The sequence below is a fragment of the Arthrobacter sp. 10N418 genome, from assembly GCF_056394725.1.
In genome coordinates, this window is record NZ_JBFTIK010000018.1 from 1 (window position 1) to 56,153 (window position 56,153).

General features: G+C 66.4%; 50 protein-coding genes, 1 tRNA gene and 1 pseudogene (1 of these 52 running past the window's edge). 17 read left to right on the top strand and 35 right to left on the bottom strand.

The features are described from left to right. Positions 1–301 precede the first annotated feature (301 nt). The 3 genes from AC1DCZ_RS14450 to AC1DCZ_RS14460 all read right to left on the bottom strand — a co-directional run bounded on the left by AC1DCZ_RS14450 (position 302) and on the right by AC1DCZ_RS14460 (position 3,366). Positions 302–1,372 (bottom strand): alkene reductase, encoded by a 1,071-nt coding sequence (locus AC1DCZ_RS14450; RefSeq protein ID WP_476975212.1) that lies wholly within the window; start codon positions 1,370–1,372, stop codon positions 302–304. 410 nt (positions 1,373–1,782) lie between these two features. Next, positions 1,783–2,706, bottom strand: coding sequence for a PKD domain-containing protein (locus tag AC1DCZ_RS14455; protein ID WP_476975213.1), 924 nt, complete (start codon positions 2,704–2,706; stop codon positions 1,783–1,785). Positions 2,707–2,709: 3 nt separating this feature from the next. Beyond that, the gene (locus AC1DCZ_RS14460; protein ID WP_476975214.1) at positions 2,710–3,366 is read right to left on the bottom strand and encodes a DUF6318 family protein; all 657 of its coding nucleotides are present in this window, start codon (positions 3,364–3,366) and stop codon (positions 2,710–2,712) included. 177 nt (positions 3,367–3,543) lie between these two features. Here AC1DCZ_RS14460 and AC1DCZ_RS14465 point away from each other — a divergent pair, with 177 nt between their 5' ends. From AC1DCZ_RS14465 to AC1DCZ_RS14475, 3 genes are all read left to right on the top strand, one after another. Next, positions 3,544–3,978 (top strand): pyridoxamine 5'-phosphate oxidase family protein, encoded by a 435-nt coding sequence (locus AC1DCZ_RS14465; RefSeq protein ID WP_476894646.1) that lies wholly within the window; start codon positions 3,544–3,546, stop codon positions 3,976–3,978. A gap of 81 nt (positions 3,979–4,059) precedes the next feature. After that, positions 4,060–4,524, top strand: coding sequence for a very short patch repair endonuclease (locus tag AC1DCZ_RS14470; protein ID WP_476975215.1), 465 nt, complete (start codon positions 4,060–4,062; stop codon positions 4,522–4,524). 175 nt (positions 4,525–4,699) lie between these two features. Further along, positions 4,700–5,017, top strand: a complete 318-nt coding sequence (locus AC1DCZ_RS14475; protein ID WP_476975216.1) for a hypothetical protein — start codon at positions 4,700–4,702, stop codon at positions 5,015–5,017. Between the two features lie 2 nt (positions 5,018–5,019). Here the strand turns inward: AC1DCZ_RS14475 and AC1DCZ_RS14480 are convergent, their stop codons facing one another. From AC1DCZ_RS14480 to AC1DCZ_RS14535, 12 genes are all read right to left on the bottom strand, one after another. After that, positions 5,020–6,261: a 5-methylcytosine restriction system specificity protein McrC gene (locus AC1DCZ_RS14480; RefSeq protein WP_476975217.1), complete on the bottom strand. Its 1,242-nt coding sequence runs from the start codon at positions 6,259–6,261 to the stop codon at positions 5,020–5,022. Further along, complete coding sequence (locus AC1DCZ_RS14485; protein ID WP_476975218.1) at positions 6,248–8,479, bottom strand: McrB family protein; 2,232 nt, start codon at positions 8,477–8,479, stop codon at positions 6,248–6,250. Before AC1DCZ_RS14485 ends, AC1DCZ_RS14480 begins: the two co-directional genes overlap by 14 nt. 182 nt (positions 8,480–8,661) lie before the next feature. Next, a complete protein-coding gene (locus tag AC1DCZ_RS14490; RefSeq protein WP_476975274.1) occupies positions 8,662–8,910 on the bottom strand; it encodes a hypothetical protein in 249 nt (82 codons plus the stop codon). A gap of 113 nt (positions 8,911–9,023) precedes the next feature. After that, complete coding sequence (locus AC1DCZ_RS14495; protein ID WP_476975219.1) at positions 9,024–9,461, bottom strand: acyl-CoA thioesterase; 438 nt, start codon at positions 9,459–9,461, stop codon at positions 9,024–9,026. Positions 9,462–9,589: 128 nt separating this feature from the next. Further along, positions 9,590–11,653 carry an ABC transporter ATP-binding protein gene (locus tag AC1DCZ_RS14500; RefSeq protein ID WP_476975220.1) on the bottom strand — a complete coding sequence of 688 codons (2,064 nt, stop codon included), beginning with the start codon at positions 11,651–11,653 and terminating at the stop codon, positions 9,590–9,592. Beyond that, positions 11,650–13,383, bottom strand: a complete 1,734-nt coding sequence (locus AC1DCZ_RS14505; protein ID WP_476975221.1) for an ABC transporter ATP-binding protein — start codon at positions 13,381–13,383, stop codon at positions 11,650–11,652. The genes AC1DCZ_RS14500 and AC1DCZ_RS14505 overlap by 4 nt, the downstream gene beginning before the upstream one ends. Positions 13,384–13,665: 282 nt before the next feature. After that, on the bottom strand, positions 13,666–15,816 hold the full coding sequence (locus AC1DCZ_RS14510) for an MDR family MFS transporter (protein WP_476975275.1): 2,151 nt from the start codon (positions 15,814–15,816) through the stop codon (positions 13,666–13,668). Between the two features lie 103 nt (positions 15,817–15,919). After that, complete coding sequence (locus tag AC1DCZ_RS14515) at positions 15,920–16,405, bottom strand: MarR family winged helix-turn-helix transcriptional regulator (protein ID WP_476975222.1); 486 nt, start codon at positions 16,403–16,405, stop codon at positions 15,920–15,922. 196 nt (positions 16,406–16,601) lie between these two features. After that, positions 16,602–18,257 carry a thiamine pyrophosphate-binding protein gene (locus AC1DCZ_RS14520; protein ID WP_476975223.1) on the bottom strand — a complete coding sequence of 552 codons (1,656 nt, stop codon included), beginning with the start codon at positions 18,255–18,257 and terminating at the stop codon, positions 16,602–16,604. Then, a complete protein-coding gene (gene speB / locus AC1DCZ_RS14525; RefSeq protein ID WP_476975224.1) occupies positions 18,254–19,318 on the bottom strand; it encodes an agmatinase in 1,065 nt (354 codons plus the stop codon). The genes AC1DCZ_RS14520 and speB overlap by 4 nt, the downstream gene beginning before the upstream one ends. Before the next feature lie 111 nt (positions 19,319–19,429). Next, on the bottom strand, positions 19,430–19,768 hold the full coding sequence (locus AC1DCZ_RS14530; RefSeq protein ID WP_476975225.1) for a P-II family nitrogen regulator: 339 nt from the start codon (positions 19,766–19,768) through the stop codon (positions 19,430–19,432). After that, complete coding sequence (locus AC1DCZ_RS14535) at positions 19,765–21,192, bottom strand: ammonium transporter (protein WP_476975226.1); 1,428 nt, start codon at positions 21,190–21,192, stop codon at positions 19,765–19,767. Before AC1DCZ_RS14535 ends, AC1DCZ_RS14530 begins: the two co-directional genes overlap by 4 nt. Positions 21,193–21,596: 404 nt before the next feature. Between AC1DCZ_RS14535 and AC1DCZ_RS14540 the strand changes: the two genes are divergently transcribed. Next, positions 21,597–22,157, top strand: coding sequence for a hypothetical protein (locus tag AC1DCZ_RS14540; RefSeq protein WP_476975227.1), 561 nt, complete (start codon positions 21,597–21,599; stop codon positions 22,155–22,157). Here AC1DCZ_RS14540 and AC1DCZ_RS14545 read toward each other — a convergent pair. Together AC1DCZ_RS14545 and AC1DCZ_RS14550 are read right to left on the bottom strand one after the other, a co-directional pair. Beyond that, positions 22,154–22,729, bottom strand: coding sequence for a helix-turn-helix domain-containing protein (locus tag AC1DCZ_RS14545; RefSeq protein WP_476975228.1), 576 nt, complete (start codon positions 22,727–22,729; stop codon positions 22,154–22,156). The two genes, AC1DCZ_RS14540 and AC1DCZ_RS14545, sit on opposite strands and share 4 nt — an antisense overlap. Positions 22,730–23,133: 404 nt before the next feature. After that, positions 23,134–23,367: a hypothetical protein gene (locus AC1DCZ_RS14550; RefSeq protein WP_476975229.1), complete on the bottom strand. Its 234-nt coding sequence runs from the start codon at positions 23,365–23,367 to the stop codon at positions 23,134–23,136. A gap of 216 nt (positions 23,368–23,583) precedes the next feature. Here AC1DCZ_RS14550 and AC1DCZ_RS14555 point away from each other — a divergent pair, with 216 nt between their 5' ends. Continuing rightward, entirely contained in the window at positions 23,584–24,789 is a 1,206-nt protein-coding gene (locus AC1DCZ_RS14555) for a VIT1/CCC1 transporter family protein (protein ID WP_476975230.1), read from the top strand. Continuing rightward, the gene (locus AC1DCZ_RS14560) at positions 24,789–25,778 is read left to right on the top strand and encodes a matrixin family metalloprotease (RefSeq protein ID WP_476975231.1); all 990 of its coding nucleotides are present in this window, start codon (positions 24,789–24,791) and stop codon (positions 25,776–25,778) included. The genes AC1DCZ_RS14555 and AC1DCZ_RS14560 overlap by 1 nt, the downstream gene beginning before the upstream one ends. Positions 25,779–25,783: 5 nt before the next feature. On the opposite strand, the gene AC1DCZ_RS14565 is transcribed toward AC1DCZ_RS14560, so the two are convergent. After that, positions 25,784–26,917 (bottom strand): LOG family protein, encoded by a 1,134-nt coding sequence (locus AC1DCZ_RS14565; RefSeq protein WP_476975232.1) that lies wholly within the window; start codon positions 26,915–26,917, stop codon positions 25,784–25,786. A 12-nt stretch (positions 26,918–26,929) separates the two neighbouring features. After that, positions 26,930–27,409 carry an SRPBCC family protein gene (locus tag AC1DCZ_RS14570; protein WP_476894665.1) on the bottom strand — a complete coding sequence of 160 codons (480 nt, stop codon included), beginning with the start codon at positions 27,407–27,409 and terminating at the stop codon, positions 26,930–26,932. 40 nt (positions 27,410–27,449) lie between these two features. Between AC1DCZ_RS14570 and AC1DCZ_RS14575 the strand changes: the two genes are divergently transcribed. From AC1DCZ_RS14575 to iolB, 3 genes are all read left to right on the top strand, one after another. Continuing rightward, positions 27,450–28,217, top strand: coding sequence for a gamma-glutamyl-gamma-aminobutyrate hydrolase family protein (locus AC1DCZ_RS14575; protein ID WP_476975233.1), 768 nt, complete (start codon positions 27,450–27,452; stop codon positions 28,215–28,217). Between the two features lie 224 nt (positions 28,218–28,441). After that, positions 28,442–29,182, top strand: a complete 741-nt coding sequence (locus tag AC1DCZ_RS14580) for a GntR family transcriptional regulator (RefSeq protein ID WP_476975234.1) — start codon at positions 28,442–28,444, stop codon at positions 29,180–29,182. Positions 29,183–29,272: 90 nt separating this feature from the next. Further along, positions 29,273–30,169 (top strand): 5-deoxy-glucuronate isomerase, encoded by an 897-nt coding sequence (iolB, locus tag AC1DCZ_RS14585; protein WP_476975235.1) that lies wholly within the window; start codon positions 29,273–29,275, stop codon positions 30,167–30,169. Here the strand turns inward: iolB and AC1DCZ_RS14590 are convergent. Continuing rightward, positions 30,166–31,407: an MFS transporter gene (locus tag AC1DCZ_RS14590; protein WP_476975236.1), complete on the bottom strand. Its 1,242-nt coding sequence runs from the start codon at positions 31,405–31,407 to the stop codon at positions 30,166–30,168. The genes iolB and AC1DCZ_RS14590 overlap by 4 nt on opposite strands. A gap of 171 nt (positions 31,408–31,578) precedes the next feature. Between AC1DCZ_RS14590 and AC1DCZ_RS14595 the strand changes: the two genes are divergently transcribed. Continuing rightward, complete coding sequence (locus tag AC1DCZ_RS14595; protein ID WP_476975237.1) at positions 31,579–32,028, top strand: MarR family winged helix-turn-helix transcriptional regulator; 450 nt, start codon at positions 31,579–31,581, stop codon at positions 32,026–32,028. Between the two features lie 56 nt (positions 32,029–32,084). On the opposite strand, the gene AC1DCZ_RS14600 is transcribed toward AC1DCZ_RS14595, so the two are convergent. The 5 genes from AC1DCZ_RS14600 to iolC form a co-directional block, all read right to left on the bottom strand. Then, a complete protein-coding gene (locus tag AC1DCZ_RS14600; protein WP_476975238.1) occupies positions 32,085–33,098 on the bottom strand; it encodes a Gfo/Idh/MocA family protein in 1,014 nt (337 codons plus the stop codon). An 18-nt stretch (positions 33,099–33,116) separates the two neighbouring features. Then, positions 33,117–34,028: a sugar phosphate isomerase/epimerase family protein gene (locus tag AC1DCZ_RS14605; protein ID WP_476975239.1), complete on the bottom strand. Its 912-nt coding sequence runs from the start codon at positions 34,026–34,028 to the stop codon at positions 33,117–33,119. Positions 34,029–34,166: 138 nt separating this feature from the next. Then, a complete protein-coding gene (iolD, locus tag AC1DCZ_RS14610; RefSeq protein ID WP_476975240.1) occupies positions 34,167–36,092 on the bottom strand; it encodes a 3D-(3,5/4)-trihydroxycyclohexane-1,2-dione acylhydrolase (decyclizing) in 1,926 nt (641 codons plus the stop codon). Between the two features lie 39 nt (positions 36,093–36,131). Continuing rightward, positions 36,132–37,109 carry a Cgl0159 family (beta/alpha)8-fold protein gene (locus tag AC1DCZ_RS14615; protein ID WP_476975241.1) on the bottom strand — a complete coding sequence of 326 codons (978 nt, stop codon included), beginning with the start codon at positions 37,107–37,109 and terminating at the stop codon, positions 36,132–36,134. Beyond that, a complete protein-coding gene (gene iolC / locus AC1DCZ_RS14620; RefSeq protein WP_476975242.1) occupies positions 37,106–38,107 on the bottom strand; it encodes a 5-dehydro-2-deoxygluconokinase in 1,002 nt (333 codons plus the stop codon). Before iolC ends, AC1DCZ_RS14615 begins: the two co-directional genes overlap by 4 nt. A 486-nt stretch (positions 38,108–38,593) precedes the next feature. Between iolC and AC1DCZ_RS14625 the strand changes: the two genes are divergently transcribed. Together AC1DCZ_RS14625 and AC1DCZ_RS14630 are read left to right on the top strand one after the other, a co-directional pair. Next, the gene (locus tag AC1DCZ_RS14625) at positions 38,594–38,956 is read left to right on the top strand and encodes an ArsR/SmtB family transcription factor (RefSeq protein WP_476894676.1); all 363 of its coding nucleotides are present in this window, start codon (positions 38,594–38,596) and stop codon (positions 38,954–38,956) included. Further along, a complete protein-coding gene (locus AC1DCZ_RS14630) occupies positions 38,953–39,435 on the top strand; it encodes an SRPBCC family protein (protein ID WP_476975243.1) in 483 nt (160 codons plus the stop codon). The genes AC1DCZ_RS14625 and AC1DCZ_RS14630 overlap by 4 nt, the downstream gene beginning before the upstream one ends. Before the next feature lie 163 nt (positions 39,436–39,598). Here the strand turns inward: AC1DCZ_RS14630 and sucD are convergent, their stop codons facing one another. From sucD to AC1DCZ_RS14650, 4 genes are all read right to left on the bottom strand, one after another. Further along, positions 39,599–40,501 carry a succinate--CoA ligase subunit alpha gene (sucD, locus tag AC1DCZ_RS14635; RefSeq protein ID WP_476894678.1) on the bottom strand — a complete coding sequence of 301 codons (903 nt, stop codon included), beginning with the start codon at positions 40,499–40,501 and terminating at the stop codon, positions 39,599–39,601. A gap of 12 nt (positions 40,502–40,513) precedes the next feature. Further along, positions 40,514–41,683, bottom strand: coding sequence for an ADP-forming succinate--CoA ligase subunit beta (gene sucC, locus AC1DCZ_RS14640; protein WP_476975244.1), 1,170 nt, complete (start codon positions 41,681–41,683; stop codon positions 40,514–40,516). A gap of 315 nt (positions 41,684–41,998) precedes the next feature. After that, a complete protein-coding gene (gene pcrA / locus AC1DCZ_RS14645) occupies positions 41,999–44,521 on the bottom strand; it encodes a DNA helicase PcrA (RefSeq protein ID WP_476975245.1) in 2,523 nt (840 codons plus the stop codon). Positions 44,522–45,002: 481 nt separating this feature from the next. Beyond that, positions 45,003–45,875: an inositol monophosphatase family protein gene (locus AC1DCZ_RS14650; protein ID WP_476975246.1), complete on the bottom strand. Its 873-nt coding sequence runs from the start codon at positions 45,873–45,875 to the stop codon at positions 45,003–45,005. A gap of 89 nt (positions 45,876–45,964) precedes the next feature. Here AC1DCZ_RS14650 and AC1DCZ_RS14655 point away from each other — a divergent pair, with 89 nt between their 5' ends. Further along, positions 45,965–46,627, top strand: coding sequence for a hypothetical protein (locus tag AC1DCZ_RS14655; RefSeq protein ID WP_476975247.1), 663 nt, complete (start codon positions 45,965–45,967; stop codon positions 46,625–46,627). 252 nt (positions 46,628–46,879) lie between these two features. On the opposite strand, the gene AC1DCZ_RS14660 is transcribed toward AC1DCZ_RS14655, so the two are convergent. After that, positions 46,880–47,911 carry a hypothetical protein gene (locus AC1DCZ_RS14660; RefSeq protein WP_476975248.1) on the bottom strand — a complete coding sequence of 344 codons (1,032 nt, stop codon included), beginning with the start codon at positions 47,909–47,911 and terminating at the stop codon, positions 46,880–46,882. A 209-nt stretch (positions 47,912–48,120) separates the two neighbouring features. Between AC1DCZ_RS14660 and AC1DCZ_RS14665 the strand changes: the two genes are divergently transcribed. Next, positions 48,121–48,273: a hypothetical protein gene (locus AC1DCZ_RS14665; RefSeq protein WP_476975249.1), complete on the top strand. Its 153-nt coding sequence runs from the start codon at positions 48,121–48,123 to the stop codon at positions 48,271–48,273. Between the two features lie 106 nt (positions 48,274–48,379). Here the strand turns inward: AC1DCZ_RS14665 and AC1DCZ_RS14670 are convergent, their stop codons facing one another. From AC1DCZ_RS14670 to AC1DCZ_RS14680, 3 genes are all read right to left on the bottom strand, one after another. Continuing rightward, on the bottom strand, positions 48,380–49,915 hold the full coding sequence (locus tag AC1DCZ_RS14670; protein WP_476975250.1) for a putative bifunctional diguanylate cyclase/phosphodiesterase: 1,536 nt from the start codon (positions 49,913–49,915) through the stop codon (positions 48,380–48,382). Continuing rightward, entirely contained in the window at positions 49,905–50,336 is a 432-nt protein-coding gene (locus AC1DCZ_RS14675; RefSeq protein WP_476975251.1) for a DUF7793 family protein, read from the bottom strand. Before AC1DCZ_RS14675 ends, AC1DCZ_RS14670 begins: the two co-directional genes overlap by 11 nt. A gap of 281 nt (positions 50,337–50,617) precedes the next feature. Then, a complete protein-coding gene (locus AC1DCZ_RS14680; RefSeq protein ID WP_476975252.1) occupies positions 50,618–51,394 on the bottom strand; it encodes a DUF998 domain-containing protein in 777 nt (258 codons plus the stop codon). A gap of 86 nt (positions 51,395–51,480) precedes the next feature. Between AC1DCZ_RS14680 and AC1DCZ_RS14685 the strand changes: the two genes are divergently transcribed. The 3 genes and pseudogenes from AC1DCZ_RS14685 to AC1DCZ_RS14695 all read left to right on the top strand — a co-directional run. Continuing rightward, a tRNA-Arg gene (locus tag AC1DCZ_RS14685) sits at positions 51,481–51,553 on the top strand. A gap of 1 nt (position 51,554) precedes the next feature. After that, positions 51,555–52,064: a DUF6314 family protein gene (locus AC1DCZ_RS14690; RefSeq protein ID WP_476975253.1), complete on the top strand. Its 510-nt coding sequence runs from the start codon at positions 51,555–51,557 to the stop codon at positions 52,062–52,064. Beyond that, positions 52,061–52,442 (top strand): annotated as a pseudogene (locus AC1DCZ_RS14695) (NUDIX hydrolase); the annotation flags it as partial. The gene AC1DCZ_RS14690 and the pseudogene AC1DCZ_RS14695, both read left to right, overlap by 4 nt. Positions 52,443–52,549: 107 nt before the next feature. Here the strand turns inward: AC1DCZ_RS14695 and AC1DCZ_RS14700 are convergent. Both AC1DCZ_RS14700 and AC1DCZ_RS14705 read right to left on the bottom strand, forming a co-directional pair. Then, positions 52,550–54,463: an ABC transporter ATP-binding protein gene (locus tag AC1DCZ_RS14700; protein WP_476975254.1), complete on the bottom strand. Its 1,914-nt coding sequence runs from the start codon at positions 54,461–54,463 to the stop codon at positions 52,550–52,552. Further along, positions 54,460–56,153 carry the 3' portion of an ABC-F family ATP-binding cassette domain-containing protein gene (locus AC1DCZ_RS14705; protein ID WP_476975255.1) on the bottom strand. Its footprint extends 7 nt past the window's final position, so 1,694 of the gene's 1,701 nt are visible here — the last part of the coding sequence; the start codon falls outside the window, past its right edge — the gene reads right to left on this strand; the stop codon is at positions 54,460–54,462. The genes AC1DCZ_RS14700 and AC1DCZ_RS14705 overlap by 4 nt, the downstream gene beginning before the upstream one ends.

The following is a 56,153-nucleotide window of genomic DNA, read 5'->3' on the forward strand; positions in this document are numbered from 1 at the left end:
GTCGGCCCTTCGGCGCGAGAAAAGCATTAGGGTGGGACACGAAGACCTCCGTTTGTGGAACTGGACTCTAGACAAGCCCCACTCCACTCGGAGGTCTTCTTCATGTCACCCCACCACGCCGAATGTCACCAACCTCCGTGGGTAATACATCTAGGGAGCGCGCGAAGAGCATGCTCATTCTTCGGATCCCACTCCGGGGGACATGCCCATTCTTAAACACCAACAGTGGGCAGAATGGTGTTCTGCCCACTGTTGGTGGCTGCCGATGGACATGTCCCCCGGCGACGGGCCTGGCTTGGCCCTAGTTCTGGTACGCCGGGTAGTCCGTGTAGCCCGTAGCGCCGTCCGCGTAGAACGTGGACGGATCGGGCTCGTTGACGGGCAGGCCTTCGCGCCAGCGGCGGGCCAGGTCCGGGTTCGCGATGGCCGGGCGTCCGACGACGACGGCGTCAGCGTGACCGTCCGCCACGAGCGCCACTGCCTCATCGCGCGTCGTGACGACGCCAAAGCCCGTGTTGACGAGGAACGTTCCCCCGAAGCGTGCGCGGAGGTCCTGGACCAGTGCACTCGTGGGCTCCTTGTGAAGGACGCTGAGGTACGCCAGCTTCAAGGGAGCCAGACCGTCGACGAGCCGGCCGTAGGTCTCCTGCACATCGGCCGCATCCAGTTCGAGAGCGCCCTGGACGTTGTGCTCCGGCGAAATGCGGATGCCCACGCGGTCTGCGCCGAGGGCTGCAACGACAGCCTCGGCCACTTCAATGACGAAGCGGACGCGGTTCTCCGGGGAACCGCCGTAGATGTCGTCGCGCTGGTTGGCAGACGGGGTCAGGAATTCGTGGAGCAGGTAACCGTTGGCGGAGTGCAGCTCCACGCCGTCGAACCGTGCCTCGACGGCTTTGCGGGACGCCGTGACGAATTCCTCGACAATTCCCGGCAGTTCCTCAGTGGCGAGGGCGCGCGGGACGGGGAAAGGCTTCTTGCCGGCGTAGGTGCGGGTTTCGCCGTCGATCGCGATGGCGCTGGGCGCGACAACTTCATGGCCGCCAGTCGTGTCCTGGTGCGTGACCCGGCCGGCGTGCATGACCTGGGCGAAGATCCGGCCGCCTTCGGCGTGGACGGCCGCAGTGACCTCGGACCAGCCCTTGAGCTGTTCGGGGGTCACCAGACCGGGCTGGCCTGGGAAGCCCCGGCCGGCGGGGCTCGGGTAGGTGCCTTCACTGACGATCAGGCCGAGCGAGGCCCGCTGGCGGTAGTGCTCAACAACCAGCGGTCCCGGGATTCCTTCCTGGCCGGACCGAAGCCGGGTCAGCGGCGCCATCACGAGCCGGTTGGGCAGTTCCAGCTCGCCAATGGTCATCGGGGAAAACAGCATGCGCAATTCCTTTCACAGTGGAATGGGTTCACTGTCGGAAACTGCAAGGCGGCTGCAACTATTCCTGATGAGACTCGGATCACTCCGGGCGGACGTCCCCAGATCGATACGTTACGAGGGCGCCCGCGGGCTTCACGACGCCGCCCTCGCGTCCAGAACGGCGTTACACCGTCACGTCCAAAGGCCGCGTCGGCTCGCCTCTGCAGCCGGTTTCAGCACCCGGACCTTGACGTCATCCGAGCCCGGACCGCGCACATGGTGCGCCTCCCCCGACGAAGCTGCCGACGCCGTCGAGCACCTCGGGTGCGACCAGATCGGCCAGCCAGCCGTTCATGGACCCTTAGCCGGTGGCGTAAATGATGACGTCTGCGTCGAGTTCGGTTCTGTCGGGCACCAGCAGGGCGGCCGGTTCAGCCTGCCGGAGCTGAGGGTGCGACGCCGGGACAACCCTGACCTTGCGGGTTTTGGAGGCAGTCGTCGGCGTAGTTCCTGGTGATTGAGCGCCAGACGCTGACCGTCTGCGGCGGTGAGCTGAACCGGCCTTGGCCTGGGATGGGCAGCGGCGGCCCGCCATTCACCGAGTAGGTGCCTTGGAAATGCGTGGTCAACACCACTGAGAAATCGCCGGTCTGCGTATAGGCGTGGCTGGTGGGCGTCTTTTCGCCCCAGCGATCCTGTGGGAGGGGTCCGCCCGGCGCAGTCTGCGGTCCGAGCGACGTGCCGTCGCCATAGTTCCAGGTGTACTGCACGGGCTTTGCAACGATGGAGACACTTTGACCCAGCATGTCGATGGCGAATGCTTGTTCGACGGCTACCGCATAGAAGTTTGTCTCGGCACCTCGGAGAGTGTGCGGGCTCGGCTGAATAATAGAGTTGCCAGGATTGACAGGTAGCTGCTCGAACGCGGTTTGGATTTGCGCCGCGATTCTGCCCAATACATCATCAGGCCGCTCGGAATAGATACATCGATCCGGGCGAATCCTTGACCAGATCGGCGGGGTGAACGCTCGAAGCGATGAGTACCATGCGACAGGTCGCCCAGCATTCCCCGCATCACATTTCACTGCTCCGGCCAAGCAAGCAATATCGAAATTGTTCTTGGCATCGTCGAGACAGAGATATTCGAATTTGTAGGTATTAGGATCTGCGGGCACATCCCCAGGGGCGTCCACCCATACGCCAGCGGCTGAGTCGAAGCGCCAAACTCCAAGTCCAGAAGTACTCCAAGAGACTTCCGAGTCGTCCGCTGCCGCAGAAAGTGGGCTAGAGATCAGCAAGGCGAAGACAAGAACGCCCGCGTTCACGAGCCGCGGCAATAATCCCCCAAGGCTCATTACTTAGCCCCCGAGCCGGTCAACGTTTTGAACGGCCCAACTTCCTTTCTCGTATCTCGCCACCATCAAGTCTCCCAGCATCCCGGATTCTTTGACGACCTGAGCTTCGGAGCCGTCTGCGTTCTTCAGAGAACCAGCGTTCTGCTGCGTTTGGATGGCGACCTGAAAATCGCCCGCACTTGTTTTCACGAATTGAGATTGGACGGCATGGACAGTGATGGTCGCTCCGACTATCCACCTTCCTTCAGAATTCCATTTTTGGATCCCGGGAAAGGTCTTGCCGCAAAGTGCACATGAAGGACTCGATATGGCATTGATGCCCGAGAGGTCACCAGTTTGGTAGGAGTAGTTCAGAAGCGAATACCAGTACCGCGCGAACGCCTCGAGCCCTTCCCTCGTCTCCGCCTTTGCAGCCTCCGGCAGTACGGGAACGGGGACATTTTGCGCCCTGCCTGTTGCATCGGCAGGCTTGTAGGTGGCCGTCGGTGTTGGCGTCGCAGTGGGGGTGGAGGACACCGACGGGCTGGAAGACTCAGCGGCCGGCGAAGCTGGCGGCGCCGCTCCCCCCCCGCTGCAGGCCGTGATCGAGAGCAGGAAGACCGTGACAATCGCGGCTACAACCGTGCGCTGGCGCCTGGAAGTCGAAGTGCGAGATGTCATGGTCAGCTACTCCCCCGATAGAAAATCAAGACGCCTGAATCCAAACAATGCTTAAGGGTAACCGACATCACATTTTGGCGGTCAAGGTTATCCACAGGCTTGCAAGGGAACCTCAAGATCGACACTCGGGCCCATTGGCCTCTAGCGTTTCTCTACAGCGAACAGAACAATGAACCCATGATGTTCGAACATGCAGACGGCAATCCCATCCTGAATCTGGATGAAGAACAGAACTGGAAACTGATTGAGGGCACAAAGCACGGCAGACTCGTAGTCACCGTGGCCGGCGAGCCCGACATCTTCCCCGTGAATTACGCGGTCAGCGGCAAGAAGCTGTTCCTTCGCACGGCCCCCGGCAACAAACTGGCCGAACTCACCATCAATTCCAAAGTGCTCTTCGAAACTGACGGCATCCTGTCCGAGGAAGCATGGTCTGTGGTTCTCCGCGGTACCGCCAGGGTGCTCGACCAGTCCGCAGATATCGCTGCAGCCGAGGCGCTCGGGCTGAAGCCCTGGGTCCCCACTTTGAAGGACTTCTACGTCGAGATTGAGCCGACGTCGGTCAGCGGCCGGCACTTCCAGTTCGGCGAACACCCGGAACGGGAAATCTAGCGCCCCGCGCCCCAACCCCGGCGAGCCCGCCGGCGCCCCCAACCCGGCGCGGGCGGACCGTGCGCCGCCTAGACTTAAACGATGGCGGACAAGCTGACACCTGAGCGGCGCAGCTGGAACATGTCCCGTATCCGCGGCAAGAACACCAAGCCTGAACTGCTGGTCCGACGACTGCTCCACGCAAAGGGCTACCGGTACCGCCTCCACGGCACCACCCGGGGCGGACGGCTGCCCGGCAACCCTGATCTCGTGTTCGCAAGCCGCCACAAAGTCATCTTCGTCAACGGCTGTTTCTGGCATTTCCATGACTGCCGGGTAGGGCAGCACGCGCCCAAATCCAACGCTGAATTCTGGGAAACCAAGCGAACCCGGACCCGGAACCGCGACGCCGAGCAACGGCGCTTGCTCGAAAGTGCCGGCTGGGAGGTACTCACCGTGTGGGAATGCGAGCTGAAGGATCAGTCAGCGCTGGAGCACCAATTGGACGCGTTTCTGCTCGGGACCGGGGACCCGGCGACCGGACCTCGCGATTCCCAGGCCTCGTGACCTGCCACGGCGTGGTCGGCCTTGCGTTCACGCGTCACCGACAATCACGGTGTGGCTAAACGAGACAGGGCGATCTCTCTCGGCTACTATCCCATTCGGGGGATTTAGACTCTATTCGGTTAGTACCGTCGGTACTACTACACCTACGGGAGAGCGCAAGATGCCTCACTTGCTGATGTCGAACCAGCCACTGGACAGCGCCACGCCGCCATCGCAGCCATCCACCGAATCCAAGGTTCTGGAATTCCGGCGGCCCGGAGACAGCAGCTCCGACGCGATCCCGGCTAAGCCCAGCGAGGCACAGCACGACCTCGAACCCCTGCGGCTGCAGGTGACTTCGATCATTGATGAAATTCTCGCTGAGACCGGCCCCGCAGAAGTGGAAGTGCGCGAAAGACTCCGCCGGCATGTCGCAGAACATCCCGGCCAGCCGGAAAAGGCCCTGTTGAAGCACCTGCTGATGGCGTCCATCGTGCAGGATGAATCCGTCTAACGTCAGCGGTCTATTTTGGCCTGCCGCAACACTTCGCCCCAGGACTGCTGGGCGAGGTCAGCCACTGAGGCGAGGATCTCGGACGGCGGCAGGGACAAATCCAACGGAAATTCCACGATGTCAATATCGGTGTTGAGAATGCGGCGCAGCTTGATCTCGCCTGCGCCCGGGTAAATCATCCACGCCGTGGGCACGCGCAGGGACGTACAGTAGGCCAGCATCCGGTAGTGGTCTGCGGACAGGGACGCGCCGATGTCCGCAGCCGCCGTGTATTTGGCGTCGTACACCATCACCGGCCGCCCGCCCAGGAAGTGCACGGCGCCGGGCTGCACCACGATCCGGTCGGAGTCGCGAACCGCCTCGTTCAGCAGCGCGTTGAAGCGCAGCCGCATCTCCCCCGGGTAGGCCGCCATGGCTTCCCGCAGTGCGGTCCCGACGAAGTCCTCGAACACCTTGGCCATATCCACCACGAACGACGCCGACTGCTGCTTGCCGTCGCCGGCCTCCGCCGAGGCGTTCCGCAGGATCACTTCGGCGAGCCGGAGGGCCGCGTGGTAGCGCGTGTTCATCCGGCTGGGCCGCCACTGCGGCAGGGGCGCGCCAGACTGAAGGCGCGTCACGGCGTCGAGCTTTCCCTTCAACTGCCGCAGCCGGCTGAGCACTTCAGGGCGCACCCCCGGCACCTGGGACATCCGCACCAGCGCGGCGCGCAGGATCCTGTTTTCGGCAATGTCCTCGGTGAACTCGTCGTAGGAGACCTCCAGCGGGACCAGCATGCCGGGGCGGCGGGAGACCTGGTCCGAGATCCGGATCCGGCCTTTGACCGTCCGGAGCGATTCCTCCACCGTCAGATAGCCCTGGAGGACGCCGCGGCTCAGTGCACGTTCGGCTAGTTGCGCCAGCGATTCGGCCAGCGCGCTCCACAGGTCCGTCTCCTCGACCGCCGCGACGGAATCGTCCCGGAAACCCTGGTCCCCCGCGTAGCCGAGCAGGAACAGGAGCCGGCCCAGGCCCAGCCGTTCTTTCGGCCGGACCTCCAGCTGCACCGTGGGCGTGCGCACCGAACCGATCTTGCCCACCGGTTCAATCCGGTACAGGCCCATCCCCATCGGCGAGGCCTTGGCCAGGCCGGTGCCGTTGACGTACGCGGCGCTGCCCGGATCGAGCCGTTCCACAACGCCCGCCGACAGCTCATCGAGGACGATCCGGCGCAACGGCGAGGCACCCAGGCTAGACGTGCGCAAGGCGGCCGAGCAGTTGTTCCAGTCCGAAGCGCTCTTCGAGCTGGGCGCGGTTGAGCTGGCCGTGATAGTGCTCCTCCAGCAGCGGCATGAGCTCGTACTTCCAGATCCGGCGCAGCCCTTTCGGGGTCTGGGCAGACTTCTTCATGAAGTACGACGGGCCGATCATGAGGTCCCGGTCCCACTCGTCGATCGCGTCGTTGAGGGCATCCAGCAGCAGGGCCGGCGTCGTATCCAGGTCCCTGGCCTGCAGGAAGCGCAGGAGCGAACCCTTCACGGGCTCCGTCTTCGGGTGCAGTTCGATGAAGGAGAAGCGGCGGCGGATCGCTGCGTCCATCATCGCGATGGAGCGGTCCGCGGTGTTCATGGTCCCGATGATGTAAAGGTTGTCCGGCAGCGTGAACGGCTCGTTGGGGCTGTACTGGAGGTAGATCCGGTCATCGCGGTATTCGAGCAGGAAGTACAGCTCGCCGAAGACCTTGGCCAGGTTCGCCCGGTTCATCTCGTCGATGATCAGGAAGTACGGCTTGTTCTCGTTGCCGGGTTTGGCGGCTTCCTCGGCGAGCCGCCGCAGCGGTCCGGCCACGAGCTTGAAGGAGACCTGGCCCTCGTCCGTCTTGTCCGGGCGGAAGCCTTCGAAGAAGTCCTCGTAGGCGTACGACGGGTGGAACTGGACGAGTTTGACCCGCTCATCCGTGGTGTCGCCGGCGAGCTCGGCCGCCAGGTGTTTGGCGAGGTACGTCTTTCCGGTTCCCGGCGGCCCGTACAGCACCAGCTGCCGGTTCTCCTCGAGGAGTTCGGCGATCTCCTGCAGCGGCTCCAGATCCATGTGCAAGGACGCGGCGAACTCGGGCGTCAGGGGCCGGAAACCGTCACAGGCGGGTTCGACGACGGCGGCCGGCTCGGCGCCGTCGTTCTCGTCAGCTTCGGCTTCTGCCGGCAGCAGGGCTTCGAGGGCCTGGATGACGCGGGTGATGTCCACGATGTTGCCTGGGGTAGTCAGCTGGCGCTGCACGTGCCGGGGAAGCCCGGACACTTCGTGCGTCTCGTCGAACCAGCGGACCTTGCGGTGGAGCCTGCGGTTGTCCTCCCGGTGCTCCGGTTCGCCGAGCACCACGCCAACCCGGACCGTGCCGGAGGTCTGGTAGAGGACGAGGTCGCCCGGCTTCATCACCGTCAGGAAGGCAAAGATGGCGGTCTTCGTATCCTCGCGCTCCACGTAGCCGAGGTGCTTGTAGTCCTCGTCGACGGCGTGCTGGACCAGCCCCGCCGTGACGCCCGGATCCAGCAGGCGGAGGTGCTCGACGTCGAGCGTCACTGTTTCCTCGGCCCGCCAGGCGCCCTGCAGTTCGGCGTTGTCATGGTGGGTACGCAGCAGCCAGGCGCGGCGGCCCGGATCGCCGACCTTGCGCCACTGGCTTACGAGCTGGCGGGAGTACCAGTCGATCCGCTGGCCGGCCTGCTCGTCGAGGTGGAGACGGATGCGGTGGATGTCAGCCGAGACTTCCTCGTCGCTGTCCCCCTTCGCGCCGCCCACCAGGGACGCGAACGCGTCGCGGATCTCCTGCCGTTCGACGTCGGCCACGACGGGCTCGAAGTAGCTCGGCCAGACCAGGAATTCAATGCTGCGGCGGATGGCCGGCTGGTCGTCCGGAGTCCCTGCAACGAGGCGGTGGAAAGCAAGGGGGTCCTTGACTGCCGCCGTGACGGCAGTCGAGGACTGCGCGGCCACATGCCGGACGAACCGGCACAGCCATTTCAGGTGGTCCCAGATGGTCCAGTTGAACTCGGCGGTGCGGTCCCGGATGACGCCATGGTCTGTCATGCCGGCGTAGAGCTCGTCCGGGAGCTCCAGCGGAGGCTCCAGCCAGGATGCGGCCTCGGCGACGCGGGCACGCTTGACCTTGAGCGATTTCACCTCGTGGGCGAGCGGCAGGGACTGGAGGAACAGCAGTTCGACAGCGAGCTGCTTGGCTCCCCGCGACGCACCCTCAAGGTTCTGGCGGAGGTTGGTCATCATGGGCGCTTTGGGGTCGGGAACGCCCCGCTCGAGACGGCTCAGCAACTCCGCCGCGGCCGGGACCGACCATGTCCTGGTGCGGCCGTCCAGGGCCGACGCTTTGCCGTGCAGCCCGGGCCCCAGGACAAACCACGCCGCGTCTTCGATCTCTTTGGAGATGCCGAGGGCGCGGTGCATGGCAGGCTTTTTGGTTGGGGTCATAGGTTCAATTTACAGGTTTAAGCTGAACGTGCGCATCAAGCCCAGCCCGGCGCTACTGGACAGTAGCCCAGGCTACGCCGGAGCCGGGCGCCCAGCCGGAGAGCCTTGCCCGGCTGACGCCTGGCGGACGTTCGGCCGCTGCTTGCCGGCTGTTTCGTAGATGTCCGTCAGCCGTTTACCGGCTATTTGGTGGCGGGGAGCCGCTTCCGGCCGAAGGTGAAGTAGCAGCCTGGGCCGACGAAGTTGATCAGCGTGGCCGCCCGCCACATTGCCTTGCTGCCGCGGATCTCCGCCGCGGGCCGGCGTGAAATGTCCCGTTGCGCGGCGATCAGGAGGGCAATCTGGATGGTTGCTCCCAGGATGGTCCCGAACCGCGCCGTCGGCGAGAGTTCCTTCCACGTCTTCTTCTTCCGGATGTGCTTCTTGCGCATGTTCACCGTGATCACAGCTCCTTGCTTCCGGGTGGGTGTTGCCGGGTTGTTCATTGTAGGAGCGATCCCGACGCGGAGGTAGAGGCGATGGGACCGGTCGGGCCGGCCCGCCGTCAGCGGCCGGCCGCTGCGTGCGTGACGGTGAACGGTGCGAGCCGTTCCTTCTGCTCGGGGGTCAGCCGGAGCACGCGGCCGCTCGCCTCGTCTACAAACGCCAGATGGCTCGTGGCCCGCACGCAGTCCTCGCCGGTAACGGAGTCCCGGATGAGGTAGTGGATGTCGAAGCTGGCGCCTTTGACCGCGCCGATCCACAGCTGGACGACGGCGGGCACGTTGCGGTATTCGAGGGTCCTGACGTAGCGGATCTTGTGCTCCACCACCAGCGCGAGGGTGCCTTCCGGGACGTCGTTGAAGAGCGACACCGGCGGCTCGATCCCGGGCAGCCCGGGTCCGCGCGGAGGCCCGAAGGCCCCGATCCGGGCTTCCTCCAGGATCCGGACGATCTGGACGTTGTTGATGTGGCCGTAGGCGTCCATGTCGCCCCAGCGCATCGGCACCTGCACCTCGATGCGCCCGGGGTTCTGGCCGGTCTGGTCGAAGGCCGGCGGGTTCTGCGCGGCCGGGTTCTGGCCGGTCTGGTCGAAGGCCGGCGGGTTCTGGGCGGTGGGCCCGACGGCGCTCAGCTCCGCACCGCCGTCGGCTCTTCCGCCGCGTTCTCCGAGAAGGACGCCTCAGCGTCTTCGCCGGCGAACTGGGACATGTACAGGCGATAGTAGGCGCCCCGGAGTTCCAGGAGTTCGGCGTGCCGTCCCTGCTCCACGATGCGGCCTGCTTCCATCACCAGGATGGTGTCCGCGTCGCGGATGGTGGAGAGCCTGTGGGCGATCACAAAGCTCGTGCGCTCTGTGCGCAGGGCCGCCATGGCTTTCTGGACCAGCACCTCGGTGCGGGTGTCCACGGAACTCGTGGCCTCGTCCAGGATCAGCAGCGAAGGGTTCGCCACAAAGGCCCGGGCAATCGTGATCAGCTGCTTTTCGCCGGCGCTGACGTTGTTCCCCTCCTCGTCGATGACCGTGTCGTAACCATCCGGGAGAGCCCGGACGAAGCGGTCCACGAACGTGGCCTTCGCCGCCTCCATGATCTGCTCTTCGGTGGCATCCAGTTTGCCGTAGCGGATGTTCTCGTAGATGGTTCCGCCGAAGAGCCAGGCGTCCTGCAGGACCATGCCGACCTTCGCGCGGAGTTCCGGACGGCTGAGCTGCGTGATCTCGATGCCGTCCAGGGTGATGCTGCCGGCGTTGAGCTCGTAGAAGCGCATCACGAGGTTCACCAGGGTGGTCTTCCCGGCGCCCGTCGGCCCGACGATCGCCACGGTGTGCCCGGGCTCGGCGGTGAAGGACAGGTCCTCGATCAGGGGCTTGTCCGCGGAGTAGCTGAAAGTGACGTGCTTGAACTCGACATGGCCGTCGGTCTTCGCCGGCAGGTGCTCGGTGGCGGTTTCGGCGTCCTGTTCCTCGGCGTCCAGGAATTCGAAAACGCGTTCCGCGGAGGCGACGCCGGACTGCAGCATGTTGGCCATGCCCGCCATCTGGCCCAGCGGCTGGGTGAATTCGCGGGAGTACTGGATGAACGCGGTGGCGTCGCCCAGGCTCATGCCGCCGGAGGCGACCCGCAGGCCGCCGACGACGGCGATGCCCACGTAGCTGAGGTAGGACACGAACTGCATGACCGGCATGATCATGCCGGAGACGAACTGGGCGCCGAAGCTCGCCCGGTACAGGGCCTCGTTCCGCTCGTCGAAGCGGGCCAGCATGTCGGCGTCGCGGCCGAAGACGCGGACGAGGTCATGGCCGGAGAAGGATTCCTCGATCTGGCCGTTGAGCTCACCGGTGTTCTTCCACTGCGACGCGAACAGCTTCTGGCTGCGGGAGCCGATGATGCCTGCGGCCACCCCGGACAGCGGCAGCGCGATCAGCGCGATCAGGGCCAGCTGCCAGGACACGATGAACATCATGATCACGATGCCGAGCACTGTCAGCGCCGAGTTCACGAGCTGCGCGAACGCCTGCTGCAGCGCCTGCTGGATGTTGTCGACGTCGTTGGTGACGCGGGAGAGGATGTCGCCGCGCTGGCGGGTGTCGAAGTAGTTCAGCGGAAGCCTGTTGAGCTTGTTTTCGGTGTCGTCCCGGAGCCTGCGGACCACCCGCATGACGAGAACGTTCAGGACGTAGCCCTGCAGCCACAGGAAGATGTTGGCGACGAAGTACATCACCAGCACGACGCTGATCAGGAAGGCGAGCTTCTGGAAGTTGATGCCAACGCCGGGCACCAGGTCCATCTTGGAGAGCATGTCGGCGAGGTTGTCCTTGCCCTGGGAGCGCAGCCCCTGGACGAACTGTTCCTTGCTGGCCCCGGCCGGAAGCTGCTTGCCGACGACTCCGCCGAAGATCACGTCCATGGCCTGGCCCAGGATCCGGGGCGCGATGACGTTCAGGACGACGGCGACCGTCACCATCCCGAGCACCAGGGCGATTCCTGCCCGCTCGGGCTTCAGCAGGCCCATGAGGCGCTTCGCGGAAGGCCAGAAATGCTGCGCCTTCTTGGCCGGCATGGCGCCGAACATGCCGCCGTCGGCTTCACCGGGAGTGAATTCCTCTTCGAAGAATTCCTCTTCCGGCGCTTCATTGGGGGAAACTGTGTTCCCCGGCGCTTCGTTGGCAGAGACTTTTTCGTTGGTGTTCATGCCACGGCCTCTGCAGTCAGCTGGGATTCGACGATTTCCTGATACGTTGTGGAGCTTTCGAGCAGTTCCTCGTGCGTGCCGCGGTCCACGATCCGGCCGTTTTCCAGCACCAGAATCTGGTCGGCGTCGGCGATCGTCGAGACCCGCTGGCCCACGATGATCACCGTCGCGTCCGCTGTCTTGGCCTTGAGGGCCCGGCGGAGCCGGGCGTCGGTGGCGACGTCGAGGGCCGAGAACGAGTCGTCGAAGAGGAACACCTTGGGCCCGGTGACGAGGGCCCGTGCGATGCACAGCCGCTGCCGCTGGCCGCCGGAGACGTTGGTGCCGCCCTGGGCGATGCGGGAGCCGAGTCCGTCCTTCTTTTCCCGCACAAAGTCCTCCGCCTGGGCCACGGTCAGCGCCTCCCACAGTTCCTCGTCCGTGGCCTCGGGCTTGCCGAACCGCAGGTTGTGCTCAATCGTTCCCGAGAAAAGGTAGGGACGCTGCGGCACCATCGCCACCCGCTGCGTGATCTCGGCCCGGTCCAGGTTGGTGATGGGGACGCCGTCGAGCAGTACCTCGCCCGATTCAGCGTCATAGAGCCTGGGCAACAGGGCCAGGAGACTCGTCTTGCCGGCGCCGGTGGAACCGATGATCGCCACGGTCTCGCCCGGCTCGGCCGTGAAGCTGATGTTGCTGAGCACGGGCGCCTCAGCACCGGGGTAGGCGAAGGAGACGTTGCGGAACTCCACGCGGCCCGCTTTTTCGGCCGGCGCCACGGGGGTGAGCGGTTCGTGGATGGAGGGTTCGACGTCGAGCACCTCGCCGATGCGGTCCGCGCACACCGAGGCGCGCGGAATCATCATGGCCATGAACGTGCCCATCATGACGGCCATCAGGATCTGGAGCAGGTACTGCAGGAACGCGGTCAGCGAACCGACCTGCATCTCGCCGGCGTCCACTCGCTGGCCGCCGAACCACAGCACCGCGGCGGTGGAGACGTGCAGGATCATCCCGATCGCGGGGAACATCAGCACGAACAGCGCACCGATCTTCAGCGAGACATCCGTGAGTTCCTTGTTGGCCGCGCCGAACCGCTCGGCTTCGTGGGGTTCGCGCACGAACGCCCGGACCACCCGGATGCCGATGATCTGCTCGCGGAGGACCCCGTTGAGCCGGTCGATCTTCTTCTGCATGGAGCGGAAGAGCGGCATCAGCCGGACCACGAGGTAGCCCACCACAACCGTCAGCAGCGGAACCGAGACCCAGACCAGCCAGGAAAGGTTGAGGTCCTCGCGCAGCGCCATGAAGATGCCGCCGATGCACATGATGGGCGTGGCCACCATGAAGTTCAGCCCCATGAGCACGAGCATCTGGACCTGCTGGACATCGTTGGTTCCGCGCGTGATGAGCGTGGGGGCGCCGAACACACTGACGTCCTTGGCTGAGAAGCTGCTGACCTTGCGGAAGACCCCGCGCCGCAGATCCCTGCCGAACGCCATCGCGGCCTTCGAGCCGAAGTAGACTCCGGCGATGGCCGTCACCACCTGGATCAGCGCGACCCCGAGCATGACTCCGCCGGTGCGCCAGATGTAGTCCGTGTCCCCGCGGGAGACGCCCTCGTCGATGATCTGGGCGTTGAGGCTGGGTAGGTACAGTGCCGCGATGGTCGACGCGAGCTGGAAAATGACGACAGCCGCGATGTACGGCAGGTACGGCTTGGAATAGCGCCGCATAAGGGTGACAAGCATGCCCATGAGTCCTTTAGCAATACGTCAATGGTGATGCGCTTTCGGGAGCGCCGAGTGAATGGAGTAATTAATAGCAGTGGGGGCTGACAGCCTAGGCCCCACTCTACGAAATACCCGGCGCACATGAAACAACATGGGAAATGGAACACCGAATATCATCCCAACGGTGTATTCGTTCGTGCTTCGGGGTTCCCGCTGGAACGACGGCGGCCCGGCGGCGCGCCCCGCAGGGCGGCCACCGGGCCGTCGTGGATCCGGGTCCGGGGACCCCTGGACGCCGGACTAGTCGTTTCGGTGCCGGCCGTGTGTTGCGATGTACTCGGCGGCCGCGCGCTGAAGCTTCCGTTCCTTCGAGAGCTGCCGGCGCAGGGCCGTGAGCTCTTCGCTGACACGCGCCTGTTCGGCGGCGATGGCACGCTGCTCGGCCGCCTGCTCATAGACCGCCCGCAGGGCGTCGGCCAGCTGGAGCTGCTGCTCCGCCAAGAGCTGCTGGGTCTGCAGCAGCAAGGGAACAACGTCGGCGGCCTCGGCGCGCGCGTCCGCCACCAGGGTGCGGGCCCGCGCCCGGGCGCCTTCCCGGTCCGAGGCCCGGTCCTCCGTGGACCCCTGCTGGCCGGCGGCCGCGAGCCCGGCCTTCGAAAGTCCGGCATTCGGACCGAAGGTGTCCGGACGGGCGGCGTCCGGGAACCGGGATTCGCTGGCGCGCTGCCTGCTGAGCACTTCAATGAATTCGCGGTCAAGATCCACGATTCCGCTTCCGGATGCGGACCCGTCAGGCGAAGCGGCTGAGCCGGCAGTCCCGGGGGTGCCGGCGTCGTAGGACCGGAACCCGTCGGACTGCTCACCGGCGTCGATCCCGGCCGTCCCCGGTGCGGTCGCGGCCACGATTCCGCCGGCTGCTGCCGCGGCGTCGGCTCCGCGCTCGGCGGGTTCGGCGCTGATGTCCACGGTGCGGCGCAACGGGCGTTCCTTGATGAACAGGATCGCCACGAGCGCCACCAGGCCGATGATGGCCGAGATCAGGAAGATCTGGGCAATCGAATCACCGTACGCGGCGCGCATGATGTCGCGGATCGGTGCCGGCATGTCTTTGAGGTCCATGCTGGCGCCGGAGGAACCGGCCGGGACCTGGATCTTGGCCGCAGCGAGTCCTTCCACTGCGAGCTCCTTGACGCGGTTGCCCAGCACGGCACCAAGGACCGAGACGCCGATGGCGCCACCGAAGGAGCGGAAGAAGGCAACGGAGGCGCTGGCCGTGCCGATGTCGGTGGCCTTGACCGTGTTCTGGACCGCGAGGACCAGGTTCTGCATCAGCAGGCCGAGCCCGATGCCGAGGATGGCGGTGTAGATGCCGGTCAGCCAGAGATCGGTGGTGTGGTCCATGCTGCCTGCAAGGCCCAGGCCGCCGATCAGCAGGACGGCGCCCGCCACGAGGTAGCGCTTCCACTTTCCGGTGCGGCTGATGAGCATGCCGGAGGCCACGGAACCGATCAGGTTGCCTGCGATCATCGGCAGGGTCAGCAGGCCGGCTTCGGTGGGGGTGGCTCCGCGGGCCACCTGGAAGTACTGGCCAAGGAAGGTCGAGGAGCCGAACATGCCGACGCCCACAGCCACCGAGGCAAGGATCGCGAGGGCAGTGGTGCGCTCGGAGATGATCTTGAGCGGGATGATGGGCTGGGCCACGCGGGATTCCACGACCACCAGCAGGGCCAGAAGCAGCACGCCGCCGCCGACCATGGCCGCCGTCTGCCAGGACCACCAGTCGTAGTAGTCCGGGTTGCCGGCGAAGGAGACCCAGATCAGCAGGAGGCTGACGCCGGAGGTCAGCAGGATCGAACCGAGCCAGTCGATCTTGGCCGGGCGCTTGATGTGCGGGATCTTCAGCGTGATCTGGAGCAGGATGAGGGCAACGACGGCGAGCGGGACGCAGACGAAGAAGGTCCAGCGCCATCCCAGCGGGCTGTCCACGATGAATCCGCCCAGCAGCGGGCCACCGGCCGTACCGACGGCCATGACGCCGCCCATGTAGCCGGAGTACTTGCCTCGGTCACGCGGCGGGATCATGGATCCGATGATCGCCTGGGCCAGGGCCGTGAGCCCGCCCATGGCGATGCCTTGGATGACGCGGGCGGTCAACAGCAGCGGGATCGTCTGGGAGAGGCCGGCCATGACGGAGCCGGCCACGAAGATCACAATGCTTAGCTGGACGAGGACCTTCTTGTTGAAGAGGTCCGCCAGCTTGCCCCAGATCGGCGTCGTTGCGGCGTTGGCAAGCAGCGCCGCGGTGATCACCCAGGCGAAGTCGGTCTGTGTGCCCTTGAGCTCCGACATGATGGTCGGGAGTGCGTTGGCCACGATGGTGCTGCTCAGGATGGCGGTGAAGAACGCGGCCAGCAGCCCGGTGAGGGCCTCCATGATCTGGCGGTGGGTCATCGGCGCCGGCTGGGCGGCGGATTCCGGTGCGTGGGATGCTCCCGGTGGAATGTGTGACGGGGCCGGGGACGGCCCTGTCGCGGCTGCGTGGCTAGCCATATGTCTACTCCTCAACAAGTTCGGTCGTGTTAGTGGTTCCGGCCGTCGTTGCCCGGGCTGAAGTCCTTAGGGACTCAGCAAGTTTCTTGAGGGTCCGCGCCGTCAGTTCGACGTCGTCCTCGCTCCAGTCCGCCAGCAGGCCCTGGATGGTTGCGGTGCGCTGGTCCTCGATGACGCGGAGTTTCTCCGCGCCGACGGCGGACAGGGCGATCAGCTGCGCCCGCCCGTCCTCCGGATCCGGCCTGCGGACCACATAGCCGTGTTCCTCGAGTTCGGCGATGTGCCGGCTGAGGACGGGGGCGCTGACGCCGAGCCGTTCCGCAAGGTGTGTGGCCCGGGATTCGCCCTCCCCCACGAAGCGGAGAACGCCCTGCAGAGCCACCCCTGTGTCCTGCCCCCGCAGGTTGGCTGCGGCGACGCACCGGACCGCGCGCTGGAGATCGAAGATCTGATAAACGAGTTTGGCTGCAGCGTTGGATTCAACTGACATGACGGACACCCCTCTTTTGTTTGCCCAAGGCAACTATATAGCAAAATTGGTTACTTTGGGAAACTAACCTGTGAGGGTGGTGGCCAGGCCTGCCGAAGGAGGCGTTTAAACGCCGAGCGCGGACCGGCAGCGCCGCCCTCACGTGTGCCGCAAGGGTTGGCTGCCGGTCCGCGCGGAGACTGACGCGGTGGACCGTCTAGGTGGCCAGGTGTGTGGGCCCGAACATTTTGAGCAGGGTTTCGACGACGACGACGTTGGGGCCGTCCGCGGCGAAAGCAGCCTTCAGCGCGTCCCCGACGCCCTCGGGGGCGACCCTGACGGCCGGCACGCCGAAGGCCTCGGCCAGTTTGACGAAGTCGGGCCGGGCGAGCTCGGTGGCCGTGGCCTTGCCGAAGGCGCCGACCATGTACTCGCGCAAGATCCCGTACCCGCCGTCGTCCACGATCAGCCAGGTGACCGGAACGTTGTGCTGTTTGGCGGTGGCGAGCTCGGAGATGGAGTACATTGCCGATCCGTCGCCGGAGACAGCCAGTACCCGCCCCGGCCTGCCGGTGGTTTCCAGGCCGACGGCGCCGCCGATCGCCGCGGGGAAGCCGAAGCCCAGTCCGCCGGCGCCCTGCGCGGAGTGGAACTGGCCCTGTCGGGCGTCCCAGCAGCTCCAGGCCCAGTAGGCGGAGATCGTCATGTCCCAGAACGTCTGCATGTCCGCGGGAACGGCCTCGCGGATGTCCGCCATGAACTTTAGTTCCTTGCCGAGGTCCTGGGCTTCGAGGCGGCCCTTGACCTTCGCCAGGGTTTCCTTGACAAGGACCTCGGGCGCCGTGCCGTGCCAGTCGGCGCGCTCTCCGTGCGGTTCCGTCAGGGCCTCATCGAGGGCTGCGAGGGCCTGTCCGGCGTCGGCACGGATGCCCAGGCCGGGGCGGTTGGACTCCAGGACGCGGGGTTCGGCGTCGATCTGGATGATCCGGCCGCGGGGTTCGAACGTGAAGTAGTTGGACGTGACCTCGCCCAGGGAGGAGCCGATGACGATCAGCACGTCGGCGTCCTCGAGGACCTCCGTCATGTACTGGTCCTCGATCCAGGCCTGGAGCGAGAGTTCGTGGTTCCAGGGGAACGCACCGTTGCCGCCCGGCGTGCAGATGACCGGTGCGCGCAGCTTCTCGGCGATGGAGAGCAGCGACTTCTCGGCCTTGCCGCGGCGCGTGCCGCCGCCGGCGATGATGGCGGGACGCTCCGCCGTCGAGAGCCATTTCACGGCCTCGCGGACCAGCTCCACCCGGGGCGGATTATCCGCCGCTTCGGCGAGGGCGTCCTCCACCGGCGGCACCATGATGGGATCCAGGAGCACGTTCTGCGGAATTTCCAGCCACACGGGCCCCTGCGGCGAGGAGATCGCCTCGGTCCAGGCGTCCTGGATGGCCGAGGGAATGCCGGAGGCGTGCTGGATGAGCCGCTGGCTCTTGGTGACGTTCGCGGCCGAGGCCTTCTGGTCATCGAGCTGGTGCAGCATGCCTTTGCGGCGCGCGCCAAGCCCTTCGAGCGGGATCTGGCTCGCCACGACCACCATGGGCACGCCGGTGGCGTAGGCCTCCTGCAGCCCGGCCAGCGACGTCAGGGCGCCGGGTCCGGTGGAGAGGAAGAGGACCCCCACTTCGCCGGTGGCGCGGGAGTAGCCGTCGGCGGCGAAGGCCGAGTTGTTCTCTACCCGGGAGGACACGAAGTGCAGGTTTCCGCGGCCCATCGCGTCGAAGAGGCCCAGGGCGTGCTGGCCCGGGATTCCGAAGACCGTCTTGGCGCCCAGCGCCTCAAGGGTCTCGACGACGAGGTCCCCGCCGTTGCGCACGCCGGTCACTGGGTGACCGCCGGGGCGAATCCGGCCGGGCGCCGCGATTCCTGGCCGAGGGCCTGGGCTGCGTAGCCGTTGGGCGTGCCGAACCTGTCCCCCTCCACTGCGCGGTCCGCCATCAGGGTCACGAGCTCGTAAGCGACGTGGCTCGCGGCCACACCCGTGATGTCGGCATGGTCGTAGGCGGGGGCGACCTCGACGACGTCGGCGCCCACAAGGTTCATGCCGCGGAAGCCGCGAATGATTTCCAGCAGTTCGCGGCTGGTGATGCCGCCGGCTTCCGGCGTGCCGGTGCCCGGGGCGTGGGCCGGGTCCAGGACGTCGATATCCACGGAGATGTAGAGCGGGCGGTTCCCGATCCGGTCGCGGACCTTGGCCACGGTCTCCAGCACGCCCTGGTAGTAGACGTCGGCGGAGGTGACGATGCCGAAGCCGAAGCGGTGGTCGTCGTCGAGGTCTTTCTTGCCGTACAGGGGGCCACGGGTGCCGATGTGGCTGATGGCCTCGGTGTCCAGGATGCCTTCCTCGACAGCGCGGCGGAAAGGCGTGCCGTGGGTGTATTCGGCGCCGAAGTAGGTGTCCCAGGTGTCCAGGTGCGCGTCAAAGTGCAGCATGGCGACGGGCTGGCCGGCGCGCTCGGCGGCGGCCCGCAGCAGCGGCAGGGCAATGGTGTGGTCACCGCCGAGGGTCAGCAGCTTGCTGCCGGCCGCCGTCAGGTCCAGGGCGTTCTGCTGGATGGTTTCGATGGCTTCATGGATGTTGAACGGGTTGACCGCCATGTCGCCGGCGTCGACCACCTGGACGTTCTCGAAGGGGCTGACATCCCAGGCCGGGTTGTACGGGCGGAGCAGCCGGCTGGCCTCGCGGACGTGGTTGGCCCCGAAACGGGCGCCGGGGCGGTAGGAGACGCCGGAATCGAACGGCACGCCGACGACCGTGACGTCGGCCTTGGCGACCTGGTCCAGCCGCGGCAGGCGGGCGTAGGTGGCGGCTCCCGCGTAGCGCGGAATGCGGGATGAATCGATGGGGCCAAGGTTGCCGTTGGCCTCGATGCGCAGCTCTTCCAAAAGAAGCCTCTCCTTCGAGGATTGACTGACGGGTGTGACAGCCATCATACACTCGAAGTTTCGCGGTGCGCATCATTTGTTTACCAATGCACGCGCGCCGGGGCCATCCGTTCAGGCGATGGCCGAGGCGCCCCGCTCCCCCGTCCGGACGCGGACGGCGTCGCGGACGTCAATGGTCCAGATTTTTCCGTCCCCAAAGTGGCCGGTGCGGGCCACCGACAGGACCGCCTCCACGACGCCGTCGACTACGTCCTCGTTGACCAGGACTTCCACCCTGACCTTGGGGAGGAGATCGGAGTTGTATTCAGCGCCGCGGTAGACCTCCACATGGCCGCGCTGCCGGCCGTAGCCGCTGGCCTGGCTGACCGTCAGCCCGTTGACCCCGAGTCCCTCCAGGGCAACGCTGACGGCGTCGACCTTCTCCGGCCGCACGATGGCTGTGAGCTTCATGTGGAGACCTTGCCGCGGGCTGGTTCGCTTTCCGGACGGCTTTCGGCCTGGATCTCCGCCTTCACCTCAGCCTGGGTGGCCGCGGGGATGGCCTTTCCGTGCGGATCACCGGGATGGAAGCTTCCGCCGACCATGAGGAGCTCGTACGCCGTTTCCGCATGTTCCGTCACGTCGATGCCGGAGAGCTCATCGGCCTCGGTCACCCTCATGCCAATGGTCTTGTGAATTGCGAAGCCGATCAGAGTGGTCATGACGGCACTCCACACGGTGACGATGAGCGCGGTGAGCAGTTGGGGCCAGAACTGCGCCAGGCCGCCGCCGTACAACAATCCACCTTCGGTCTTGGCGGACGGGACGGCAAAGAATCCAAGCGACAGGGTTCCCCACAGGCCGCCGACGAAATGTACGGCCACGACATCAAGCGAGTCGTCCAAGCCGATCTTGAACTTCAGCCCGACAGCGAGCGCACACACCGCCCCGGCGATCGTGCCGATGAGGATGGCGCCGACTGGGTCGATGAACCCGCAGGCTGGAGTGACGGCGACCAGGCCAGCCACCGCACCCGAGGCGGCACCGAGCGACGTGGCATGCCCGTCCCTGATCCGCTCCACCAGCAGCCAGCCAAGCAGTGCCGCACTCGTTGCCAGCAGCGTATTGGTCCAGGCCAGCCCTGCCGTGGCGTCGGCCGCGAGTTCCGAGCCCGCATTGAAACCGAACCAGCCAAACCACAGCAGTCCCGCGCCCAGCATCACGAAGGGCAGGTTGTGGGGACGGATATTCGGGTCCTTCATGAAGCCGAGGCGCTTGCCCAGAACCACGGCCAGCATGAGGCCCGCGATGCCTGCGTTCATGTGCACGACGGTGCCGCCGGCGAAGTCGAGCGCCGAGATCTTGCTGCCGACGATGCCGGTAGCGCCAAAGATTCCGCCGCCCCAGACCCAGTGGGCGATCGGCGCATAGACAAGCGTCACCCACAGCGCGGCGAACAGGAGCCACGGGCCAAACCTGACGCGTTCGGCGACCGCCCCGCTGATGAGGGCGACGGTAATGATGGCAAAGGTGGCCTGGAAACCGATGAACACCATGTCCGGCAGGCCCGCAGCCTTGCCGCCGATGCTGCTGGTCAGTCCGCTCAGGCCGAAGTTGGCGAAGGGGTCCCCGACGAATCCGCCGAGGGTGTCGGGCCCGAACGCCATGCCGTAACCCCACAGGGCCCAGACGACGGCGACGATGCCCATTGCACCGAAGCTCATCATCATGATGTTCAGGACGGATTTCATTCTCACGAGGCCGCCGTAGAAGAACGCGAGGCCTGGAGTCATGAGGAGGACGAGGGCGGACGCTGCAAGCATCCACGCCGTCGCGCCAGGATCAAGAGCCTGGGGATCTACTGCCATTCCTACTGCAAGCACGGACATGTTCATTGCGGGAGCCTTCCTCGAGTGATGGCGCTCCAACGGGCGCCGATTCGGCGAGTCCATTTCAACTGCGGACGGGTTGCACGTCCCCCGCAGATGACGCTACTGACGGCATGTTTCCCTTAGGCTCGCCTGTCTTTGCGCGCACGTTACAAAGTGGGCCCGGGAATTAATTCCTGGTTTCCAGCGTGTTAATGGCATGTGACGTAGATCTCACCATCCGAATGTCCGAGGCAACCGGCCGGCCCGACGCTCCTTCCCGGTTGCTTCCACGCCCACCCCGGGCCGGCCCGTGGTGGGCCGCGGGATTCTGGGCTTGTGCCGGCCGTGGGGCCGCCGCGCGCCAAACAACGACGGAAATCGCCGGACTGCCGCAGGTGGGAGCGAGCCAACCCCGGCGGGGAGTCTTCGTGCTGCCCGAGTGCCAGCCGGAGCTCGTGGCGGCCATTCGGCACAATGCCCGCGTCAGTTGCGCCAGTGCGGCACCGTACTACGGCCTCTGGCTGAGGGAGATCCCTGCCCAGCATCATCTGGCCTGCAACCACGGCCATGGTACCGGCTTCATCCGGCACCGGACCATCCGGTTCGAGGGCCCTGCCCTGTTGCCAGTGGCCGCGGTCGAGGACGTTGCGCTGCACGCGCTCTCGTGCCTACAGCCGCCCGCATCAACAGCCCTGGCGACATCGGCCATGCGCCTGCATGGCATTCCCCTCGAATTGCTGAAGGCCCAGCTGGTCGGCGACAGATCCGGTCCGGTACTGCAGGCCGTGCGGCTGTTGGACCTGCGGGCCGAGTCGATCGTGGAGGTCGATGCCCAGCATCTGTTCAAGGCAAACCGAATCGGCTTCGACACCCAGGTCCAGCTCCCGGGAATCAGCCGGGTCGACTTCCTGATTGATTCCTCATCGTGGAAGTGGACGGCTATGCATTCCACTCCAACCGCGAGGCCATGCGCCCCAGCCGGAGGTTAGCGGCTGGCGGCGGGCACCAGGACCCACAGGACCTCGACGGCGTCGTCCGTGGGGTTGACCCACGTATGCGGCTCCCGGCCTGGAAACGTGACAGTATCCCCGGCGTGGAGCTCAAACTCCTCGTTGGTAAGGACTAGCCGGATGCTGCCCTTGACGACGTGAAGGACGTCGACGTCGCAGTCCACGGCGTACAGTTCGGATTCGCCGCGGCCGCGCGGTTCGATCACGGCCTGGATGATCTGGACCCGGCGTTCGGAGCGGGCCGTCAGCAGTCGCTCCACGATCCCCTCGCCGCCGAGCGAGATCCGGGGCCCTTCATTCTGCTTGGTGAGGTGGGTTTCCGGGGCGGCAAACAGGTCACCGATCGAGATGGAGAGCACCTGGCACAGCGTCACGAGGGACGCGACCGAGGGCGAGGTAAGGTCCCGCTCGACCCGGCTGAGAAAGCCCTTCGTCAGCCCGGTGGCATCGGCAACCTGCTCTATGGTGAGCCGCTGCGACTGCCGTGCGGCGCGGATCCGGGAACCGATGGCAACGGGAACGTTGCTCGGTTCAACTGGTAGAGCCTTCATTTAGGAACCTTTCACGGCCGGCCGCTCGGCCCCATCATTGGAGCAATCCTAGCCGGACAACGGCCCTGTGACGCCGGAAACTGCAGCGGCACGGGATGCGTCGTGACTGTTACCGGAATCCCAACCTGCTCTTTGACAACAAGTGTTGCCTATCGGGGACTCAAGCGGAGCGCCCCGGGGGTGACGCCCTCGCCAAACCGTCGAGTAGCGGCCGAAAGCCCAGCGCAGCGCCAAGACCGGCGCCGACATCGAGGACCAGCACGTTCCCGTGCCGTCCGGCTAAGGGACCGGCAACGAACCCATGCCCGACGGCGGCGCCTCCCTTCCTCCGGGCAGGCGCCGCCGTCGTCGGCTAGCTGTACTCAGCTAGCGGCTTGAATTATTGGGCCGGCGTGGTGGCCTGCTCAACTTTCTTCCCCGGGCTCGCGAAATTCGTCCGTTTCCAAGGGCACCACCGGCTGGTCCTCGCCCAGGAAATCATCCTTGTCCAGCGGAACCGTCCGTTCCGCCTCTTCAAGCAGTTCCTCCTCCTCCGTCTCCGAATCAGCGATGGGCGCGTCCTCCGCGAAGTCATAGGCGGGATCGGACTCGACGGTGTCCCTGACCGGCTGGATTGGCTGTGATCCGGTGTTGTCCATGATGCAACCTCCGTGCGCTCGGGCTGGCGGCAGTGGTTCCGGTGAACCCGCCCTTGCGTTCATTCGAGCACCGCTGACCTAGCCGGTCAAGGCCTGCAGATTTACGGTTTACCTAAACTTTTCACTAAGGACTGCCGGCCGGAAATCCGCGGAATTACGGGGTACGCTGGAGTGGCAACGAGGCCGAACCATGCCCTATCAAGCCCAGGAGCCTTCGTGTCTCAGCACGCAAAATCTGACCAAAACCACTCGAATCCGGACCCGGCAAACCGGGGCCCACTCCCCGGCGACTCCGCCCACGCGGTCCCGGCGCACAGCGTCGCGGACAAGCACGCGGTCCCCGCGCACAGCGCCGCGGACATCAAGCGGTGGCGCCAGTACCTCGCCGACGAGCGCGCCGAAGCGGCCGTCTATCGTGACCTGGCGCAGAACCGCGACGGCGAGGAACGGGCCATCCTGCTCGCGCTGGCCGAAGCCGAAGGGCGCCACGAGGCGCACTGGCTCCAACTGCTGGGCGAACACGCCGGCAAGGCCCGCCCTGCCTCGCTCCGGAGCCAGCTCCTGGGCTTCCTCGCACGCCACTTCGGCTCGGTGTTCGTTTTGGCTCTCGCCCAGCGTGCGGAGAGCCGCTCACCGTACGCCAATGATCCGTCGGCCACTCCTGCGATGGTCGCCGACGAGCAGATCCATGAAGAAGTGGTCCGCGGACTTGCCACCCGGGGGCGGAACCGGCTGGCAGGAACATTCCGGGCCGCGGTATTCGGCGCGAACGACGGGCTCGTCAGCAACCTTTCCCTCGTCATGGGGATGGCCGCGTCCGGCGTCGGGAGCCACGTCGTACTCCTCAGCGGCGTGGCCGGACTGCTCGCCGGGGCGCTGTCGATGGGCGCCGGCGAGTTCATTTCCGTGCGTTCGCAGCGGGAGCTCCTGGACGCGACCCGCCCCACCCAGATCACGCTGGCGGCCGCGCCGTCCCTGGACATCGAACACAACGAGCTCCTCCTGGTCTACCTGGCCCGGGGAATGTCCCGGGATGCAGCCGAACACCGGGTCGCGGAGCGGATGGGCCTGCTGGACTGCGACTGCGATCCGAGCCTGTCCCTGCGGCCCGAACTGCCTGACGCCGAGGACCAGCACGAGGCAGTCGGCACCGCCTGGGGCGCAGCGGCGTCGAGCTTCTGCTTCTTCGCATCCGGTGCGATCGTCCCGATCATCCCGTTCCTCCTTGGAATGACCGGGGTGGCGGCCCTTGTGGTCGCCGCAGCCCTGGTGGGTCTGGCCCTGCTGTTCACGGGCGGCGTCGTGGGCCTGCTCTCCGGCACCTCCCCCACCACCCGAGGTTTGCGCCAGCTCGCCATCGGGATCGGTGCGGCCGGCGTTACCTATCTGCTCGGCATGGCCTTTGGCGCCGTGGCCGCCTAGTGGAGGGTCCTGACCTTCGGGACCGGACGCCGCGGCACGGCCGTTCCAAGAGCGCCCTGCGGATCGTGCGGAACCTTGGGGCCGCGGCCCTGATCGCCGCGGGCGCCTTCCTGGCGGTCGGACTCGTGTACGGGGATCCACACTTCGCCGGGCTCTTCGAGGTCAACCACGGAACGGGACCGAACCGCCGGCCCGCCGGCGCGGCAACCGGCGAGGCAACCGCCCAAGCACCCGGCCAGGCGCCCGGCGCGTCATCGAACCAGGCGAAGGCCGGGGAAACCGGGCGGCAGGCCGGCGTCCCCGCCGGCGGGTCCCGGACAGATGCTCCTCCGCCGGGGCTCGAAGAGCAGGACCAGCCGCTCGGAACGCCCAGGAAACCGGCCGTTGCCAGCACCTCGTTCAAGTTCCTGGCAACGAACGACGACGGTCGACCCGTGGGCTACTCGCCGTGCCGCCCACTGCACTTCGTGGTCAATGCCGCAATGGCGCCGCCGGGTGCAGAGCGGTTGGTGGAGGACTCCATCCGCGCCGTATCGCTGGCGACGGGCATCACTTTCATCAATGACGGGCCCACCGCCGAGGCACCGTCAGATTCGCGGGCCCCTTACCAAAAGGACGCCTACGGAGACCGGTGGGCGCCGCTGCTGATCGCCTGGACGACCCCCGAACAGGCTCCGCAGCTCAAGGGACCCGTCATCGGCACCGGCGGGAGCACCCACTTCAGCTACGGCGATGGACCCAAGAGCTTCGTCACGGGGAGCCTGGAACTCGACGCCCCGCAGATCACCGAGGAGCTTGACCGCGCCGACGGCGCACCCTACGCGACGGCAGTGATCCTGCACGAACTCGGTCACGTGATGGGGCTGGAGCATGTCGATGACCCCACCCAGCTGATGTACCCGGAAATCGGAGCCCCTGATGGCTTGGCTGCCGGGGACCTCAACGGCCTGTACGAGCTCGGCTCCGCCCAGTGCCGCAAGGATCTCTGAACCGCTCAGCGCTCCAGCACGGCGAGTGCCTCGTCCACGGTGTCGACAAGGAAGATCCGGTCTTCCATCCGCCGGCCGGCGGCCAGGCTCTGCAGCAGCGGCCACGCCGGGAAGCGGCTCAACCAATGCTCGTGACCGACGAGCACCATGGGCGTGATCGTTTCCGGCGCGCCATAGTAGTTCTCGCAGGCGTCCTGGAAGATCTCCTGCACAGTGCCCCCGGATCCGGGCAGGAAGATGATGCCGCCGTTGCACAGCTCAAGCAGGATGGCCTCACGGATTGCGTTGGCGAAGTACTTCGCGACATGCGTGGCGAAGAAGTTCGGCGGCTCATGCCCATAAAACCATGTGGGAATCCCCAGTGACGGCATACCGTCCGGATGGCGCTCGACGACGGCGGCGGCCGCGCGCGCCCACGCCGACACCGAGGGCCTGAAGGTCGGGACCGCGGCAAGATCGTCCAGGGCCCGCCGGAACTCCTTGTCCGGCGCCTCGCTGAGGAAGGCGCCAAGATTTGCTGCCTCCATGGCTCCGGGGCCGCCACCGGTGGCGACAACCCGGTTGTTCCTGGCCAGCAGCCGGCCCAGCAGCGCGGCTTCCTCAAAGCGTGCCGAGCCGCGGCGGGCAATGTGGCCGCCCATGACTCCGACCATGGTGCGGCCCACGCACAGTTCCGAGCGGGTGAGCTCTTCCAGGGCGTCGCCGATTGAATGGTCGTGCAGGGCGGCGGCGAGCGTGGCATCGAGGCGGTGGCGCTTGCCCGGCCGGATACTCCACTGGTACACCCTGGCATCCAGGGTGTCCTCGTAGCGGGAGGTGGCTATCCCCGCGTACAGTTCCTGCGGGCTGTACAGGCCGCCGCGGTACGGGTCGAAGGGAACCTCCTCGAGCCTGGGGAAAATCAAGGCTCCCCGGCTGCGCAGCGAATCCTCCACACCCTCGTCAAAGGTGCAGCCCAGGAAGATCGCCCCCTGCACGTCCATCATCTCCAGCGTGGGCCGCCGGCCGCGCAGGTCCAGCGACTGGGCGTGCCAGCCGTGCATGCTGTGCGCCCCGGCCGCGACCAGCCGGTCGAAGCTGGCCAGGCTCTCGACCTCAAGCGTGCGGGGGCTGGGGTGCAGGCTGCGGGCTGCGCTCACGCGGCGGCGCTCTTAGCTGTGCAGGCCAGGAACACGGCCGGGCGCGGCCATGTAGGCGTCGAGCTTGGCCAGGGTCTGTTCCAGGTTCGCCGGGTGGCGGCGGAGGTAGCCTGCCAGCCGCAGGAGGATCCTGCCGCGGACCTGGCGCGCGTCCCACTGTTCGGTCACGAGTGTGCCCGGCGTGCCGTCGGCGCCGGCAGAAGGCTCCAGGAGGTAGCGCCACACGTGGCCGTAGAAGTGGCGCCACGCAATGCGGCGGCCTTCCTCGAACTCGCAGACGGTGTTGAGGATCTTGTAGTCCACGCGCATGTTCATTTCCATGCCGAACTTGGCGCCGAGGGCCAGCCGTGCGGGGCCGTGCGGCTGGGCAGCCTTGACCGTGTCTGAGCCGTCGATCACGCTGTGCAGAGCGGGGGTGGCGAGCACGTCGAAGATGGCTTCCGGGGCGGCCGCGATGAAGCGGCTGCGGGACACGAGATATCTGTTGTTCATCCGGCAATCCTAGTCCTCGGATTCTGTTGCAGAATGAGCCATGCAGACTTCCTTCCGCCCCGCCGGCAACCGTCCCCGCATCGGCGTCCCGATCCGCCTCAGCAGCTCCTCGGACCCGGACCCGCGGGTGGACGAAGCCAACGGCCTCTTCGACTACATCGTGGACTTGGTGCGCGACGGCGGGGGCGAACCGGTGCTGCTCACGGCGGCGTCGGGCAGCAACAGCCTGGACGCGGAGCTGAAGGCGCTCGACGGCGTCGTCCTTCCCGGCGGCGGTGATCTCGACCCCCGGCTCTACGGCGAAGAGGAAAGCGCCTATTGCTATGACGTCAACCTGGCCCAGGACGAACTCGACCTCGCGGTGGCGCGGCACGCGATCGACGCCGGGCTGCCGGTCCTCGGCATCTGCCGCGGGCATCAGTTGCTCAATGTGCTCTACGGCGGGACCCTCGTCCAGGACATGCCGCCGGGAACGGTGGTGCACCACGAGCCCGCGCCGGCGCACGGGGCCGGTCCGTGGGCCTGGCACGAAGTCGAGCTGCAGCCCGGCACGAAGGTGGCCGGCCTCTACGACGGCGGCGCCGGTGCCGCCGTGAAGATCGCGTCCGGCCATCACCAGGCGGTGGCCCGGGTGGCCGACGGCCTGGTGGTGACGGCCGTCGCAGAGGACGGAACCATTGAAGCGCTGGAGGACCCGGAGCGCTGGGTGGCCTCTGTCCAGTGGCACCCCGAGGCCCTGGAACTTCCCGCCGGGGAGCGGCTCGCTCCGTTCCGGGCCTTCGTCGAGGTGTGCCGGAACCGCCCCTGAGTCAGCCGCCGGCACTCACGGCCCCGCGGACCGGGGAGCCGGGGACCAAGCCGCAATCCCGCATTGTTCGAGAGCCACAGGCGCCAGCATGGAGCCCTTGGCTTCCCCTCGGCAGCCCTGCTACTATCAGAAAAAGGCAGTATGTCCTATCAAGCGAACATACGCCTTACATGCGTGGACAGGCCGGCGCTACGGCGGCCGCGGAGCACAAGGGAGCACGCCCAGTGGCGAATCAACTGAACCTGCGGATCGACCGTTCTTCCCCGGTGCCGCTGTACCACCAGGTGGTGCAAGGCATCGAGGCTGCGATACACACCGGACTGCTGGAGCCCGGCAGCCGGCTGGAAAATGAGATCGATTTTGCCGCCCAGCTGAACCTTTCGCGTCCCACGATGCGCAAAGCCATGGATGAGCTCGTCCGGTCCGGCCTCCTGGTCCGCAAACGCGGCGTGGGGACGCAGGTGGTGTCCAGCCAGGTCCGCCGCCCGTTGGAACTCTCGAGCCTGTATGACGACCTGAGCAACAACGGCAGCAAACCCACCACCGAGGTGCTCAGCTTTTCCCATGAAGAGGCGGACGCCGCGATCCTGAAGGCGCTGCAGCTTCCCGCCGGCGCCAAGGTCTACCACTTCGCCCGGCTCCGGAAAGTCGGCGGCAAGCCGCTGGCCTTAATGGAGAACTGGGTGCGCGACGACATCACCGTGATCGACGAGGCCCTCCTGGCATCGCAGGGCCTCTACGGCATTCTGCGTAACGGCGGCGTGAACTTCCGCCTTGCATCGCAGCGGATCGGCGCGATGATCGCCAACGATTACCAGGCGCCGCTGCTCGAGACCACCTCCGGATCAGCACTCGTCACCATGGAACGCACCGCCGTGGACGACACCGGGCGCATGGTGGAAACCGGCCACCACGTCTACAGGGCAGATTCCTACAGCTTTGAAATGACACTCGTTCAGAGATAGGCGCTCACGGAGAGGCACTCAACAACCAGTGCCGCCTCCGCTCCGCACCCACGCGCCTTCCTCCGGCGCGCCAACGAAAGGGCAGCTTCCATGGCCAACTGGGTCTATCCGCTCGGCACCGCAGCCGATGGCAAGTGGGACATTTCGATCGGGACCGCCGATTCGCGGCTGGAGATTGACGGCTGGGCGCACACCGGGCTGAAGGTCTCGACGCTGGCGGCCGCCGGCGCCGTCGAGCTTGCCGCCGCCAGTGAGGAACGCATCGTGATCCCGCTCAGCGGATCTTTCACGGCAACGGTGGACGGCCAGGACTACGCTCTGGCCGGACGGGAGAGCGTCTTCAGCGGTCCCAGCGATGTGCTCTACACAGGGGCCGGAAAGACCGTGACCATCAGTTCGGCCGACGGCGGCCGGGTGGCGGTTGCCACCGCCCCGGCCAACACCTCCTACCCCACCCGCCTGATCACGGCCGCCGAGACGCCGGTGGAGCTGCGCGGGGCGGGCAACTGCTCCCGCCAGGTCCACAACTTCGGAACTCCGGCGGCGCTGGAGGCCGACCGCTTCATCGTCTGCGAGGTCCTCACCCCGGCCGGGAACTGGTCCTCCTATCCCCCGCACAAGCACGATGAGGAAAAAGACGGCGAGACAAGCCTCGAGGAGATCTACTACTTCGAAACCCGGGTGGCGCCCGGGGCGCCGGAGCGCCCGGGCGCCGACGACGCGATCGGCTACCAGCGCGTCTATGCCTCCGACGGGCGGCCCATCGACGTGGCGGCCGAAGTCCGGACCGGCGACGTCGTACTGGTCCCCTACGGCTGGCACGGGCCCGCCATGGCTGCCCCCGGCTACGACATGTACTACCTCAACGTCATGGCCGGTCCGGGCCCGGTCCGGGAGTGGCTCATCAGCGACGACCCGCACCACGGCTGGATCCGCCAGACCTGGGAGGGCCAGGACCTGGACCCGCGGCTGCCGTTCGGCCGTTAGGCCGGCTGCAGCTCAGTCTCAGCGTCAGTCTCAGCGTCGGCCGCGGAGCTGTCAGCGTCGGCCCGGTGTCCGGCGTCGCGCCGTTTCGCCTTGGCTGCCGCGAACGCCATCACGGCAAGGCCCAGCGCGGTGATGCCGGCGCCGGCCCAGATCGGCGAGGTGTAGCCGAGGCCGGCCGTAATGGTCACGCCGCCCATCCAGGCGCCGAGGGCGTTGCCCACGTTGAAGGCACCGATATTGGCACCGGAAGCCAGAGTGGGGGCGGTGGTGGCGTACTTCATGACGCGCATCTGCAGGCCGGGAACGGTTGCGAAGCCGAAGCCGCCCAGCAGGACCATGGAGGCGATGGTCATGGGCTGGTTGTTGGAGGTCAGGGCGAACACCACGAGCACCACGACCAGCGCCGAGAGCACCACCAGGAGGGTACGGTCGACGTTCTTGTCGGCGGCCTTGCCTCCGACGGTGTTGCCGATGAAGAGGCCCACGCCGAAGAGGATCAGGAGCCACGGAACGGTGGAGGCTGCGAAGCCGGTGACCTCGGTGAGCGTGAATGCGATGTACGTGAAGGCGCCGAACATGCCGCCGTAGCCGAGGACGGTGACGAGGATCGAAAGCCAGACCTGTCCGGACCGGAAGGCGCGCAGCTCGCCGCGCAATCCGCCGGAGGCAGAACCGGCGGCTGTCTGGCCCGATCCCGTTTTCGGCACGAGGGTGAGGATGCCGGCGAGCGCCAGGACACCGATCCCGGTGATCCCCCAGAACGTGGAACGCCAGCCTGCGGCCTGTCCGAGCATGGTTCCGAAGGGGACGCCCAGCACGTTTGCGGCCGTCAGGCCCGTGAACATGATGGCGATGGCACCGGCCTTTTTGTTGGGCGCCACCATGCTTGCTGCCACCACCGCACCGATGCCGAAGAAGGCGCCGTGGGCCAGGGCGGCAATGATGCGTCCGATCATCATGGTCCAGTAGTCCGGCGCCAGGGCCGAGACGAGGTTGCCGGCGATGAAGAGGACCATCAGCACGGCCAGCACGGGCTTGCGCTCGAAGCGCGTCACGGCGGCGGTGAGGACCAGCGCGCCGACGACGACGGCGAGGGCGTACCCCGAGATCAGCCAGCCCGCCGTGGCCTCGCTGACGTGGAAGTCTGCGGATACCTGCGGGAGCAGGCCCATGATGACGAACTCGGTGAGTCCGATCCCGAACCCGCCAAGGGCGAGTGCTATCAGGCCAATAGGCATGGAGGAGCTCCTTCGAAACTGTACGGAAAGTAATACGAGGCGTAAGCTAGTAGTTGCAGACGCGTTATTTATTGTTGCACAAACAGATATAGCGCGCAAGCAACTACTTTGGAGAATGGCCGCTTTCCACGCTTTTTGCGAGCGGGGCAGGCTGAGGGAAGGGAACAACAGATGGGCATCAAGGACGACGCCGTCGAGGTCCGGGCGCAAGGCTGGCGGACACTGGCGGCCTTGCACGGGATGATCGAATCCGAGCTGGAACGCTCGCTGCAGGCCAATGCGCGGCTTTCCGTGGTGGAATACACGGTGCTGGATGCGCTGAGCCGCCAGGACGGCTGGCACATGCGCATGCAGCAGCTGGCGCGCGCCACCGCACTGAGCCCCAGCGCCACCACACGGCTCGTCAACCGGCTCGAAGACCGGGGCTTGCTGACCCGGATCCTGTGCGCCGACGATCGCCGCGGAATCTACACCGAGCTCACCCCCAGCGGCGTCACGCTGCTGGAGGAGGCCCGGCCCATCCACGACGCCACGCTGGAGCGCGCCTTGGCGGAAGCCCAGGATGTACCGGAACTGGCGCCCCTGGTGGACGCCCTCCCCCGCCTGCACGCCGGAGTCTAAGCCGCCTGGTTCCTGCCCGGGTTTCCTGCCCGGGGTGCCGCTCCTGGGCAGAGTTCCTAGCGGTAGAGGGCGGGCTTGGCGTTGAGCTTCACGGCGACCTTTTCGCCGTTCTTCTGCGCCTCGACGCCGGCCTCGCAGCAGGCGGCCGTCGCGTAGCCGTCCCAGGCGGTGGGGCCGCCGATCTCATCGCGGAGGGCCGCGTCCACCCAGGACTGGATTTCGACGTCGTACGCCGCCCCGAAGCGCTCCTCGAAGCCGGGGCTGACGACGCCGCCCCAACGGCCGTTGCTGCGGGTGTACGGGCCGTTGTCCCCGCCAATGCTGACGATGCCGTCCTCGAAGGTCGCCTGGGTGGCCACTTCGTAGCCGAACTTCGCGTTGACGAAGATCTCGACGTCGGCCAGGACGCCGGACTCCGTCTCGATCAGCACATGCTGCGGATCGTGCTGCCCGGCCGGGGCGCTCCTCGTCGCTTTGCCGAGGCGGACCTGGACCGAGGTGATTTCCTCGCCGGTGAAATAGCGGATGGCATCGAATTCGTGGACCACAGAGTCGTTGATCAGCATCTCATTGGTGAAGCCCGCCGGGGTGGTGGGGTTCCGGTGCTGGTGATGCAGCATGAGCAGCTCGCCGAGTTCGGAGTCGCGGATGATCTTGCCGAGGGCGGCATATTCGGCGTCGAAGCGGCGCATGAAGCCGACTTGGATGCGCTTGTGGCCGAGCTTTTCTTCGGCCTCGATGATCTTCCAGGCAGACCCGGCATCCGGGGTGAGCGGCTTCTCGCAGAGGATCGGGATGTCCTTGGCGATCGCCTTCAACAGGATGTCCTCGTGCAGGAAGCCGGGGGTGGCGATCAGCACGGCGTTGACGTCGCCGTTGTTGAGGGCTTCGTCTGCGTCGGCCAGGGCGACGGCGCCCGGGATGCCCTCGACGGCGGCCTGGGCACGGGCGAGGTCGACGTCGACGACGGCAGCGACTTCAGCGCCGTGGATGCGGGTGTTGAGCCGCTGGATGTGGTCTGCGCCCATACGGCCGGCGCCGATGACAGCTACGCGGAGTGTCCTGGTCATGGTGGGTTCCTTTGGGTTCTAGTTGACGGCGGTGCGGGAGCCGCAGGAGAGCAGGTAGTTGCGGGTGCGCTTGGCGATCGGCATCGGGACGTCGAATGAGACGGGGTACATGTCCTGTTCCACGATGCCGAAGATCGGACGATTGAGAGCCTCGACGGCCTCGATGACGGCGCGCAGGTCCGGCAGGCCATTCGGCGGCTCGGTCATGACGCCCGCCAGGTTGGCGGCAGCCCACGTCATGTTTTCCGCGTTGACCTTTTTGAGGATGTCCGGGTTGATCTGCTTGAGGTGCAGGTAGCCGATCCTGTCCGGGTAGTTCCTGATCAGTTCAAGGCTGGAGGCCCCGCAGTATTCGGCGTGGCCGGTGTCCAGGCAGAGGCTGAGGTACTGGGCGTCCGTAGCGGCGAGAAGGGTTTCAATGTCGTCCTGCGCGCCGACGTGGGAGTCTGCGTGGGAGTGGAACTGCTGCTTGAGGCCGAAGTCCTCCAGCAGCGTCTTGCCCAGGCGGTTGTGGCCGGCGAAGAGGTCATTCCAGGCCTTTTCGGTGAGCGTGCCGCTCTCCAGTGCCTCACCGGTGACGTCGTCGCGCCACATCGCCGGGATGACCACCACGTGTTCCCCGCCCATCGCGGCGGTGAGCTCGGCAACCTTGCGGGCCGGTTCCCAAGCGGCCTCCCACTGGTCCAGGCCGCGGTGGAAGGCGGTGAACACGGTGCCCGCCGAAATCTTCAGGTCGCGGGCCTTGAGCTCTTCGGCGAGACGGACCGGGTCCGTCGGGAGGTAGCCGTACGGGCCAAGTTCGATCCACCTGTAGCCGGATTCGGCGACTTCGTCGAGGAAGCGTTCCCACGGGGTCTGCTTTGGGTCATCCGGGAACCAGACGCCCCAGGAGTCCGGTGCGGTGCCGACGATGAGTTTGTTCTCAGTCATGTTCCATTCCTTCCCATCCATTGCTCCGCAGGTGCCGTTCTGGACGCTCAAATCGGCACCTGCGGAGCAGTCGATGGTGGTTGTTAGGGTGCTAGGTGTCCGGGCCTGTCCTTGCTGGGGCGGCCCAGAGGGCCCGGGTCAGAGCAGCTTGCGCTGGCGGCTCTTGTGGTCGGTGTAGGTCTGGAAGGCCTGCTGCGTGGAGTCGAGCGCGGAGACCTGGGAGACGGGGACGTCCCACCAGGATTCGGAGCTGGGGGCATCCAGCAGCGGGTCGGATTCGACGTGGATGAGGATCGGGCCGCCGCTTTCGGGGGCCGCTTTGGCGTCGCGGATGGCCTGCTCGAGTTCGGCGATGACCTTCTCGCCCGGTTCGATCCGGATCACCTTCACGCCCAGGCTTTCGGCGTTCAGGGCCAGGTCCACCGGGAGCCGGTCGCCGTCGTCGAAGCTGTGGTGCTCCTCGTCCAGGGCCCTGTACCGGGTGCCGAAGCGCTGCGAGCCCAGGGACTCCGAGAGCGAGCCGATCGAGGCGTAGCCGTGGTTCTGGATCAGGACCACGATCAGCTTGATCCGTTCGGCGACGGCGGTGACGAGTTCGGTGTGCATCATCAGGTAGGAGCCGTCCCCGACCATGACGACGACGTCGCGCTGCGCCCCGCCCTTCGCCGCTTCGGCCAGGGCGGCGCGTTTGACGCCGAGGCCGCCCGGAATTTCATAACCCATACAGGAGTAGGCGTATTCGACGTGGTAGCCGAACGGGTCCCGGACGCGCCACATCTTGTGCAGGTCCCCCGGGAGGGATCCGGCGGCGCAGATGACGACGTCCTGGGCGTCCATGGCCCGGTGCGTGGCGCCGATGATCTCGTTCTGTGCCGGCAGCGGGGTGAAGCGGGTGTCGAAGGCTGCGTCCACGGTGGCGTCCCAGCGGGTCTTCTCGTCCGCGATCTGCTGTTCGAGGTCCGCGCCGATCCGGTAGCCGCCGAGGGCCCGTTTCAGCTTGATCAGGGCCTTGCGGGCGTCCGCGACGATCGGCAGGGAGGTGCCGTGCTTGTAGGCGTCGATCGGTGCGACGTTGATGTTGATGAACTTCACGTCCGGGTTCTGGAACGCGGTCCGGGACGCGGTGGTGAAGTCCTCGTAGCGGGTGCCGATGCCAATGATGAGGTCCGCTTCGGCGGCGATGGCGTTCGCCGCGGTCGTGCCGGTGGAACCGATCGCGCCCAGGGAGAATTTGTGGTCCCAGGGCAGGACGCCGACGCCGGCCTGGGTGTTGCCCACCGGGATGCCGGTCAGCTCGACGAACGCCGCGAGTTCCTCGTTGGCGTAGGCGTAGAGCACGCCGCCGCCGGCGATGATCAGCGGGCGCTTCGCGGCGCGGATCGCCTCGGCGGCGCGGCGGATGTCCTCGTCGTCGGCGTCGGGGCGGCGGATCCGCCATTCGCGTTCGGCGAGGAATTCCTCGGGAACGTCGAAGGCTTCGGCCTGGACGTCCTGGGGCAGCGAGATGGTGACGGCGCCGGTCTCGGCCGGGTCGGTCAGGACGCGCAGGCCGTGGTGGAACGCGGAAAACAGCTGCTCGGGCCGGGAGACGCGGTCGAAGAACTTCGACAGCGGCCGGAAGGCGTCGTTGACGGTGATGTCGTAGGCCTCCGGGCGTTCGAGCTGCTGCAGCACCGGGTCCGCGGCGCGGGTGGCGAAGGTGTCACTGGGCAGCAGGAGGACCGGCAGCCGGTTCGTCGTTGCCAGGGCCGCGCCGGTGAGCAGGTTCGAGGAACCCGGGCCGATCGAGGTGCTGATCGCGAAGGTCTGGCGGCGCCGGGTGTGCCGGGCGTAGCCGACGGCCTGGTGGGCCTGGGCCTGCTCGTTGCGGCCCTGGTAGTACGGCATGATCGCCGGATCGAGCAGCTGGTACTGCTTGAGGGCCTGGCCGACGCCGGCGACGTTGCCGTGGCCGAAGATGCCGAAAGTGCCCGGAATCAGGCGTTCCCGGAAGTCCTGGCCGCCGATCGAATCAACGGTGTACTGCCGGGACAGGTATTCCACGACCGCCTGGGCGACCGTCATTCTGCGTGTTCCTGATGCAGTTCTCATTCCCATGGCTGGTTACTCCGATACTTCTTTGGCGACGGCTCTGGCGACGGCGGGTTCGGTGCGGGCGGGGTCGGTGCGGCGCAGCAGCGAGGCGGCGGTTGCTACGGCGCCGGCGACGTCGCCGTCGTGCGGGTAGAGCAGGGTCCGGCCGACAGTGAGGCCCTGGACTCCCGGCAGTGCGAGGGCATCCTGCCAGCTGGCGAAGACCTCATCCTGGCTGCTGTCCGGGTCCCCGCCGAGGAGCACGGTGGGCATGGTGGTGGCGGCCATGACACTTTCCATCCCGGCCACGACGGGCAGCTTCATCCACGTGTAGGCGCTGGTCGAGCCGAGGCCTTCGGCGATGGCGACGGACTTGATGACGGCGTCGGTGGAGAGGTCGTTGCGGACCTTCCCTTTCTCCCAGACGGACAGGAACGGTTCGACCATCGCAATGAGTTTTCGCTCGGCAAGGGAATCGATGGCCCGTGCGGTGGCTTCGAGCGTGGCCACGGTGTCCGGGTCGCCGAGGCAGATCCGCGTGAGCATCTTGCCGCCGTCGGCACCGAGGGCTTCGAGCGCCGCCGCGGTGTGGCCGGTGAAGCGGTCATCGAATTCGTTGACCAGGCCGGAGAGTCCGCCCCTGTTCATCGAGCCGAACAGCAGCTTGCCGTCCAGCGCCCCGAGCAGCAGGAGGTCGTCCATGATGTCCGGCGAGGCCAACAAGCCGTCGACGTCCGGGTTGGCCAGGGCGGTCTGCAGCCGGTCCAGGAGCTGGCGGCGGTCGGCCATGGCCACGGGATCACTGCCCACCGCGAGTGCCCCGCGGGCCGGGTGGTCGGCGGCGACGATGAAGTTCTGCTTGCCGGCTTTGGGTCCGGGGTGGCGGCGCCGGGCCTTCGCAGCGCGCGCGACCGCCCCCGGGTCTTCGAGCCTGATGATGCCCAGGTGCTCGTAGCGGCGGGGATCATCGTCCACGCCAACCGTGGCGGCGGCGGGGTTCGCCCTCACAGTGCTGCCCCCTCGGAGGCGTAGGTACCGACCGCCAGGCGGCCGCGTTCGGTGAGCAGGCCCGTGACTTCGTCCGGCGTCGGCATCGCATCGGCGCAGGACAGGCGGGAGGCGACGAGGGCGCCCGCGGCATTGGCGAAGTCGAGGACCTGGGCCAGCGGCCAGCCGGAGAGCAAGCCGTGGCAGAAGGCCCCGCCGAAGGAGTCTCCGGCACCAAGTCCGTTGACGGTTTCCACCGGGACTGGGGCGGAGACGACGCGGTCGGTGCAGGTCTTGGCCATCACGCCTTCCGCGCCAAGCTTCACGACGGCGATTTCGACGCCGGCGGCGAGCAGGCGGTCCGCCTGTTCGTCGGGTGTGCCTTCGCCGACGGCAACGGCGCATTCCTTGTCGTTGCCGATCGCCACGGTGACGTGCGGCAGGATCCTGGCGATCTGGTCGCGGGCTTCAGCTTCGGAGGCCCAGAACATCGGCCGGTAGTCCAGGTCCAGGATGGTGAACTGGCCGGGCTTCAGCCCGGTGCGCGGCCGCGCCTCGTGTGCCGTCAGATGGGCGGTGCGGCTGGGCTCCTGGCAAAGGCCGGTGACGGTGGACCAGAAGATTCCGGCGTCCCTGATGGCGTCCAGGTCCAGCTCCCCGGCCTTGATCTGCAGGTCCGGGGCTGTGGGGAAGCGTCCGTAGAAGTAGAGCGGGAATTCGTCCGGCGGCTTGATCGCGCAGAACGTGACCGCCGTGGGCCATTCCTTGACGGCGGTCACGAAGGAATCGTCCACCTTGAACTTGCGCAGTTCGCGGTGCAGGTACTTGCCGAAGGCGTCGTCGCCGGTGCGGCTGATGACGGCGGTGCGGCGGCCATGGCGGGCGGCGGCGACTGCGACGTTGGACGGGGATCCGCCCAGGTACTTTCCGAAGGACGTCACGTCCTCCAGATCCACCCCGATGTCGTTCGGGTAGATGTCAACGCTGATTCGCCCGATCGTGAGCAGTTCGTGGGTCACGGTGATCGTGGACCTTTCTGGTGTGAGCGCGGTACCGTTGGGCAGCCTGAGCTTCGGTGCTTAGGGGGTCGACGTGAGCCGGGCCACTTCCACTACTTTGCATCAGAATCTATGTACTGTCAAAAGTTTGTACTGACATACGAACAACGTGACCGGGTGTGCAGATTGCGCCCCGGCGCGGCCGCCCGTGCCACCTTCTCGGAGCCTCAAGTCCGGCAGTTTGTACTGACAAACTTATAAAGTTCGCGCGGGCTGCGCAAGGGTTTCCGTCGACACACCGCCACGGTGTCACCTGGTGCCCACCCGGGCGCCAGCTTCGTCGCGGGTGCGGGTTGAGCCCATGACGGGGTATTGCGCAGGACGGCGGCCCGGAGTAGCGTTAACAACCTAGAGGTTTATCAACAAACCGGTTGACTAACCCGGCGTGCTGATTACCACCTTGATAACCCTGATGACCGGATTCCTGGACGGAGAGGCGGGGCACCCATGGCCGAGCACGACGATGAGCATCTCGACTCGGCCTTCCTCGCTCTCGCCGACCCGGTCCGCCGTCGCATCATCGCCCGGCTCAGCCGGGGTCCGGCCACCGTGAATGAATTGGCGGAACCTTTCGCGATCACCAAACAGGCGGTCTCGAAACACATCCAGGTCCTCGAGCAGGCACAGCTGGTCACGCGCACCCGTGACGCCCAGCGCCGGCCCGTCCATCTGAACCCCGCACGGCTGGAGGCGCTCACCGCATGGATCGACCAGTACCGGCTGGTCCGCGAGGGGCAGTTCCGCAGCCTCGACGCCGTGCTCCAATCAAACGCCGCGGCACGCGGCACACAGGCAAAGGAGTCATCATGACCAACGCCCTGACCGTCAGTGTTCCCAAAGGACTGCCCTTCATTGATTTCGAGCGGGAGTTCGATTTTTCCGTGGCCGATGTCTTCCGGGCCCACAAAGATCCTGAGCTCGTCGCCCAATGGCTCGGCCCCCGCCGGCTCCGGATGGACCTCGACCACTACGACTTCCGCACCGGCGGCAGCTACCTGTACCACCACGTTGACCCGGACGGCGTCCGCTACGGCTTCAGCGGCGTCTTCCACACCGTCCGGGAGAACGACTTCGCCATCCAGACCTTCGAGTTCGACGGCTACCCGGACGTGGTGAGCATCGAGTCCATCACCTTCGAGGACCTTGGCGGCGGACGCACCCGGCTGCGCGGCCATGCGGTCTACCCCAGCATGGAAGCGCGTGACGGCATGGCACAGTCCGGCATGGAAGGCGGACTGTCCGAAGCCTACGAAAGGCTCGACGAACTCCTGGCCGGCGCGAAAGTCTAGAAACGCAGAGTACGACGGCGGCAGGCCACCTTCCCCACGGATGGTGGCCTGCCGCCGTCGTACGTTATTAAACCCACAACGCGGAGTCTCTTGTCGCCCATCCCAGCGGGTGGAATGGACCGAAAGTGACTCCGCGTTGCTTTTTGGTGCTGGTGCTTCGGACCTAGAGGGTCGCGAAGACTTCGCGCAGGAGCTTGGCGGTCTCGGACGGCGTCTTGCCGACCTTGACACCGGCAGCCTCGAGGGCTTCCTTCTTGGCTTGGGCGGTGCCCGCGGAACCCGAGACGATGGCGCCGGCGTGGCCCATGGTCTTGCCTTCCGGAGCGGTGAAGCCGGCCACGTAGCCGACAACCGGCTTCGTGACATGTGCCTTGATGTAGTCAGCGGCCCGCTCTTCGGCGTCGCCGCCGATTTCGCCGATCATGACAATCGCCTTGGTCTCCGGGTCAGCTTCGAAGGCTTCGAGAGCATCGATGTGGGTGGTGCCGATGACCGGGTCGCCGCCGATGCCGATGGCGGTGGAGAAGCCGAGGTCGCGCAGTTCGTACATCATCTGGTAAGTCAGGGTGCCTGACTTGGAGACGAGGCCGATCGGGCCCTTGCCCGTGATGTTCGCCGGAGTGATGCCGACGAGAGCCTCACCCGGGGTGATGATGCCGGGGCAGTTCGGTCCGATGATACGGGTGACCTGCTTGCCGTTGGCGTCGACCTTGGACTGGGCAAGTGCCCAGAACTCGGCGGAGTCCTGGACCGGGACACCTTCGGTGATGACGACGACCAGGCCGATGCCGGCCTCGATGGCTTCAACCACTGCGTCCTTGGTGAATGCCGGCGGCACGAAGACGATGGAGACGTCAGCGCCGGTTTCGGCCATGGCTTCCTTGACGGTGCCGAAGACGGTGATCTCATTCTCGCCGTGCACCACCGTGGTGCCGGCCTTGCGGGCGTTGACGCCGCCCACAACATTGGTGCCGGCCTTCAGCATCAGGGCGGTGTGCTTGGTGCCTTCGCCGCCGGTGATGCCCTGGACGATGACCTTGGAGTCCTTGTTCAGATAAATAGACATAGTCGAGTCCCTTTACTTCGCTGCGTTGGCGAGCTCGGCAGCCTTGTCGGCGCCCTCGTCCATGGTGGCGGCCAGGGTAACCAGCGGGTGGTTGGCCTCGGCCAGGATGCGGCGGCCTTCCTCGACATTGTTGCCGTCGAGGCGGACGACCAGCGGCTTGTTCGCGGAGTGGCCCAGCTCGGCCAGTGCGCCGACAATGCCCTTGGCCACTGCGTCACAGGCAGTGATGCCGCCGAAGACGTTGACGAAGACGGACTTGACCTGCTCGTCACCCAGGATGACGTCGAGGCCGGCCGCCATGACCTCGGCGGATGCTCCACCGCCGATGTCCAGGAAGTTGGCGGGCTTGACGTTGCCGTGGTTCTCGCCGGCGTAGGCAACGACGTCGAGAGTGGACATGACCAGGCCGGCACCGTTACCAATGATGCCGACGGAGCCGTCCAGCTTGACGTAGTTGAGGTCCTGCGCCTTGGCCTTGGCCTCGAGCGGGTCGGCAGCGTCCTTGTCTTCAAGGGCGGCGTGCTTCGGGTGGCGGAAGTCGGCGTTATCATCGAGGGAGACCTTGCCGTCAAGGGCAACGATGTCACCGGCACCGGTCAGGACGAGCGGGTTGACCTCCACGAGGGTGGCGTCTTCCTTCTTGAAAACGTCCCAGAGCTTCAGGATCACGCCGGCGACCTTGCCGCGCAGTTCCTCGGCGAAGCCCGCGGCGGCAACGATTTCGTCGGCCTTGGCCTGGTCGATGCCCACGGCCGGGTCGATGGAGATCTTGGCAAGGGCCTCGGGCCGCTCAACGGCGAGCTGCTCGATTTCCATGCCGCCTTCAACAGAGCACATGGCCAGGTAGTTGCGGTTGGCCCGGTCCAGGAGGACCGAGAAGTAGTATTCCTCGGCGATGTCCGCACCCTGGGCAATCATCACACGGTGAACAGTGTGGCCCTTGATGTCCATGCCGAGAATGTTGGTGGAGTGTTCAAACGCTTCGTCAGCGGTCTTGGCAACCTTGACGCCACCGGCTTTGCCGCGGCCTCCGGCCTTGACCTGCGCCTTTACGACAGTTACGCCGCCGATTTTCTCGGCAGCTGCCTTTGCTTCTTCAGGGGTGTGCGCCACGATGCCAGCAAGCACGGGTACACCGTGCGCCTCGAACATATCGCGCGCCTGATATTCAAACAGGTCCACGGTTTAGTGTCCTTCTACGTCGAAGTAGTTTCTGTACAGCCGGACCCCACGTTCTCGCGGTTACCGGGCTGCGGAATAAACGCACCCTGCGACAAGCTTGGAAACGAGCCACACGGCGCAATGCTCCTCTCGGAACTCTAGTCCTTCCTTGGGACCGGCCCGTTCCAGAGTACCTGTTATGTGAGGAAGGACACTATTCTATTGACCGTAGAAAAACCGCTAGAATTCGGGGTTTTCCGGACCTCGGAGGGGCACCAGGACGGCCGTCTGCCGGCGCCGGAGATTGGTTCGAGAAGCAGCCCGACGGCGGGGTGCTCAGGCGCCGATCTTGGTCAGCGGTGCGTAACGGAGCAGGAGCCGCTTCTCGCCGATGTCGAACTTCACCTTGGCCACTGTCTTGTCCCCGGCACCCTCAACGGCCAGCACGGTGCCGTTGCCGAAGCTGGTGTGGTTGACCTTGTCCCCCACGCTGACGGCGACAACTTCCTTCTGCGGCTGCACGCGGTTCTTGGCGACGGCGGCCGGAACCTCGGCGTTGAAGCCGGCGGAGGGGCTCGACCCGGCGCCGCGGGCGGTGCCTGCTCCCCAGAAGGAACCGCCGTAGCGGCTCGAACCGATCGAGGCGCCGCTCCCCCAGCCGCCGCTCTGGCGGCTGGAGCCTTCGCGCTTCCATTCCACGAGCTCGGCCGGTATTTCCTCGATGAACTGGCTGGCGGGGTTGTACTGGCTCTGGCCCCACATGCTGCGCACCTCGGAACGGGTCAGGTACAGCCGCTTCCGGGCGCGGGTCAGGCCGACGTAGGCCAGCCGGCGTTCCTCGGCAAGTTCCTTCGGGTCGGTTGCGGAGCGCTGGTGCGGGAACAGCCCGTGTTCCATGCCGGTGAGGAACACCACGGGAAACTCCAGGCCCTTGGCGGTGTGCAGCGTCATCAGCGTCACGACGCCCAGACGTTTGGCTTCGGCTACGGCGGCAGCTAGTTCGTCGGCGGTCCCCGCCGGGGCGTCCGGGATCTGGTCGGCGTCCGCCACGAGGGAGACGCCCTCCAGGAACGCCCCGAGCGAGCCTTCGGGGTTGTCGCGCTCGTATTCACGCACGACGGCGACGAGTTCCGCGAGGTTTTCCACCCGGGATTCGTCCTGCGGGTCGGTGCTGGAGCGCAGGCCGGCGAGGTAGCCGGTCTGTTCCAGGACGGCTTCCAGGGCGGCGGCCGCGCCGGAGCCTGACGCGACCTCGGCGAGGTCGTCGAGCAGCTTCACGAAGCCCTGCACCGCGTTGACGGAGCGGGTGGCCATGCCGGGCGCCTCGTCGGCGCGGCGGGCCGCGGCCATGAAGGAGATCCGGTCACGCTGGGCGAGGGAGGCCACGGCGCCTTCGGCACGGTCGCCGATGCCGCGCTTGGGCTCGTTGAGGATACGGCGGAGGTTGACGTCGTCGTCGGGGTTCACCAGGACGCGCAGGTAGGCGAGCGCGTCCTTGATCTCCTTGCGTTCGTAGAATCGGGTTCCGCCAACCACCTTGTACGGCAGCCCTACGCGGACCAGGACGTCTTCGATGGAGCGTGACTGGGCGTTGGTGCGGTAGAAGATCGCAACGTCGCCCGGTCGGAGATCCCCCTCGTCCTGCAGCCGGTCGATTTCCTTGGCGATGAACTGGGCTTCGTCGTGTTCGTTCTCGCCGACATAGCCGACTATCTTCTCGCCGTCGCCCTCGGCGGTCCAGAGCCGCTTTTCCGGCCGGTTGGGGTTGCGGGAGATGACGGAGTTGGCGGCGCTGAGGATGGTCTGGGTGGAGCGGTAGTTCTGCTCGAGCTTGATGGTGCGGGCGTCCGGGTAGTCCTTCTCGAATTCCACGATGTTGCGGATGTCGGCGCCGCGGAAGGCGTAGATGGACTGGTCCGAGTCGCCGACGACGGTGAGCTCGGCCGCGCCGGGGCCTTCGCCGACGATCTCGCGCACCAGGGCGTACTGGGCGTGGTTGGTGTCCTGGTATTCGTCCACGAGGACGTGGCGGAAACGGCGCCGGTAGGAGTCGGCGAGCGCCGGGAAGGCCCGGAACATGTAGACGGTCTCGGCGATCAGGTCATCGAAGTCCATGGCGTTGGCCTGGCGCAGGCGTTGCGTGTAGCCCTTGAAGACCTCGGCGACGGCCTGCTCGAAGGGGTCGTTGTAATTGGCGCTGGAGGCGTACGAGTCGGCGTCGATCAGCTCGTTCTTGAGCGCGGAGATCTTGTGCTGGATGGCCTTGGGCGCGAACCGCTTGGGATCGAGGTCCAGGTTCTTGGCCACGAGCGTGATCAGACGCAGCGAGTCGGCGGAATCGTAAATCGAGAAGTTGGAGTTCAGGCCGACGTTCTTGGCCTCGCGGCGCAGGATCCGGACGCAGGAGGAGTGGAACGTGGAGACCCACATGGTCTTGGCCCGGGCACCGACGAGGGCCTCGACCCGCTCACGCATTTCGGCGGCGGCCTTGTTGGTGAACGTGATGGCCAGGATCTCGCCGTGGTGCGCCCGGTGCGTGGCGATGAGGTAGGCGATCCGGTTGCTGAGCACCCGGGTCTTGCCGGAGCCCGCGCCGGCCACGATCAGCAGCGCGCTGCCGGCGTGCTTGACGGCTTCTTCCTGCTGCGGGTTCAGCCCCTCAAGGAGCTCCGCCGCCGACGGCAGCTGAGGGCGGTCCCGGTCCCCTCCGCCGGTCCCGCTTGCATCCGCGAGGGCGGCAAAATCGAAGGCCGCCGTCCCGTTCCCGGCACGTGAGGAAGAAGGCGACTTGGTGGGCGCCGCAGTCTTGGCGGCAGCCTGGAAGGGTCCGTCGGCGTAAGGGTCAAACAACATATCCATGGTGCATACAAGTCTAGGCGGTGCCGCTGACAGCGGAGTCCGCCCCTTTGGGACATGCCCTCCCTGCCACGCAGCCACTGGACATATGCCCGCCATGCCCACTCCCCGCGGCCAAGAATGAGCATGTCCCCCGGTGCCCCCGGGTGTGGCATGAGCATGTGCCTCCCGCCCGACCAAGAATGAGCATGTCCCACGGTGCCCCGGGCGAACAATGGACATGCCCTCCCTGCCACGCAGCCACTGGACATATGCCTGCTATGCCCACTCCCTGCGGCCAAGAATGAGCATGTCCCGCGGTGCCCCGGGCGAACAATGGACATGCCCTCCCCGTCACACAGCAACCGGACACATGCCTGCCATATCCAGTCCTCGCGGCGAATAATGAGCATGTCCCGCCGTGTCCCCGGGTGTGGCATGAGCATGTGCCATTCGCCAGGCCAAGAATGAGCATGTCCCACGGAGTTGGTGTGGTTTAGGGACCTTAGCCCACAGAGCCTGAGTCGAGTGCGGCACGCAGCTGCCGGACCGCCGTCGTGCCTCCTGCAATGAACCAGTCAAGACCGTTGACACGCACGACGTCGGTCGCGCCGCCGGCCGCCTCGACGATCGCCTTGCCGGGCAGCCAGTCCCATTCCGGGCAGCTGTGCTGGAACCAGCAACCGAGTTCTCCGTCGGCGACCCGGCTGAGGTCGCAGGAGCCCGAGCCGAACATCCGCAGGGCGGCCGCCGACGTCGCGGCCGCATGCCAGGGCATGGCACACATCGGGTCGGCGAGCCAGGTCGGGTGGATGTATGTTGCGGCGCCGAGCTCGGACACCGGCGTGTCCGACCGGCTCGCGCCCCCCGAGGCCGCGCCCGGGAACGTCCTCAGCCGTTCACCATTGAGTGCCGAGGGCCGTGCTGTCCCGCCGAGCCAGAGCTTGTCCTCCTCGGGCTGGAAGACCGCGCCGAGCACCACCCCGGAGGAGTCCTTGAGTGCAATGGCCGAGCACCAGTAGGTGGATCCGTGCAGGAAGTTGTACGTCCCGTCGACGGGATCGATGACCCACGTCCGGCCGCTGGTGCCCGCCACGGAGGCACCTTCTTCACCCAGGATGCCATCCTCGGGCCGGCAACGCTGGAGCTGTTCGAGCACGTAGGCCTCGGCGGCGTGGTCCGCGGCCGTGACAACATCCGAGACGGACGTCTTCTGCCGGCCCTCCAGCCCGGCCTGCCGCATCAGCAGCGCCAGCGTGCCTGCCTCCCGGACCAGGGCTTCGGCGAGCTGAAAGTCATCCAGCGAGGGGTCCAGTTCCGCCGTGCTGTGCCGGCCGAGCCGGCGCCTGCCAAGTTCATTTCTGTCAAGTTCCGTCACGCGTCCCAGACTATCGGCGTCCCGCGGGAGTGAACAGCCGGCCAAGTGGTTCGGCGGAGCCGCGGCCGGAGACGGACGATAATGGAGCAATGGCCAAAACTCCCGCACAGCGCGTCAAGAAACACGGCGTCAAGGCAACCGTTCCCCAGCACCATCTGCCGCCGGTGATTAATCCCAGCACCAGCCGGACCCCGGGGAAGGCGCAGAGCAACAACAATATGATCCTGATTGCCGGTGCCGTGGCCAGCCTGTTCCTCTTCTGGTATGTCCATCTCCTGACCCTGAACCAGCTCACACAGCTCTCCGGCGGCCTGGCCATGCCGGATTCCCTGGTCGGGGGCTTCGACGAGACCTTCGTGGAGAAGCTGCGCGGCGCGATGGACGCCGATGCGAAGGGCCAGCTCAACTACGTCCACAAGACCGCGGGCATGCTCTTCCCGCTGATCTTCGGGTTCAGCTGGCTGCTGCTGATCGGAACGAACGTTGCACGGAAGCCTTTGCGGTGGGCGCTGTGGGCAGTGCCCCTGCTCTTTGCGGCAGTGCGTCTTTGGGGAAATACGGTGATTGACGCAATGATGTCCGCCGACGCCGTCGACGCCGGTCAGGTGGCCCTGGCGTCCGGACTCACCGTGGCTGGCTGGGTCCTGCTGGTGCTGAGCCTCGTCGCAGGCGGCGCCGCTGTGGTCCTCGGCAGGAAGAGATCCTCTGCCGCCCCTGGAGCAGGTCCGGCCACGGGACATGCCCAGCCTTAGGCAAGCCGTACGGACATGTTCCCTACATCGGTAGCCACGGCTGCGGGACATGCCCAGCCCTGGCATCGACCACTGGACATAATCCCGTTATGCCCATGCCTGGGCTCCAGCGGAGGACATGCTCACTCCGAACAGGCCGGAGCGGAGGACATGCCCAGCCCTGGCACCGACCGTTGGACATAATCCCGTTATGCCCATCCCTGGGCTCCAGCGGAGGACATGCTCACTCTTGGACTCCAGCGGAGGACATGCTCACTCCGGATGGGCCCCGGTCGCGAAGTACTCGCGCGCCTGTTCGGCACGATGGTGGGCCCCCGCGGCTTCGAAGTGATCGGCAGCCTCCAGGAAGTACTTGCGCGCAGCCGACGAATCCTCCACTAAGGCGTGCGCCCGGCCTAGCAGCAGGCACGCCTCCCCGAGAATCTGCGGCGACGTCATTTCCGGTGCTGGGAAGATGCTGCCCAGGATCTCGATAGCTGGCTTCGGGTCGCCGGCGAGGAAGTTCCAGTGACCGCGGTTCAGCTTCAGCAGGATGTGGTCCTCGTCAGAGCCGCCGATAACGTCCGTGGCTAGTTCGGCCCGTTCAATGCAGCGAAGCGTGTCGGCATCCGCAATATCGGCGGCGAGCCGCATGGCCGCAGAAGCGTTGTTGAATTTCGCCCAGACGGTGAGGTTCCGGGCCGGAGAAAATGTGGCTGCCGCGAGTTCGTGATAGTGCAGCCCTTGCCGCACCTTATTGCAGAGGAATGCAACGTTTCCGATGACCCAGTACGCCTTGCCGACCAACTGGTCGTCGACTTCGCCGGAAATGACGTCGGCCATGATCAGGCTTTCCGCCCAAGCCTCCTCCAGCTTTCCGCTGTCGGCAAGCGCAGCGATCAGTGCCTGCCGGGCCTTGACGTTGATTTCCACGTCGCCGTCGTCGCTCGTCAGATCGGCCGCGGCCCTGGCTTCGGCGGCACCCTCGTCGAGCAATCCGAGGCCGTGGCGTGCTTTTGCCTTGAGAATCCGCACCTCGGCCTGAATCTGGGGTGTTGCACCGGCCGCCTCTGCCACGAGGGTTGAGGCGACGTCCGCGCAGTCTTCAAACTTTCCTGCGGCCAAAAGGCTCTCGGCCTGGAACAACGTCATGTTCCACCACGATTGCGTATCGCCTTCGACACGGGCGATCTCGGCCGCGGCCTGGGCACTATTGGCGGCCTCGCTGAAGTCGTGGCTTGAGCGACGTTCGCGTGCCTGAAGTTCAGCAGCGACGTACGCGGGCGAGATGGAATTTTGTTGCATGACTCAATTATCCGTTGCCGCGCAAGCGGATCCGTGCAAACCCCGCAAGCAGGAACTGCGCAGTTTCTGCTGAGCATCCGCTCAGATGCGCGCGAATAACACAGGCTTCCCGCGTCGGGAGGAATTGGTACTCCATGGCGTGTCGATTGACCCTATACTGATCTCGCATCACACGAGCCACATCAGCCTCTTACGCATCAGGAGTCCTTATGAAGAAAACCCTCGCAACACTCCTCGTCGTCGGTGCCCTTGCCGCTGCAGGGCTCTCCGCTACTGCTGCCATCTCGGCAACCGGTGACAACTCGGGTCAGGGCTCCATCGCGGCCTATGGCTGGTGGCCGGACTCCGCTCCGAAAAACTAGCGCAGCCAGCAACAAACAACGGTGGGTATCGGAACTGACTCCGATACCCACCGATGCTGGTTAAAGCTCCAAGATCGGGTTAGCGGCCCAAATCGCACAGGCCCGACTACACCCGGGCGGCTTTCCCGGGGTTGATCAACGCCAAGACCTCTGCAGCTGGCGCGGGGCGGCCGAAATAGTAGCCCTGGCCGCTGGCGCAGCCCAGCCGCACAAGCGCCTCTGCCTGCTCCGCCGTCTCGATCCCTTCGGCCAGGGCTTTGAGACCGCAGGCGTGGATCAGTTGCAGAACGGCGGCGATGAAATTTCCTTGATCCTCGTCGGCACCCAAGCCCCTGATCAGGCTCCGGTCGATCTTGACCACGTTCACGGGCAGCTTGCGCAGGTAGCTGATGGACGAATAGCCGGTGCCAAAGTCATCAATCTCGAGTTGCACGCCAAGTCGCCGGAGGCCATTCAGCGAATACTGGTCCACATCCCCGCCGTTGACGGCCATGGACTCCGTCAGCTCCACAATCAGGTTCGAGGCATCCACTCCGGTCTCCCTGAGGATGTCGCGGACATGCTCGATCAGGTCGAGGTTCTGCAGTTCCGTTGTTGAGATGTTGACGCGGACGTTGAAGTGGCTGTCCACCCGCGACTCCACCTGCCAGTCCCGCAGCTGACGCACAGCCGTGCGCAGGACCCAGTGGCCCAGATCCACAATCATGCCGGATTCCTCGGCGAGCGGAATGAACTGGTCCGGCATCAGGAGGCCGCGTTCGGGGTGGTTCCACCGCACCAGCGCCTCGACCCCTTCGATCCGGCCCGTGGCCAGCTCGACCACCGGCTGGTAATGCAGGGTCAGCTGGTCCTGGCGGATCGCTTCGCGCATTTCCGTAATCATGACACTCTGCAGCCGCCGAGCGTAGAGCAAGGCCGGCTCGAACACCTTGATGCTGCCGTGCGGCTGCGCCTTGGCCGCATACATGGCCGTATCGGCCTCCATGACCAGGTCATCCACCGACTGTCCGGGTTCCGCGATCCGCAGACCGATGCTCGTGCCGCAGGTGATCCGGAGATCGCCGACGTCGAGGCTTTCGTTGAGTGCCTTCAGGATTCTGTTGGCGACACGGCGGGCACGGCCGAGATTGGATTTAGGCAGCATGACGGCAAATTCGTCGCCGCCAAGGCGCGCTACGGTATCCGTCTCCCGGACGGCTTCCTGCAACCGTCGCGCAATCACCCGAAGGACGTCGTCACCGGCGCTGTGCCCCAGGGTGTCGTTGATGCCTTTGAAAGAATCGAGGTCCAGAATCAGCAGGGCGGGCGGCAGCTCGCCGCGGGAAGCCTCCGCCAGTGCATGGCTCAGCACCGAATTCAGCGCCGTTCTGTTGGCCAGCTGGGTCAGGGGGTCCGTCAGCGCCATACGTTCAAGTTCGACCTGCGCCTCGCGCAGCATGGCCGTGCGGTTCTCGACCCGTTCCTCAAGCTCCTGGTAGATGGTCTGAAGGTCATCCGCCATCAGATTGATACCGGCAATGACGGCGGCGACGTCGTCGCGGGCCCCCGAGTGCGGGATCCTGGTGCTCAGGTCGCCTCCGGCGATTCGAACGATTCCCTCCACGAGGGCGTGGAGCCTGGGGTCCGGCGGATCAGATTTCACTCGCGTACTGACCTAACCATTCGACGGCCTCGGCCTCGGACGTGAAGAACTTTGCAGGGATTGTCTCTGTACCGGCCCTCAGGAGATAGTGGGCGATGACCCGGTCCACAGGGCTCTCACCCACCACTGCAAAGGCGGAAGCGGCAATGGATCCGGTGTATGCGTGCCGGGCTTCCACACTGACTCCCACCACCCCGGTTATTACGAGCAACACAGGCATGCGCCGGCCGTTGGCCAGGAGGCGGACCGCGGCACCCGCCACACGCGCTTCCTGGCCCTCAATCTCCTGGTTGGGCGGAAGCAGGACTTCGATGATGCCTGGCTCGATGACGCGGACACCGATGGGCTCAGCCTCGCGCCCGTCACCGGCGGCCGCGCGAGCACCGGTGCTTGCCGGTCCCTCCGGGTTCTCTTCAGGCATTCGCTCTTCAGGCCCGGTCAGGGCAGCGACGGTCAACGGACCACAATCCGGCGGCGCAGGTCCGCTGACCGGCGCCCAGTGGCGCCGCGTGCTGAGGCCCGGCGCGGCAAGACAAGCAAAACAGGCAGGACAAGCTGATCAGACATTGGGCCCCATAGACTGCGACGTCGGCATTTCGGCATGCGCTTATGTCAGCTCGCGCACGATGCACCGAAATGTTCCGGTGAGTGCCCTCATGATAATGCAAGGTCAGACGGTTGCCGGGCAGTCAGGGCCGGAAATTACGCGAGCTTGCGCGACTTCTTGCGAATGCGCTCTTGCCGGACGCGCTGGGCCACGATCAGGCCCACCGCGGCGAGGCCGACAGTGATGGGATAGCCCATAAGCCGCTCCAGCGTGCCGGGCTCCGGCACCCGCATCCCAGTCACCCCACCCGTGGTCAGTGCGGCGAGGGAAACCGCACCGCAAATCAGGATGAACCAGCCCAGCGGTGTCTGCCGGAGCCAAAGGCCGCCCAGCAACAGCAGCGCGAAGGATCCGGCCGCGAAGTACGTCACCGCGCCCACCACGTGCCAGACGGACCCTGCGTCCTCCGGCACGAGCCCCACAACAACGGTGCCGGAGCCGGCCGCGAAGGTGAGAACCCGGGCAACGGTTGCGACCGCAGCCACCCACGGCGTCCGCCGTCCAGTCCGCCGTCCCGAACCAAGACGCACACCGGACCGCGCCGCAGTACACAGCAGGATCGAGCCGAGCAACAGCGCTCCAATCGCCATGCCGAGGCCCTGGACAACGAAGGACGCGTTCATCAGTACGTGCGCGGGCGAGCACACGTCCCGGCCGGAGAAGACCCCGCAGCCCAAGGCGCCGAGGTCGCTGATATAACCGGTCCGGCGGCTGTACGGCTCCGGCGCCGCCCAGGAGCCGATCACGGCCGTCTCCGCCACGAAATACTGCAGCACACTCAGCTTCGCCAGGGCTCCTATGTAGAACCGGGTGGAGGCCACATCCGGGACGTAGAGGGCGTCTTCGGTGGGCGCGATAGCTGCTGCGGTCATGCCAAGAGCGTAGTACGCGCCCCTACCTTGTATGCTTATATCCGTGTCCGACAGGGCCGGCCCACCGCCGGCCGCGCCGGGCGCCCGCCCTCGTAGCTCAGTGGATAGAGCACGGCTCTCCTAAAGCCGGTGTCGTTGGTTCGATTCCAATCGAGGGCACTTGAACCTGCCTGCCCCGGACACCGGTCCGGACTTCGATCTCCGCGCCTACCTGTTGGGCTCCTGGAGCGTGGAGCGCACCTTGCTGGACCGCGCCGCCGGCACCCGCGGAAGCTTCTCCGGCGTCGTGCAGTTCACCGGGAACGACGGCGGCGGCCTGCGCTTGCGCGAAGACGGCACCGTTTCCTGGACCTCCTACACGGCGGAGCCGTTCACCGGACCGGCCAGTCGTGAGTACCTGCTGCGGCCCGGCGACACCCCGGCCGTGATGGACGTGTTCTTTCCGGACGGACGCCCGTTCCACCGCATGGGCTTCACGGCGCAGAGCAGCAAGGACCGGCACTGGTGCGATCCCGACTCTTACCGGGTGGGCTACGAGCTGATCGGGCCGGACGATTTCCGGTACCGCTGGGATGTCACGGGCCCGGCCAAGGACCAGCTGCTGGAGTCCGTGTTGCACAGGCTCGGCGATCTGCCGCCCCGGCAGCAGATGCCGGGACCCCGCGAATGAACCCCCGCATTGTCGTCTCCGCGGTCTGCGTGTTCGATCGCGCAGGACGGCTCCTGACCGTGCGCAAGAGAGGCACGGAGAAGTTCATGCATCCCGGCGGCAAGCCCGAGGCCGGCGAAAGCGCTGCGGAAACCGCATCCCGCGAGCTGGAAGAAGAGGTGGGGATCGTCGTGCCGCCCGAAAGGCTTGTGCTCCTGGGCAGCTGGCTGGCCGACGCCGCCAACGAAGCCGCGACGCAGATCGAAGCCACCGTCTTCACGGCACCCGGCATCTGGAGCGCCCGTGCCTCCGCCGAAATCGCTGAGATCCGCTGGCTGGACCTTGCCGCCGGACGACCTCGCGCCGCTGCTCACGGACCACGTACTGCCCGCCTTGTCCCGCGCATCGGACCAAACCCCGTCCCTTGCGTCAGACCAGGCCCCAGGCCCGGTCCCAGGCCGGGCCCAGGCGCGCGGCCCCGGCCCTGCCGGTCCCGGGCGCAGCGCCTAGAAGTCGGGGACGGCCTCTTCCACGACAGCGGTGGCCTCGGCGAACTGCGTCCGGTACAGCTCCGCATAGCGCCCCTCGGCGGCCAGGAGCTCGCTGTGGGTCCCGCGCTCCACGATCGTGCCGTCCTCGACGACCAGGATGGCGTCGGCGGCGCGGATGGTGGAGAGCCGGTGTGCAATCACGACGGCGGTGCGGCCGTCCAGCGCGGCACCAAGCGCCTCCTGCACGGCAGCCTCGTTTGTGGAGTCCAGCGCGGCCGTGGCTTCGTCGAGGATCACGACGCGCGGCTGCGCGATCAGCAGCCGCGCGATGGTGAGCCGCTGGCGTTCGCCGCCGGACAGCCGGTAGCCCCGCTCCCCCACCACGGTGTCCAGCCCGTCCGGTAGGGACCGGATCATGTCTTCCAGCCGGGCCTGGCGCAGCACATCCCACATGAGTTCCTCGCTGGCGTCGGGGCGTGCCAGGCGCAGGTTGGAGGCGATGCTCTCGTGGAAGAGGTGCCCGTCCTGGGTCACCATGCCCAGGGTTTGACGCATCGAGTCGAACGTCAGGTCGCGGACGTCCACGCCCGTGCCAGGCACGGCGCCGCCGAAGCGGACAGCCCCGGAATCGACGTCGTACAACCGCGAGAGCAGCTGCGCGATCGTGGACTTGCCGGCGCCCGAAGATCCCACGAGGGCCACGGTCTGGCCCGGTTCAACCCGGAAGCTGATCCCGTGCAGCACTTCCTCGCCGCCCCGGGTGTCCAGCGTGGACACGTCTTCCAGCGAGGCCAGCGAGACCTTGTCCGCGGACGGGTAGGCGAAGCGGACGTCGTCGAACTCCACCGACAGCGGACCGGCCGGTGAGGCTACGGCGTCGGGCTTCTGCTGGATCAGGGGCTTGAGGTCCAGGATCTCGAAGACGCGCTCGAAGCTGACCAGGGCGCTCATGATTTCCACGCGGGCGTTGGACAGCGCGGTGAGCGGGGCGTAAAGGCGGGTGAGCAGCAGCGCCAGCACGACGACGTCGCCGGCGGCCAGCTGGCCGCCCAGGGCGAGCCAGCCGCCCAGTCCGTAGACCAACGCCAGGGCCAGTGCGGAGACGAGCGTCAGGGCCGTCACGAACGTGAACTGCAGCATGGCGGTGCGTACGCCGATGTCACGGACGCGGCCGGCCCGGAGGGCGAACTCGCGGGACTCCTCATCCGGGCGGCCGAAGAGCTTCACCAGGGTGGCGCCGGGGGCGGAGAAGCGCTCGGTCATCTGGGTGCCCATGGCCGCGTTGTTGTCCGCGGCTTCACGGCGCAGATCGGCGAGCTTGGAGCCCATCCGGCGGGCCGGAATCAGGAAGATCGGGAGCAGGATCATGGCGAGCACGGTAACAAGCCAGGACTTTCCAAGCATCACCGCGAGTGTCAGGGCAAGGGCCACGACGTTGCTGACGACGCCGGACAGGGTTCCGGCGAAGGCCGACTGCGCGCCGATGACGTCGTTGTTGAGCCTGCTCACGAGGGCGCCCGTCCGGGTGCGCGTGAAGAAGGCGATCGGCATCTTCTGGACGTGGTCGAACACCTTGGTGCGCAGGTCCACGATCACGCCTTCGCCGATGGTGGAGGACAGCCAGCGGGTCACGAGGCCGATTCCGGCCTCGGCTACGGCCACTATCGCGATCAGCACCGCGAGCCAGATCACCGTGCCGGCAGCCGCGTGGGCGATGATCGCATCCACGACCTGGCCGGCGAGTACGGGGGTGGCCACGGCGAGCACCGCCATCACGATGGACAGCAGCACGAAGGCGATCAGCTTGTTCCGGTGCGGCTCGGCGAAACCGAACACACGCTTCAGTGTCGCCTTGGAGAACGGCTTGGAGCCGCTTGAGGCGCGCGTGATGTTGTAAAGGGAGCTCCAGGCGACCCGGTCCATGCTCATTTTTTGGTGCCTTTCAGGGCGCGATCGCCGTGTGATGGGGTGCCCGCGCCAGCGCCGGCTATAAGTTCGGTGACGACGCCGGCCTCGACGTTCCAGCGCGCGTCGAGGCGCACGTTCTCCATGAGCCGGCGGTCGTGGGTGACCAGCAACAGCGTGCCGTCGTAACTGTCGAGGGCTTCCTCGAGCTGCTCGATGGCGGCCAGGTCGAGGTGGTTGGTGGGTTCGTCCAGCACGAGCAGGTTGACGCCGCGGGCCTGCAGCAATGCCAGGGCGGCCCGGGTCCGCTCTCCGGGCGAGAGGGAGTTTACCGGGCGGCCGGTGTGGTCGGCTTTGAGGCCGAACTTGGCCAGCAGGGTACGCACCTCCGCCGGGGTCTGGTCCGTCAGGACGGCTTCGACGGCGTCGGCCAGCACGAGATGCCCAGCCAGGAGGCCGCGGGCCTGGTCGATTTCTCCGACCGCCACCGACGCGCCCATGGACGAGTCCCCGGCGTCGGGGCGCTGAACGCCCAGCAGGAGACGGAGCAGGGTGGATTTGCCGGCGCCGTTGGGACCGGTGATCCCGATCCGCTCCCCCGCGTTCAGCTGCAGGTTCACCGGGCCCAGGGTGAAGTCGCCCTGGTGCGCGACGGCCTCCCGGAGCGTTGCCACCACGGCGCTGGACCGCGGGGCCGCCCCGATGCGGAACTGCAGCTGCCATTCCTTGCGGGGCTCTTCCACCTCGTCGAGCCGCGCGATCCGGGACTCCATTTGCCGGACCTTCTGCCCCTGTTTTTCCGAGGATTCCGTATTGGCCGCGCGCCGGACCTTGTCATTGTCCGGGCTCTTCTTCATCGCGTTCCGGACGCCTTGGGAGCTCCACTCGCGCTGGGTCCGTGCGCGGGAGACGAGGTCAGCCTTCGTGTTGGCGAATTCCTCGTAACGCTCACGGGCATGGCGCCGGGCAGCAGCGCGTTCCTCAAGGAAGGCCTCGTAGCCGCCGTCGTACACAGCCACGGAGTTCTGCGGAAGGTCCAGCTCCACGATCGTGGTCACGCAGCGCGCCAGGAACTCACGGTCGTGCGAGACCAGGACCACTCCGCCCCGCAGGCCCTGCACGAAGGCTTCGAGCTTGGCGAGGCCACTGAGGTCCAGGTCATTGGTGGGCTCGTCGAGCAGCACGATGTCAAACCGGCTGAGCAGCAGGGCCGCCAGGGCCACCCGCGCCGCCTGGCCGCCGGACAGGCCGGTCATCTCGGCGTCCGGCCCCACGTCGAGGCCGAGGTCGGCCAGGACGGGTCGAATCCGCTCCTCCACGTCGGCGGCGCCGGAAGCCATCCAGCGGTCGAATGCGAGGGCGTAGGCGTCGTCGGTGCCGGGGGCGCCGGAGGCCAGGGCCTCGGCCGTGGCTTCCATGTCGCTGGTGGCCTGCGCGCAGCCTGTGCGCCGGGCGATGTAGGCGCCCACGGTTTCCCCGGCAATCCGTTCGTGTTCCTGGGGCAGCCAGCCCACGAAGGCGTCTGCCGGGGCAAGGCTGACCGTTCCCTCCTGCGGCTCGTCGATGCCGGCGAAGAGGCGGAGCAGGGTGGATTTGCCGGCGCCGTTGGCACCGACGACCCCCACGACGTCGCCGGGAGCAACGGTCAGGGAGAGTTTGGAAAAAAGCGTGCGGTGATCGTGACCACCGGAAAGGTCCTTGGCAACAAGGGTTG

What these genes read in the sequence shown, in the direction of transcription:
- AC1DCZ_RS14450 (WP_476975212.1), bottom strand. Translation starts at nt 1,372, where the DNA reads ATGCTGTTTTCCCCGATGACCATTGGCGAGCTGGAACTGCCCAACCGG.
- AC1DCZ_RS14455 (WP_476975213.1), bottom strand. Translation starts at nt 2,706, where the DNA reads ATGAGCCTTGGGGGATTATTGCCGCGGCTCGTGAACGCGGGCGTTCTT.
- AC1DCZ_RS14460 (WP_476975214.1), bottom strand. Translation starts at nt 3,366, where the DNA reads ATGACATCTCGCACTTCGACTTCCAGGCGCCAGCGCACGGTTGTAGCC.
- AC1DCZ_RS14465 (WP_476894646.1), top strand. Translation starts at nt 3,544, where the DNA reads ATGATGTTCGAACATGCAGACGGCAATCCCATCCTGAATCTGGATGAA.
- AC1DCZ_RS14470 (WP_476975215.1), top strand. Translation starts at nt 4,060, where the DNA reads ATGGCGGACAAGCTGACACCTGAGCGGCGCAGCTGGAACATGTCCCGT.
- AC1DCZ_RS14475 (WP_476975216.1), top strand. Translation starts at nt 4,700, where the DNA reads ATGTCGAACCAGCCACTGGACAGCGCCACGCCGCCATCGCAGCCATCC.
- AC1DCZ_RS14485 (WP_476975218.1), bottom strand. Translation starts at nt 8,479, where the DNA reads ATGACCCCAACCAAAAAGCCTGCCATGCACCGCGCCCTCGGCATCTCC.
- AC1DCZ_RS14490 (WP_476975274.1), bottom strand. Translation starts at nt 8,910, where the DNA reads ATGCGCAAGAAGCACATCCGGAAGAAGAAGACGTGGAAGGAACTCTCG.
- AC1DCZ_RS14495 (WP_476975219.1), bottom strand. Translation starts at nt 9,461, where the DNA reads ATGCGCTGGGGCGACATGGACGCCTACGGCCACATCAACAACGTCCAG.
- AC1DCZ_RS14500 (WP_476975220.1), bottom strand. Translation starts at nt 11,653, where the DNA reads ATGAACACCAACGAAAAAGTCTCTGCCAACGAAGCGCCGGGGAACACA.
- AC1DCZ_RS14505 (WP_476975221.1), bottom strand. Translation starts at nt 13,383, where the DNA reads ATGCTTGTCACCCTTATGCGGCGCTATTCCAAGCCGTACCTGCCGTAC.
- AC1DCZ_RS14510 (WP_476975275.1), bottom strand. Translation starts at nt 15,816, where the DNA reads ATGACCCACCGCCAGATCATGGAGGCCCTCACCGGGCTGCTGGCCGCG.
- AC1DCZ_RS14515 (WP_476975222.1), bottom strand. Translation starts at nt 16,405, where the DNA reads ATGTCAGTTGAATCCAACGCTGCAGCCAAACTCGTTTATCAGATCTTC.
- AC1DCZ_RS14530 (WP_476975225.1), bottom strand. Translation starts at nt 19,768, where the DNA reads ATGAAGCTCACAGCCATCGTGCGGCCGGAGAAGGTCGACGCCGTCAGC.
- AC1DCZ_RS14535 (WP_476975226.1), bottom strand. Translation starts at nt 21,192, where the DNA reads ATGAACATGTCCGTGCTTGCAGTAGGAATGGCAGTAGATCCCCAGGCT.
- AC1DCZ_RS14545 (WP_476975228.1), bottom strand. Translation starts at nt 22,729, where the DNA reads ATGAAGGCTCTACCAGTTGAACCGAGCAACGTTCCCGTTGCCATCGGT.
- AC1DCZ_RS14550 (WP_476975229.1), bottom strand. Translation starts at nt 23,367, where the DNA reads ATGGACAACACCGGATCACAGCCAATCCAGCCGGTCAGGGACACCGTC.
- AC1DCZ_RS14570 (WP_476894665.1), bottom strand. Translation starts at nt 27,409, where the DNA reads ATGAACAACAGATATCTCGTGTCCCGCAGCCGCTTCATCGCGGCCGCC.
- AC1DCZ_RS14575 (WP_476975233.1), top strand. Translation starts at nt 27,450, where the DNA reads ATGCAGACTTCCTTCCGCCCCGCCGGCAACCGTCCCCGCATCGGCGTC.
- iolB (WP_476975235.1), top strand. Translation starts at nt 29,273, where the DNA reads ATGGCCAACTGGGTCTATCCGCTCGGCACCGCAGCCGATGGCAAGTGG.
- AC1DCZ_RS14590 (WP_476975236.1), bottom strand. Translation starts at nt 31,407, where the DNA reads ATGCCTATTGGCCTGATAGCACTCGCCCTTGGCGGGTTCGGGATCGGA.
- AC1DCZ_RS14595 (WP_476975237.1), top strand. Translation starts at nt 31,579, where the DNA reads ATGGGCATCAAGGACGACGCCGTCGAGGTCCGGGCGCAAGGCTGGCGG.
- AC1DCZ_RS14600 (WP_476975238.1), bottom strand. Translation starts at nt 33,098, where the DNA reads ATGACCAGGACACTCCGCGTAGCTGTCATCGGCGCCGGCCGTATGGGC.
- AC1DCZ_RS14605 (WP_476975239.1), bottom strand. Translation starts at nt 34,028, where the DNA reads ATGACTGAGAACAAACTCATCGTCGGCACCGCACCGGACTCCTGGGGC.
- iolD (WP_476975240.1), bottom strand. Translation starts at nt 36,092, where the DNA reads ATGACGGTCGCCCAGGCGGTCGTGGAATACCTGTCCCGGCAGTACACC.
- AC1DCZ_RS14625 (WP_476894676.1), top strand. Translation starts at nt 38,594, where the DNA reads ATGGCCGAGCACGACGATGAGCATCTCGACTCGGCCTTCCTCGCTCTC.
- AC1DCZ_RS14630 (WP_476975243.1), top strand. Translation starts at nt 38,953, where the DNA reads ATGACCAACGCCCTGACCGTCAGTGTTCCCAAAGGACTGCCCTTCATT.
- sucD (WP_476894678.1), bottom strand. Translation starts at nt 40,501, where the DNA reads ATGTCTATTTATCTGAACAAGGACTCCAAGGTCATCGTCCAGGGCATC.
- pcrA (WP_476975245.1), bottom strand. Translation starts at nt 44,521, where the DNA reads ATGGATATGTTGTTTGACCCTTACGCCGACGGACCCTTCCAGGCTGCC.
- AC1DCZ_RS14655 (WP_476975247.1), top strand. Translation starts at nt 45,965, where the DNA reads ATGGCCAAAACTCCCGCACAGCGCGTCAAGAAACACGGCGTCAAGGCA.
- AC1DCZ_RS14660 (WP_476975248.1), bottom strand. Translation starts at nt 47,911, where the DNA reads ATGCAACAAAATTCCATCTCGCCCGCGTACGTCGCTGCTGAACTTCAG.
- AC1DCZ_RS14665 (WP_476975249.1), top strand. Translation starts at nt 48,121, where the DNA reads ATGAAGAAAACCCTCGCAACACTCCTCGTCGTCGGTGCCCTTGCCGCT.
- AC1DCZ_RS14675 (WP_476975251.1), bottom strand. Translation starts at nt 50,336, where the DNA reads ATGCCTGAAGAGAACCCGGAGGGACCGGCAAGCACCGGTGCTCGCGCG.
- AC1DCZ_RS14680 (WP_476975252.1), bottom strand. Translation starts at nt 51,394, where the DNA reads ATGACCGCAGCAGCTATCGCGCCCACCGAAGACGCCCTCTACGTCCCG.
- AC1DCZ_RS14700 (WP_476975254.1), bottom strand. Translation starts at nt 54,463, where the DNA reads ATGAGCATGGACCGGGTCGCCTGGAGCTCCCTTTACAACATCACGCGC.